The organism is Microbulbifer sp. MCCC 1A16149 (assembly GCF_050368945.1).
Classification (GTDB): Bacteria; Pseudomonadota; Gammaproteobacteria; order Pseudomonadales; family Cellvibrionaceae; genus Microbulbifer.
Map to the genome: position 1 here is coordinate 1,839,452 of NZ_CP185959.1, position 57,671 is coordinate 1,897,122.

Here is a 57,671-nt window from a genome sequence, read left to right on the forward strand (position 1 = left end):
CGTGAATCTCATTGGATTCATCGCGGAGGTAGAGGGAGATATCTCCGCGGTGATAATCGGACGCGTGGTGACGGTCAACCGGGCGGTCGAACAATACTTTGTTACGCCCGTCTACCAGCCACTGATCCCGGTTGTCACCGAGCACTACTTTGTGGACGAAGGCGACCCCCTCGGGGTTGTAGGGGCGCAGGGATACCACCAACCAGCCACCGCTCTGGTTTTGCGCGCGCAACTGCATGTGGCAGTTGTTGCTGTGTTCGCTCAGTTCCGCCCATACGCGGCATTTCAATTCAGCCGACTCTGTGGACGAGGTGGTATCTATAGAGACCCCGAGCTTTTCGTCCATCACCAGTTGCTGATCTACGTCGTCTCTTTGCGACGGATAAAGCACAGAGCCGTCGTCGCCGATCACCCAGCTGTCTATAGACCAGCCATCGTAGTGGGGAATCAGCAATCCGCGTGGATCGACAATCGGCATCTCTTCACTGTCTGGTACGCCGACTGCGGTCCAGTTACGGTGGCTGAGGTTGCAGTGGGTGATGGAAAAGGCTCGAGGGATGAACGAAACATCCGCCGGGTCGAACTGGCGCTCGATCCAATAGGGCCATACCCAGTCCAGGTTGTGCTGGATGACCTTGCTGTTCATCAGCGCGCGGGCGTGAAAAATTACCCCCGCTCGCAATAGCTCGATGGGTTCGCTGACTTCCGAAGGTTCCGCAAAACGTTGCAGTCGGGCCATAACCGCAAGCGGATCCAGAAACCCGTGTGCGGTGGCAAACTTGCGTACGAAAAACCGCCAGGGAAGCCATTTCATCCAGGGCATCAGAGCTCTCCTTCGTCGATTTTCTTGTTGAGGGCACGGCGTGCCATGCGGGTCAGTCCGATAATCGCGATGATGGCCAGACAAAACCCCAGGCCGTACAGCGTCCACTCGGTGGGCGTGCGGGTACTGCGTTCTGTGCCGATGCTCGCCAAATCTGCGGCGATAGAGCCCACGTAGACGTTGTTCACTGTGATGGGGATGACGCCGATGAAGTTCCCGATACAGAAGTCCCGAAATTTGAGCGGCGTCAGTCCGAAAAAGTAATTGGATAGCTTGAAAGGGAACAGTGGCACCATGCGCGTCAGCATGACCATACGCCAGCCTTCATCGCGCAGAATTTCGCCCAGGTTGGCCGGTTTGATTTTTGACAGGAGCCACTCGGAGGCGCGTTTTCCGAGAAGGTAGCGAGAAATCAGGAACGCGATCGCTGCGCCGAGCACGGTGCCGAGCACCACATAGACAGTGCCTTTCAACACGCCAAACACAAATCCTGCGCCCATGGTAAAAACCACGCCGGGGAACAGAAAGACAATTGCCAGGGCGATAACCAGAATGAACCAGACACCCGCTTGCCAGCCCAGAGTGTCCATCCACTGCATCAACTCGATGAGGCGGTCATCCAGATCAAAATAGTGCAGGATCGTCAGTACAACACCGACAGTGGCGGTACTGATAACAATCAACCAGATAGGTGAAAACTTCACGCCATATTGTTCCGCTGGGCCCGCTCATTTGATGGCCGGATTACATAATGCCAATTCGGGTCGATAAGTTTGTACTCCTTAAGCCTAGCCAACGGGGTGACGGGTGTGTCTACATAATCGCTTTTATATTCCCATCCGTAATAGGTGAACTGGCGCGATATTTTGAATTCCGCTATGTCCACAGCCAGAGTACTGCGAGGCCGGCGACAAACGGAATGGAAAACAGCGCCAACACCCCGCGCAACAATGGAAGCCCGCCGAGAAACCCTGCCGCACCCACCTTGAAAGCCAGATTGGCGAGGCTCGCAATCACCATCGCACGCCAGGCCGTATCTACCGGCATTGCGCCCGCGTTGGCGAGATTGGCAGAGGACAGGGTAATCGCATCCACATCGGTAAACCCCGAGATCAGTGCCACTACATAGATACCGCGGTTGCCGAAATACTCCTTGCTCGCGGCGATCGCCAGTAATATCAGTGCATACAGCGCGCCAAAAATCAGTGCCGGTTTCAGTTCCGCGGGGTTGCCCGGTTCCGGCATAGTGTTTTCGCGGTGCTGAATACGAATGAATGCAAAGCCGCACACACACAGGCTGATGGCAAACAGCAGCGCGAGCGGTGGCAGGAAGGCGGCAAACTGGCGTGGGGCAACCACGGCGATTTCCACGAACATACGGATAAACATGCTGGTGGACGCGATCAGGATCACCAGTGCGGCGAGCGGCGCGGCCTTCTGCTGGGTTCGCGCCAGTCGGGCGTAGGTGACGGTAGTGGCCGTCGAAGAGATCAGCCCGCCAATCAATCCACTCACGAGAGTGCCGGCCCTGGCGCCGACGATCTTGTACACCGCATACCCGCCCAGGCCGATGCCCACAATAAGCACCACAAGTAGCCAGATGGCGAAAGGGTTCAGAACGTCATAGGGGCCGAAGGTGCGGTTGGGCAATATGGGCAAGATGATCAGCGACAGCACGGCGAACTGCATGATCGAGCGGAGATCCTTGTCCGAGAGCTTTTTGACGAAGGCGTGCATACCCGGCTTGAAGTGCAGTAACACCGCGATAGTGCCGCCGATCATCACCGCAATAGTTTTGTCACCCAGTACGAGAAATGCGCCGAGCAGATAGACCAGCAAGGCGCTCACTTCCGTCGTGATACCGGTGTGGTCGTCGTTACCGCGCAAACGGTCCAAATTGCCGAGCAGGATGAGTACGGTCATCGCAATCAGACCTGTTAGCATCAGCCAGCCCATGCCCGGGTTGCGGCTCAGGTCCGCGGTTAACGCTCCAAATAGCGCGATCAGGGGAAAGGTCCGGATACCGCCCATGCGGTCACTGGTGCGCTCGCGCTGCAGCCCGATTAACAGACCGAGACCAAGCGCGACAGCAAACGACAGGATGCTATCAGTGTCGACCAGGGGCGGTGCATTGGGAATATCGGTTGTGCCATTCATTTCTCCCATGAGTATCGGCGGAAACTAGATAATGTTCCCCCCGGGGATGGTGGGAGTGACGTGAAAATTGGTGTGTTGGTATATATGGGGTGCATTTCCTCACCCGGTTGGCCGCGCTGTATACACTGAAATTTTATTCTGGGGGATATCCCATGCGCTTGATGATGCAAATCCTCATTCCTGTCGAAAAGGGCAACAACGCAGTTGCTGATGGAACCATGGCGGCAGCAATGAAGAAATTCTCCGACCTGGCGAAACCAGAAGCCGCCTATTTTTTTGTTTCCGAAGGAAAGCGCGCCGCAATTTTTATCTTCGACGAGAGCGACCAGGCAAAACTGGTTCAGTACAACGAGCCATTGTTTGCCGCACTGAATGCGGATATCCGCATAACCCCTGTGTTGGTTGCTGATGAGTTGGAGGGGAATTTGTAACTCGAGGTGTGCGGGCCGCGTTAGCAACCTTGATCTAGACGCTGGGGAAAAGAAGCCGTCGATTGCTCCGGTTTGGACGGGGAGGATCCACATAACCCAACCCGCCAGGCATAAAAAAGCCCGGCATAAAGCCGGGCTCTTTTGTATGGCGGTGGGGCAGGGATTTGAACCCTGGGACCTGTTACAGTCAACGGTTTTCAAGACCGCCGCTTTCGACCACTCAGCCACCCCACCAAATTGTGCTGCGCATTATACCGAGCTGTTTTGCGGGTACAAGTGCGCAGGCAATTTTTTTAAGAACTTCAATGGGTTAGCTGCATTTTTGAGCAGCTAGCCCATCGTGTTCCAGGTCCTGCGACTTAACCTACCTCGGCAGAATCAGAGCTGCTTTCGGCGCTCGCGCCTGCGCCGCGCTTGACCCGGGGATCATTGGCAGGGCGCTGGAGTGGGCGAGGGCTGTGCTCGATGTTTGCCGGTTGGGCGGTGTCGAGCGGGCGCATTTCACCAACTTCCGGACGGGCAGTGACAACTTTGAAATCAACCAGAGGCTTCGGGTTGATTCGCGGGTCGTTGCTGGCGCGACCAGGTGCGCGCGCTGCCGGGGCAGCCTCTATGCTGGGCGCTTTCGGCTCGGCGGTTTCCGCCTGAGCTTCCGGCGCTTCTTCGTTGGAGGCTTTTACGCTGGTGTCTGCCACCTCGGCGGTTTCTGCGGTCTGCTCCACTTCTGCTTCGTCGCTAATGTTAGCAGCCGAGTCTTCTGGCGTTTCTGCCAGCAGGTCGCCTGCTGCGTGAGTCTCGGGTACTTCCGCGGTCTCTTCGCTCTCAGCTTTCACTTCCGGTGCCTTGGCGACATTGGCTTCGGCACTTGCTTCGGATTCCGTTGGAGATTGTGCTTTGGCCGGGGCCGCATCTGGCGCTTTCGCCTCTGCCGGTGCTTCGGCTTTCGCTTCTACTTTGCTTTCAGAAGTGTCTGCGGTTTCGGCTGGCTTGCTGGCTTCGTCTGCGGCTGCCGGGGCTTCTGCCTTCTGCTCGGCCTTGGCGGGCGCTTCGGTGCGCGGCTGTGTGCCGGCCCAGGGCTGCTCTGCTTTTGGTTCGGCTTTTGCTGCAGCTTTGGGTTCGGCCTTCGGCTCGCTCGCAAGTTTCTCGCTGCGCTGCTCTGCTTGCTGCTCGGACTTCGCTACCGGCTTGTCTTCACGCTTGGCGCGCGGCTTGCGCTGAGGCTCAGCAGGGCGCTCGTCTTTCGCGGCTGCTTCGCTTTCATTGCTCGCCTCAGACTTGGCGGCTTCCTGCTGCTCGTTTGCTGCAGTGTTGTCACCGCTATTGTCTCCACCGCGGCGTCCACGACGACGGGGTTGCGGACGTCCGCGCACATTGCTTGGGCGGCGGGAAGGGCGCTGCTGATCTTCGTCGGCACCGGGCGCTTCCACAGCGTTGTCGAGATTAGTGCTTTCGACTTCTGCAGCAGTGGTTTGCGGCTCGTTGCGGCGATCACCTCCGCGACGTCTGCGACTGCGGCGCTGGCCTTCGCGCTGCCCATCGCGATTGCCGTCACGTGCGTTGTCGCGGCTCGCCTCGCGGGCGCTTTCGCGATTGTCGCTGCGACGATCTTTGCTTTCGCTGTCGTCGCGACGCTTGTCGCCGCGCTTGGAGCGGGTGTCATCCTTGCGTTCATCGCTGCGCTGGTCGTCGCGACGGTTACCGCGATTTCCGCGACCGCGACCACGGCCGCCGCGCTGGTTACGATTGCGCTGCTGGTAGTTCTTACCGCGACCGCTGGACTTCTTGTGCTTCTTGTCGGATTTCTCTTCTTCCTCACCGCTGAACAGGGAGGAGATAGCGCTGATCAGACGGCTGAACAGTCCGGGCTTCTCTTCCTGCTTCTCCTTGGCCTTTGCCTTGGGTTTGGCGGCCGGAGTTGGGGCGGGGGCGGAGTGGGCAATCTGCTGTACGGCCGGTTGTGCCGGTGCGCGCAGCGGTTCGTCTTCCTTGTCCTTCTCCGCGACCTCTTCAATGGTGCCGGAGATTTTGTAGGAGGTCTCCAGGGTGGTGGAGTCGTCGTCGCGCAGGCGCTGCACTTCGAAATGCGGGGTTTCCAGATCGGCGTTGGGTACAACTACCACACGGGTGTTGTTACGCGCTTCGATATTGGAAATCGCCTTGCGCTTTTCATTCAGCAGGTAGGTCGCCACGTTCACTGGTGTGATGGCGCGGATCTCCGCACTGCGTTCTTTCTTCGCTTCTTCTTCCACCAGGCGCAGGATCGACAGGGCGAGAGACTTGGTGCCGCGGATAGTGCCCTGGCCGCTACAGCGGGGGCACACGCGGAAAGTCGTTTCACCCAGGGATGGGCGCAGGCGCTGGCGGGACATTTCCAGCAGGCCGAAGCGGGAGATGCGTCCTACCTGTACGCGGGCGCGGTCCATACCCAGGGCTTTCTCCATGCGCTTTTCAACTTCGCGCTGGGAGGATTTGCTCTGCATGTCGATAAAGTCGATGACCACCAGGCCACCCATGTCGCGCAGGCGCAGCTGGCGGGCGATCTCATCGGCAGCTTCCAGGTTAATGGTGCGCGCAGTCTCCTCGATATCGCCGCCCTTGGTGGCGCGGGAGGAGTTGATGTCGATGGATACCAGGGCTTCGGTTACGTCGATAACAATGGAGCCGCCGGAGGGTAGCTTCACTTCACGTTCGAACGCGGTCTCGATCTGGCTTTCAATCTGGTAGCGATTGAACAGGGGGATGTTGTCGTCGTAGAACTTCACCTTGTTGGCGTAGTTCGGCATGACCTGGCGGGCAAATTCTGCAGCCAGTTGGTAAGCGCCATTCTCGTCGACAATAACTTCACCGATATCGTCGCGCATGTAGTCGCGAATCGCGCGGATGATGACGTTGCTTTCCTGGAACAGGAAGTGGGGCGCTTTGGAGTCGTCCGCTTCCTTTTTGATGGCGTCCCAGAGTTGCAGCAGGTAGTTGAGGTCCCACTGCAGTTCTTCACCGCTGCGGCCAACGCCGGCGGTGCGCACAATGATTCCCATGCCGGAGGGCACTTCGACACTGGACAGTGCGTCGCGCAGGTCGCTGCGCTCATCACCTTCGATGCGGCGGGAGATACCGCCTGCGCGCGGGTTGTTTGGCATCAGCACCAGATAGCGGCCGGCGAGGCTGATAAAGGTGGTCAGGGCGGCACCCTTGTTGCCGCGCTCTTCTTTATCTACCTGAACGATGACTTCCATGCCTTCTTTGACGACATCCTTGATTTTGATGCGGCCGTCGATGTCTTTGGGCTGTTTGAGGAAGTATTCGCGTGAGATTTCTTTCAGGGGCAGGAAGCCGTGGCGCTCAGCACCGTAATCGACAAAAGCGGCTTCTAGGGAGGGTTCTACGCGGGTGATTTTGCCCTTGTAGATATTGGCTTTTTTCTGTTCGCGGGTGCGATTTTCGATATCCAGGTCGTACAGCCATTGGCCGTCGACCAGTGCAACGCGCAGCTCTTCCGGCTGGGTTGCGTTGATCAGCATTCTCTTCATGCGTTCGTCTTTTCCTTGCGTTGTGCAAAGGTAAAAGCGCCGCTGAAGCTCGCAGGCTTTGGTGTACACGGGGTGAGAGGAGGGCGTCGCCCAGCAATTACCGCCGCGTTATACGCACTCTCCGCGGGGGCGCCAGTCAGGGGCACCTGCGGTGTGCATACTGTACTAACTCTGAATACCGGTCTCGTTCGGGTATTCGCTTCCTGTCAGGCCGGCTCCGCATATTTCCCGGGCGGGTCCTGACTGCAGTCCAGTTTCGGGCTGCATGGGTCACATCTTCTCTAGGCTCCGGGGCCGGCTCGTGGCTGGGCCCTTTGGGTCGTCTCTAGTAGTAACCGGCGGTGCGGGCGTGCCATTTTGCATCACCTGCAGAGGCCGGGGGCCAGTTCGGTCGCTGGCGTCAATCGCGGAGCGAGATGTGACAGATTAGAGTCTGTTCCAAGCGCTGCGGGCGTCAGCCCGTCTTACCTTCGCAAAAATCCCGTTGTAACGGGGTCGTGTCGGCGAGAGCTTCGGGAGGGCCTCTTTGGCCGGAACCCCCTGGGCACCATCTTGCGACGCACCCTTGAAGAGTCTCGCCGACGGAGTTTTGTTGATAACGCGGCATTGCGCGCACCGGCCCGATTGACGGTATTTTCTCAAGAGCGGCACCTGAGTTTTTATATAGCAGAAAAACCGTGCACCGCCGAAAACCAGCCCAATTCAGACCGGCCGAATATACCACGGTGTGGATGGGCCTTCAATTGCGGCGCTTCAAATGGCTGGGGGTTGCCGCTATGATGCGCCCCATGCGAAGTAACCCCCCAAAATCCAGCAAGTCACCCCGTTCGGCCGAATCTGTCGGCGACACTGATGACCGATCGTCCGGTACCACCGGAAAGGGCGTCCAGTTTCTCACTGTGCCAGAAGAGTTGGCCGGTCAACGGATCGATAATTTCCTGCAAGCGCGCCTCAAGGGTGTGCCCCGTTCGCGCGTCTATAGAATCCTGCGCAAGGGAGAGGTGCGAGTTAATAAGGGGCGTGTGAAGGCGGAATATCGCCTGAAGGCCGGGGATCAGGTCCGTGTGCCACCGATTCGCGTGTCCGAGGGCACCGCACCCGCAGTGGCCGGCGAGTCCCTGCGGCGTACGCTGGAGGCGGCCATACTTTATGACAACGGCGGATTGCTGGTGGTGAACAAGCCTGCTGGCCTGGCGGTGCACGGTGGTAGTGGCGTGCGGCTTGGGCTGATTGAGGCTTTGCGCCAGATGTACCCGAAGAGTCCGTTTATGGAGTTGGTGCACCGGCTGGACCGAGATACCAGTGGCGCCATTCTTGTGGCTCGCAAGCGCTCGGTACTGCTGCACGTGCAGTCAGAGCTGCGCGCGGGCAAGCTCGGCAAGTCCTATCTGGCGCTGGCGGCGGGCAAGTGGCCCCGTGGCCATAAGCTGGTAGAGGCGCCACTCAAGAAGAATACGCTGAAAAGCGGTGAGCGGATGGTGGTAGTGGATGGTGACGGCAAGCCGTCAACCACGCGGTTCCAGGTTGAGGAGCGCTTTCCTGGTGCGACCTTGATGGCGGCAGAGCCCGTTACCGGGCGCACCCACCAGATTCGGGTGCATGCACAGTTTGTCGGGTGCCCTTTGGCGGGCGACGTGAAGTATGCCTCGGACGAGATCAATAATGCTTTCCGTGAGCAAGGGTTGAAGCGTTTGTTCCTGCACTCTGCCGGCGTTCGCTGCACTTTGCCGGATGGCACCAGAGTAGATGTGCAGGCGCCTCTACCGCCGGAGCTTGTGTCGGTTTTGGAGAATCTTCGGCGCAGCTGATTGCCCGATCAGGGCTGCGTTCTGAATCGCTGTATATATAGAGGGGGTAGGGCTGATGCTGGTGATTCTCGATTGGGATGGCACCGTGTGCAACTCCGAAGCGCGTATCGTTTCCTGTATGCAGCGGGCGTCTGGCAGGGTGGGGCTGCCAGTGCTCGAGCCGGCCGCAATTGGCAATATTATTGGCCTGGGGCTTCCTGAGGCGATTTCCGCTCTTTTTCCTGAGGCTCACAGTGAGCAACGCGACCGCCTGCGTACCTACTATGCAGAAGAGTGGCTGGCGGCGAAAGTGGAGCCGGTGGCTCTGTTTGATGGTGTGCTGGCGACGCTCGATCACTTGTTGAGCGCGGGGCACACCCTGGCGGTGGCAACGGGCAAGAGTCGCCGTGGTCTCAATCGGGAGTTTGAGGAGCATGGCGTTGGCCATATGTTTACGGCCAGCCGCTGCGCGGACGAGACCGCATCCAAGCCGGATCCGCGCATGCTGAATGAGCTCCTTGAGGAGACTGGTTGTGACGTGCGCGATGCGGTCATGGTGGGTGATACGGAATATGATCTGCGTATGGCCTCGGCGATCAACATGGCGTCGATTGGTGTCAGCTATGGTGTGCACAGTCGGGAGCGGCTCGACGGATGCCGTCCGCATCAGATTATCGACCATTTTACCGAGCTGCTTGAGTGGCCTCCGCTCGTGGCGTAACTGAAAGAGGCCGCTTTTTGTGTTCAGGTGCCTTTCAGCGGATCTATGCCGTATTGCTTGAGGATCTTGATTAGCCGAATTAATGGGAGACCAATCAGGGTGTTGATGTCGTTTCCTTCCATTTTTTCGAACAGTGCGATTCCTAACCCTTCGACTTTGAATGACCCAGCGCAATCGATGGGTTGCTCCAGGTCGACATAGCGTTCTATTTCGCGGCATTCAAGATCGCGAAAGTAAACCGTGAATTTCTCGCACACCGTGGTGTGTTTTCCGCTGCTGCTGTCCAGAACGCACAGCCCGGTGTGGAAGGTGACCGGTTGTCCGGAGCACAGTTGAAGTTGCGCGACGGCATTTTGCGGTGTGCCGGGCTTGCCGAGCTGCCGGCCATTACATTCGGCCACCTGGTCTGACCCTATGATGACGGCATCCGGAAATTGTTCGCTCAGGGCGCCAGCTTTCTCCCGCGCAAGGCGACTGGCAAGCGCTGGAGCTGTCTCGCCTGGCAATGCTTCTTCATTTATATGGGGGCTCGCCCTGTCGAAAGGCATATGCAGCTTTTCCAGAAGGGCGCGGCGATAGGGTGAGCTGGACGCTAGAATCAGTCGGCGCATGGTGGCGGGCTTCCTGGTCTGAGAGTAATGCTACTGAGTATCGGGGCCGATGATCATGCGGTCGATGAATTGTTTTGACAAGGCTCTGGTGAGTCCATAGAATTGCGCGCTTATGTCGATACCCCCCCAGAAATCCGCGCTTCCGCGCCGCATTGATGCACGAAAATTGGTGCAGCGTGAGCAGCAATTGGACGGAATTGTGCCGTCAGGCGATCTTGCACGGCTGGTGTCGTCTACGGAGTCAGTAAATGGTGATGTGGCGGTGAACCTGGCGTTTGCCAGAGATCTGCAGCGGAACCAGGTGGCTACGGGGCATCTCCAGTTGGAGGTTGAGCTGTTGTGTCAGCGCTGCCTGCAACCGGTGAGGGAGCAGATTGAGGCCGACATTGCCTGGGGCTTTGTCTGGTCGGAAGAGCAGGGCAAGTCATTGCCAAAAACGCTCGACCCTGTGATACAGGACGGCGATGAGCTGGACCTGTATCAGGTATTGGAAGATGAGATTTTGCTCAACCTGCCAATGGTGGCTTTCCACGATGAAGAATGTGTCTCTCAAGACGCGTTTCGCAGTGGTGGAGAGAAGCCGGATGCGGGAGAGCAACATGAAAACCCCTTTAAAGTACTGGAACAGTTGAAGGGTTCGTCAAACAAGTCTTGAGAATTGTTTGAAGGGTTTGGGCTCGCCGGTAGGCGCCCCGGTTCCGGTGTTAACTGTTAGTTATGTTTAGGAGCACCAAATGGCTGTTCAGCAGAACAAAAAAACCCGTTCCCGTCGCGGCATGCGTCGCTCTCACGATGCGCTGGGTGGACCGACTCTGTCCGTTGACCCGACCACCGGTGAGAAGCACCACCGTCACCACGTGACCAAAGACGGTTTTTACCGTGGTCGCAAAGTGATCGATGTCGGCACCTCTTCCGAAGAAGAGTAAGCTTTGTCCAGCCAATTGCGATTGGCCGTGGATGCGATGGGCGGGGACTTAGGTCCCCGCTCTGTCGTTCCGGCTTGCTCAAGATTTCTTATCCGCTATCCCAAGGCAGAACTGAAACTGTTCGGCCCCCGTTCCCAGCTGCAATCTCTTCTTATAAAAGAACCTCCTTCAGTGCGTGAGCGCCTTGAAGTGGTTGACTGTGCGCAGGTTATTACACAGGGATGCAACCCTGTGCAGGCGTTGCGACGCAAGCGCGAGTCCTCCATGGCGCGGGCTCTGCAGGCTGTTGCCGACGGGCAGTGTTCGGCCATGGTCACCTCTGGCAATACCGGAGCGCTGCTTGCGCTTGGCCGCAGCATTCTTGGCACGGTTGAGGGGGTGCGTCGCCCGGCACTGGGGAAATCCCTGCCTACCGCAGACGGCTCCTGCTTCCTTTTGGATCTCGGGGCGAACATCGACTGCACTGCGGAAGATCTCGCCCAGTTCGCACGTATGGGGCTTGAGGCGCAGCGGGTATTTTCCGACAAGCCTGATCTCGCCGTGGCGCTGCTGAATATTGGTGCAGAGGAGCACAAGGGTACCGAAGAGATTCGGCGTGCCGGTGCAATCCTGCAGGCGGACCCTTCCATTAATTACGTGGGTTTCGTCGAGGGGCACGATATTTTTACCGGTGTGGTGGATGTCGTTGTGTGCAATGGCTTGATGGGAAATGTGGCCATGAAGGCCGCCGAGGGTGTGATTCGACTGATAGGTCAAAAGACCTTCACCATTGACAAAAAGGCGCCGATAAAGCGCTTTTTTGGCCAATTAGCCATAAATCTGTTGCGAAAATGGCGCGCACAGCTAGAGCCCGGTCGCTATAATGGCGCCAGCTTTTTGGGGCTCGAAGGCAATGTCATCAAGAGCCATGGCGGTGCCAGCAGCGAGGCATTTTACCGTGCCATGCTGACAGCCAAAGAATGTGCCGAGTCGGGTCTGGCGCAGCAGATCGGTAGCGCGATGGCGCTACAGGCGCAGCGACAGACGGGGTGCGATTAAGCGGCCCCGCATTCTGCCTGCGGTCTGAGACGTCCGGTCGAGCCCCATCATTTAAGGCTTCACTCATTTGGTTAAAGGATGTTCCATGACCAACCCAGTTTTGGCGTTTGTATTTCCCGGCCAGGGCTCCCAGCAGATTGGTATGCTGGCGGAAGCTGCTGAGGCATTCCCGGAGATCGGCGCGACCTTTTCCGAAGCTTCCTCTGTTCTAGGTTACGACCTGTGGGATCTGTGCCAGAACGGCGCCCAGGAAGATATCAATCTCACCGAAAGAACCCAGCCTCTGCTACTGTCCGCCAGTGTTGCGCTGTATCGCGCCTGGCTGAGTCAGGGTGGGGTAGCGCCTGCTCGAATGGCGGGCCACAGCCTGGGCGAATGGTCTGCGCTGGTATGCGCGGGCGTTCTGGCTTTTGAAGATGCTGTGCGCCTGGTGCGCGAGCGCGGTCGCCTCATGCAAGAAGCTGTACCGGCGGGCGAGGGTGCCATGGCTGCGGTGATCGGCCTGGATGACGATGCGGTTGAATCTGCTTGTAGCAGCGCTGCAGAAGGCGGCGTTGTCGCTGCGGTCAATTACAATTCACCGGGACAGGTTGTGATCGCCGGTGGTGCAGCCGCCGTCGAACGCGCGATCGAGGCCTGTAAAGCCGCTGGCGCGAAGCGCGCGCTGCCGCTGCCGGTGAGCGCACCTTTCCACACGGAGCTCATGCGCCCGGCAGCCGAAAAGCTGGCCCCGCAAATTGAGTCGACCGTTTTTCACGCGCCGGAAATCCCCGTAATCCACAATGTGCACGCCAAGCAGGAATCCGATCCTGCGGCGATCAAGGCATTGATGGTTGAGCAGATCTACAGCCCGGTTCGCTGGACGTCCTGTGTTCAGGCGATGGCAGCTGCGGGCACTGAGCAGCTGGTCGAATGTGGCCCGGGCAAGGTGCTGGCTGGGCTGGCCAAGCGTATAGATCGCAGCCTGACTGCGCACAATATCGAAACGCCGGCGCAGATGTCGGAAGCCGTTAAATCCACTGCACAATAACTAAGGCGATACTCATAGGCTGTAAAGGCAGTCAGGCCTTGTAGGCGGCTGCAAGGGTCCCCAAAATGGGTTCGCAAAAGGGTTTGTAACAAAATATGACTATTTCAACTTCTCTCGAAGGCAAGGTGGCGCTGGTCACTGGTGCCAGTCGCGGTATCGGCGCTGCTATCGCCGATCTGCTGGGTGCTCAGGGTGCTATCGTGATTGGTACTGCAACCAGCGCCGGCGGCGCAGAAAAGATTTCTGCACGTTTTGCTGAAAAGGGACTCAAAGGTGCGGGCAAGGAGCTGGACGTAACCAGCCCGGAAAGTATTGCTGCAGTGCTCGAGTCAGTTAAGGCGGAATTTGGAGCACCGACCATTCTCGTCAACAACGCGGGTATCACCCAGGACAACCTGCTGATGCGCATGAAAGATGAGGAATGGGATTCGGTTCTGAATACCAACCTCACTGCCGTATATCGTGTCAGCAAGAGCTGTCTGCGCGATATGACCAAGGCGCGCTGGGGTCGAATCATCAATATCAGTTCTGTGGTTGGCAGCATGGGTAATGCAGGCCAGAGCAACTACGCTGCAACCAAGGCCGGGGTGGGCGGTTTCGCCCGCGCGCTGGCAGCGGAAGTGGGCTCCCGGGGTATCACGGTGAATACCGTGGCTCCAGGCTTTATCGATACTGACATGACCAAAGTGTTGCCGGACGCACAGCGTGAAGCTCTGATGGGCAAGATCCCTCTGGGCCGTCTCGGTGCGCCGGAAGAGATTGCCTCCGTTGTCGCATTTTTAGCCAGTGATGCTGGCGGTTATGTGACCGGTGAGACCATTCACGTGAATGGCGGCATGTATATGGGCTGATTTTCTTTCGAGAAAATCAGCGTAAGTGATTGATTGGTAAAGAAAAATTTATCATTCAATGGTTGTGGGGAGGCGGTGCATTACATCCCGAAAAAATCAGGGTACAATGCCGCCTCGCATTAACCATAAGCTGTGTTAGCCGGTTACTGATACACCACATTAAGTGGCTAATTTTTAAGTAGTGACCAAAACAGATTTTTATCCACTAGGAGTTAAATTGAATCATGAGCAGCATTGAAGAGCGCGTAAAAAAGATCGTTGCTGAACAACTGGGCGTGAAGGAAGAAGATGTAAAACCTGAAGCATCCTTTGTTGAAGATCTGGGCGCTGACTCCCTCGACACAGTTGAGCTGGTAATGGCTTTGGAAGAGGAATTCGAAACCGAAATTCCGGACGAAGAAGCAGAGAAGATCACCACTGTTCAGCTGGCCATCGATTACATCAACCAGAACCTCGGTTGAGTCCTGCTGGATAGCTTAAGTAAGGGGTAAGTGATACCCGTTACTGTAGTATTGCGAGAGCCGTTCTATGTTGCATAGCGCGGCTCTCCGTCTATTTGAACCTTGTGAAAACGACCGGCAACATAAGTATGGTTCCCGGCGTGTATGATTGATTTCGGGGGAGGCGCAAGTGTCGCGTAGAAGAGTCGTTATTACCGGAATGGGCACAGTCAGCCCGCTGGGCAATACTCTGGAAGATACCTGGTCTGCTTTGCTGGCAGGAACCAGTGGCGTTGTGCCAATCGATTCGTTTGATGTTTCTGCTTTCAGCACGCGGTTTGCTGCAACGGTAAAGAATTTTGACCCCGAACCACATGTTGCGCAGAAAGAAGCGCGCAAGATGGATATGTTTCTCCAGTACGGTCTCAGTGCGGGAGTGCAGGCCGTAGAAGACAGTGGTCTCGAGGTAACCGATTCTAATGCGCCGCGCATTGGTGCCTGTATCGGCTCCGGTATGGGCGGGATCGCCGCGATTGAAAATAACGCGATGCTAATCGCGGAAAAGGGGCCGCGTCGGGTCTCTCCATTTTTCGTTCCGGGTGCCATCATCAACATGGTTTCCGGCAACCTGTCCATCAAGTACGGCATGAAAGGTCCAAACCTTTCGACCACCACTGCGTGTACCACTGGTACCCACGCGATTGGTTTGGGTATGCGCACCATTCAATACGGCGATGCCGACGTGATGGTATGTGGCGGCGCCGAGATGGTAACCACGCCGGTCGGTCTGGGTGGCTTCTGTGCCGCGCGAGCACTGTCGACTCGCAACGATGATCCGCAACACGCCAGCCGCCCGTGGGATAAAGACCGCGACGGTTTTGTGCTGGGCGAGGGCGCGGGTGTTCTGGTGCTCGAAGAGTATGAGCACGCCAAGGCGCGCGGAGCCAAAATCTATGGCGAGCTGAGCGGTTTCGGTATGAGTGGCGATGCCCACCATATGACTTCGCCGCCGGAAGATGGTGCCGGAGCCGCACTGTCCATGGCCAACGCACTGAAAGATGCGGGGCTTGAGCCATCGGCGATCCAGTACATCAATGCCCACGGCACTTCCACGCCGCTGGGTGATAAAGCCGAGATCGCTGCAGTGCGTTCTGTATTTGAGGGTAGCCTGGATAACATTGCGGTCAGCTCCACGAAGTCCATGACTGGACACCTGCTGGGTGCTGCCGGTGCGATCGAGGCCATTTTCTCGGTCATGTCTCTGTGTGACCAGGTAGCGCCGCCCACCGTTAATCTCGACAACGTAGACGAGAGCTGTGGTGGAATTAACCTGGTGCCGCACAAGGCGCAGGAAATGAAAATCGATGCGGTGCTGTCCAATTCGTTCGGCTTCGGCGGTACGAACGGCTCGCTGATTTTCCAGCGCATTTAATCCTTTAGAGGGGGCCGGCCCGCTGCGAATGCAGGCCGGCACCAGCATCTAACAGTGATTCCTCCCATCCCATTTTTCTATTCCGATGCCGGGACGCTGGATAGCGTACCCGCCGATGAAGAATTTTCCGTGGGCGTGCTCGAGACCATGCGTGCCCGGTGTGGTGCTATTCCTCTACTGTCTGGCCATATGGCCCGGCTTGCGCGTTCGGCGTTCCCGGAGTCCGCCGTACTGCAGCGTATCGAGTTTGCGGCGACCCAGATTGCCGAGCGCACCGCAAACTGGGCGCAGGGCGCTCGCGTGCGTCTTCGCTATGGCGTGCTGTACGGCGAGAGCGTATGGGATTTTTCGGTGGTACCGCTTGAACTGAATTCCCCCTGGCAACGCGGTGTGTCGCTTTCTCTATGTGAGACCCGCGTGACCCCGGAAGCGTCAATCTCTCCGTTTCCATCTGAGGCCTTGGATCAATCTGCGGAAACGAGACAGGGGTTGGCGCGAAAAGCCGCGGTTGGCTGTAAGTTACTGAAACGGGATATATACACCCGCGCTGAAGCAGAGCTCGAGCAACATGTCGCTGGCCTGGAGCCCGGGCTTTTCCATGAGGGGTTGCTTCTGGACGCTCAGGGGAGAGTCATAGAAGGACTGCGCAGTAATCTGTTGGTTTGCCGGGATGGCCGCTGGACGACCCCGAGTCTGCGCAACTGTGGCGTGCAAGGTGTGATGCTCGACTGGCTGGCGGCAAGGGTCGAAATCAGCGAAGATGATCTGCTTATCCCGGATCTTGAACAGGCCGAAGGGTTGGCTGTCTGTAATGCAGTACGGGGTGTGGTTCCCGTGATACAGGTCATGCTGGGCAGCTCCCGCGAAGACGGCGCGCGAACGCTGGTTCCCGGCTCAGCAGTTGCTGCCTTGCAGGCAGTGGTTGCAACAGAACTGCATTAGCGCGCACTCGATTGGAATTCAACATCCACCGCATTAGTTAACGGGTTGTGGTAAAAACGTGGCGAAAAAAAACGGCAAGTCCGCCAATAAAAAAGTAGCTAAACAGAAGTCTGCTGAGCGCAGTCGCGCAGGCAAATGGTTGCGCGGCTTCCTGTTTCTGTTTGTGCTCGGCATGGCGGCGGGTGGCTTTGCATTGTGGTCTGCGCAGAATGCACTGGTAAAGCCCCTCGATGTTCCGGTGGACGGTCTGCGCATGGATGTTGAAAGCGGCAGTAACCTTTCCCGTGTTCTGTTGCGCCTCGAATCCGATGGTGTGTTGCGGTCTGCTTTGTGGGCGCGAATTTATGCGCGGCTGAACGATCAGAGCAGTATTCATCCGGGGGAATATATGATTCCTGCGGGTAGCAATGCGATGGACCTGGTCGGCAGGCTGAACCGGGGCGATGTGACCCGTTATCGGGTGACCCTGGTGGAGGGCTGGACGTTTAAGCAGGCCCTTACCCAGATTAGAAATTCCAGCAAGGTGCGCCACACCGAGGCGGGAGAATCCGTTGAAGCCGCGGCGCAGGCCCTGGGTATCGAAGGGAATCCGGAGGGCTGGATTTTTCCCGATACCTACGTGTATCGCTCCGGCGCGTCCGACCTGGACCTGTTGCGCCAGTCTTTCGAGCGTATGAATACCGTGCTTGAAGAAGAGTGGCAGCAGCGCTCGGAAAACCTGCCGTACAGTGATGCCTATGAGGCGCTGATCATGGCCTCCATTGTCGAAAAAGAAACCGGTGTGCCGTGGGAGCGCGATGAAATCGCGGGCGTCTTTGTGCGGCGGCTGGGCCGCGGGATGCGCCTGCAAACGGACCCGACGGTGATCTACGGAATGGGGGATAAGTACGATGGCAATTTGCGCCGTGCGGATCTGCGCAACGCTACCCCATACAACACTTATGTGATCGGTGGTATGCCGCCGACGCCCATCGCGCTGCCGGGACGAGAAGCCATTCATGCGGCGCTGCATCCGAAGGATGGGAATACACTGTACTTTGTTGCCAAAGGGGATGGTTCCCATCACTTTTCCTCGACACTCAACGAGCATAATCGCGCGGTCCGCCAGTACCAGCTACAGCGTCGATCGGATTACCGCTCGAGTCCGGTAAAAAACAAAGAAGACAATTAACAAACCGGTTGGCGTTTCGTCGAACCAGCAGAGAATTCATGTCAGATCTATCCAAAGGCAAGTTCATCACTCTCGAAGGGGGAGAGGGGGTCGGTAAATCAACCAATCTCCGGTTTATTACCCAGTGGCTGGAGAGCAGGGGGATTGATTTCGTCCAGACCCGCGAGCCCGGCGGCACCCCGCTTGCAGAGCAGTTGCGCACGCTGTTGCTTGAAAAACGCGACGAGGCTGTAGACCCCACCGCTGAACTTCTGATGGTGTTTGCGGCGCGCGCGCAGCATCTCAGTGAGGTGATCAAGCCGGCACTGGCCAGCGGTAAATGGGTGGTTTGCGACCGTTTTACTGATGCCACCTACGCCTATCAGGGCGGCGGTCGGGGGCTCGACCGGGCATTAATCGGTCAGCTTGAACAAACCGTACAGGGCGCACTTCGGCCCGATCGGGTATTGCTGCTGGACCTGGACCCGGAAATCGGCCTGCAGCGTGCGGCGACCACCGGGGAAGCGGATCGCTTTGAAAGTGAGCAATCGGCCTTTTTCAGCAAGGTGCGGACCGCGTACCGGGAGCGGGCGAACGCTGCACCGGAGCGCTATGCGCTGATTGACGCTTCGCAGCCGCTGCCGGAAGTCCAGGCGCATCTGGCGCGAGAGCTGGAACTGATTGCGGGAGCACAATGAGCAAGGCATCTGACAAGCCCGAAGTAAATGTTTCTGCGCAACCGCCGATTCCCTCGCCGTTACCCTGGCAGGCATCACAGTGGCAGCGCCTGGGTGCGCAGTGGACCGCAGGGCGTTGTCCTCACGCACTGCTGGTGAGCGGCCAGCAGGGGCTGGGCAAGCGTCGCTTTGCCGACGCGTTTGCCGCACTTTTACTGTGCGACCACCCTCGTCACGGCCTCGCCTGTGGCGAATGCCGCGGATGCAATCTGCGCGTGGCGGGATCACACCCGGACTTTATTCGCGTTGTGCCCGAGAAAGAGGGCGGCCCATTGAAAGTGGAGCAGATCCGCGAGTTGGGCGAATTTGTCGGCCGCACCAGCGCCCGGGAGGGCGTGCGGGTAGTGTGGCTGGCACCGGCAGAGGCCATGAATATCAATGCGGCCAATGCACTGCTGAAGAATCTCGAAGAGCCCTCGGCGTCGGTCATCTTTCTGCTGATCACGGATAACCCGTCCGGCCTGCTGCCGACCATCCGCAGTCGCTGCCAGACCATTGCTTTCCCGGTCCCTCCGCAGCAATCGGCACTACGCTGGTTGAGCGATAGTGGCGTCGAAGGCGACATGGCATCGAGCGCGCTGGCGTTGGCTGGCGGTGCGCCACTGCTGGCAGTGAAACTGATGGAGCCTGAGGCGAAGGAGATTCGCGATCAGTTTCTGGCAGATCTCACTGCCCTGACGCGCGGAGAAGAGAACCCGGTGACCCTGGCGGGGCGCTGGGAATCGCCCGGTGAGGGTGCTGATCTGAATATGCTGCTTCAATTCTGGCAGAGCTGGCTCGGCCAGATGTTGAAGGCGCGCACCACGGACCAGACGGTGGATGCGCCAATCATGGCGTTGTTACAACGACTGCCCGGGTCGGGCCCGGAAAGTCAGCGTCCGCTTTTTGGCTTCTACGATCAGCTGCTAAAAGCCCGCGGGCTGGTCACGGGCAACAGCAACCCCAACAAGCGGTTGTTGATGGAGGAGCTGTTGATCCGCTGGTCCGCACTGTTTCGTTGACAGTAGACAGGGCGCGCAGTGGCGCGGTAAGTTACCGGGTTGATACTTGCGCAAATGTGGCAAGCTGTTTTGCACGCCATTTGTACAAATTATCGACGACACATCGTTAAATCAGAACAATAACCGGTTATTCGGGAACGGGGTTGAGTATGAAAGGTATGGGGGGCGGAGCCCGCAACGGTATCCTGTCACTGAAGATTCAGGACAAGTCCGTGCTGTATGCGGCCTATATGCCGTTCGTCAAGAATGGCGGCCTGTTCATCAACACTGATAAGAGTTACAGCCTCGGCGACGAGGTTTTTCTGCTCCTTAGCCTGATGGACGAACCAGAAAAGCTGCCCGTTGCCGGAAAGGTAGTCTGGATTACTCCCGGTGGCGCCCAGGGCAACCGTACGCCGGGCATCGGCATCCAGTTCAGCGACAAAGAGAATGCCGCGCAGAGCAAGATAGAAACGCTGCTGGCGGGCTCCCTCGAATCCAGCCGCCCGACCCATACCCTGTAATTCTGCATCGCGGATCCTTCGAGATCCCGCCGGGCCCGGCGCCAAACCGCGCGCATCGGGCCCTCAATCTGTATAATTCCCCGCTTCGTTCTTCTGGTCTCTGTGGTGCTTGATCCATAGGGGCCACCAACAGGTGTTCCATGCTGGTAGATTCCCACTGTCATCTCGACAGGCTCAAACTGGATAAATTTGATGGCGACCTGGACGCGGTCCTCGAGCTGGCGCGCAGCCGTGGAATCGGCAAGTTCCTGTGTGTCGGTATCAGCCTCGATAACGCGGAAGACGTAGTCAATATCGCCGCACGCTATGACGATGTCGTGTGCTCGGTAGGAGTGCATCCCCTGGATGTGGAATCCGGGCTCGCGGATGCCGAAAAGCTGAAGACCCTGTCCGCTCAACCCAACGTTGTCGCTCTGGGAGAAACGGGACTGGATTATTACTACAGCACTGAAACCAAAGCGGTACAGCAAAAGAGCTTCATTGCCCACTTGCAGGCCGCTGGAGAGGTCGGGTTGCCGGTGATTGTGCACACCCGGGATGCGCGTGAGGACACGATCGACCTGATCCGCGAACACGGTAGCCGCGAGCACGCCGGGGTTCTGCACTGTTTTACCGAGAGCTGGGAAATGGCGAAGGCCGCCCTGGATCTGAATTACTACATTTCCCTGTCCGGTATCGTGACCTTCAAAAACGCGGAAGAGCTGCGCGATGTCGCCAGGCAGGTGCCACTGGAGCGATTGCTGGTTGAAACGGATTCGCCTTATCTGGCGCCGGTACCGTATCGCGGCAAGCCCAATATCCCCGCATATGTGCGCGAGGTGGCAGAGTTTATTGCGGAGCTGCGGGGTATTTCCTACGAAGAACTCGCGGCGATTACCACCGAAAATTTCCACCGACTATTTCCCCGCGCTGTCTGAGCGCGGCTACTGAACAATCAGGAATCAATCAATTATGTTGCAACAGCAATTGCAGACCATGCTGGCGCTGCAGGACGGTATCAACACGCTGGTCAATGAAAACTGGCGTGAGCAGAACTTCCCCTGGTACCGGGCAATCTGGGTAGAAAGCGCAGAGCTGCTGGATCATTACGGCTGGAAGTGGTGGAAAAAACAGCAGCCGGAAATGGAGCAGGTCAAACTCGAGCTGGTTGATATCTGGCATTTCGGCCTGAGCCTGGAATTGCAGCAGGGTGGCCCGGATGCGGTCGCTGCCAAGATGGAACAGCAGCTCGCCGGGGAGCCGCCGGTTGCCGGAGATTTCCGCGAAAACCTGGAGGCGTTTACCCTTAACACCCTGTCTGGCAAACAATTCGACCTGGTCGGATTTGCTCAATTAATGGCCGACTGCGAGATGCCATTCGAGGACCTGTACCGCCGCTATGTAGGTAAAAACGTCCTCAATCGCTTTCGTCAGGATCACGGCTACAAAGAGGGCACCTATCAAAAATTGTGGCAGGGCCGTGAAGATAACGAGCACCTGGCTGAGATTGCCGAATCTTTGGACAGTGCAGCAGAAAATTTCAGCAATGAACTGTATTCGGCCTTAAAAGACCGTTATCCGGGCACTCAGAAGGATTTGGCCTGACAAATTCGGTCTGATACCGACTAAAGGATAATGAAATTAATTTGCAAGGCCCTATAATGCGGGCGCCTGAAAACAACGGAGATACATCGTGAAAGCACCTGTTCGTGTTGCAGTTACCGGCGCCGCCGGTCAGATCAGCTACTCGCTGCTGTTTCGCATCGCTTCCGGCGAAATGCTGGGTAAGGATCAACCAGTTATTCTTCAGCTGCTGGAAATCACTCCCGCACTGGAAGCGCTGAAGGGCGTTGCCATGGAGCTCGAAGACTGTGCCTTCCCGCTGCTGGCAGGAATCGTGCAGAGCGACGACGCGACCGTTGCATTCAAAGATGCAGAGTACGCCCTGCTGGTAGGCGCGCGTCCGCGCGGCCCGGGCATGGAGCGTAAAGACCTGCTGGAAGCCAATGCGGCTATCTTCTCAGCGCAGGGTAAGGCGCTGAACGACGTTGCTGCTCGCAACGTAAAAGTTCTGGTTGTTGGCAACCCGGCCAACACCAACGCCCTGATCGCCCAGCGCAATGCGCCGGACCTGGATCCGCGCAACTTCACCGCCATGACTCGCCTGGACCACAACCGCGCGCTGACTCAGCTGGCGAACAAGACCGATTCCACCGTCAACGACATCACCCATATGACCATCTGGGGCAACCACTCTGCTACCCAGTACCCGGACCTGCACCAGGCCAAGGTCAACGGCGAAGACGCCATGGGTAAAGTCGAGCAGGAGTGGTACGAGAACGACTTCATCCCGACCGTTCAGCAGCGCGGCGCAGCCATCATCAAGGCTCGTGGTGCTTCTTCTGCGGCATCTGCAGCAAACGCTGCCATCGATCACATGCACGATTGGGCGCTGGGTTCTGCCGAAGGCGACTGGACCAGCATGGGCGTGTACAGCGACGGTTCTTACGGCATCCAGGAAGGCCTGATCTACTCCTTCCCGGTTGTGTGCAAGAACGGCGACTGGGAAATCGTTCAGGGCGTAGACATCAATGAGTTCTCTCGCGAGAAGATGACTGCGACCGAGACCGAGCTGGCGGAAGAGCGCGACGCTGTTGCCCACCTGCTGCCGTAAGTCTTTTACTTGCTAGCCAGGTAGAAGCAATAAAAAACCCGCACCATGGTGCGGGTTTTTTTGTGCCTGAGGTTTTACCCTCAGCCGTATCTATCAAGGGCGAAGTCCCTGGATCAGAACTTCACATTGCGCGGTGTGCGCGGGAAGGGGATAACGTCGCGGATGTTGCCCATGCCGGTTACGTAAGACACGATGCGGTCGAACCCGAGGCCGAAACCACCGTGGGGCACGGTGCCGTAGCGGCGCAGGTCCCGGTACCAGTCCAGGTGTTCTTTCGGGATATCCATTTCATCCATTCGCGCATCCAGCTTGTCCAGACGTTCCTCGCGCTGGGAGCCGCCGATGATTTCGCCAATGCCCGGTGCGAGTACGTCCATTGCCGCCACGGTTTTGCCATCGTCGTTCATGCGCATGTAGAACGCCTTGATGTCTTTCGGGTAGTTGAGCACGATCACCGGTTTCTTGAAGTGCTTCTCGGCCAGGTAGCGCTCGTGCTCGGAGGCCAGATCGATGCCCCAGGATACCGGGAACTCGAACTTCTCTTTGCAGTTCTCGAGGATCTCAATGGCCTCGCAATAGTTGATGCGCGCGAAGTCGTTATCGATGATGTTTTCCAGGCGGCTGATCGCTTCCTTGTCGATACGCTGGGCGAAGAACGCCATATCGTCAGGGCGCTCTTCCAGAACCGCACGGAATACATATTTCAGCATCTCTTCCGCAAGGTTGGCGCAGTCTGCCAGGTCGGCAAACGCAATTTCCGGCTCCACCATCCAGAACTCTGCCAGATGGCGGGTGGTGTTCGAGTTTTCCGCGCGGAAGGTGGGGCCAAAGGTATACACCTTGGACAGCGCCAGGCAGTAACTTTCCACGTTCAGCTGGCCTGATACGGTGAGGAAGGTCTCTTCGCCGAAAAAGTCTTCGCTGTAGTCCACTTCACCCTTGTCGGTCAGGGGCAGGTTGGTCTGGTCCAGGGTGCTGACGCGGAACATTTCACCCGCGCCTTCACAGTCGGATGCGGTGATGATCGGGGTGTGTATGTAGTTGAAGCCGCGTTCGTGGAAGAAGCGGTGTACGGCCTGGGCGATACAGTTGCGTACCCGTGCCACGGCGCCACTTACGTTGGTGCGCGGACGCAGGTGCGCGTGCTCACGCAGGTGCTCCATACTGTGGCGCTTGGGGGACATGGGGTAGGTGTCGGGATCTTCGACCCAGCCAACCACAGTGACGCTGCTGGCGAGCAGCTCAATCGACTGCCCCTTACCCTCGGAAGGCTTGATGGTGCCTTCAATGTCCACCGCGCAGCCAGTGGTCAGGCGCAGGACTTCTGATTGGTAGTTATTGATGGAGGACTCCACCACTACCTGGATCGGGTCAAAACAGCTGCCGTCGTGGACGGCGAGGAACGACAAACCCGCCTTGGAGTCGCGGCGGGTACGGATCCAGCCCTGCACGCGGGCCGTTTCGCCCTCACGCTGAGTGGATTTGAGGAGGGTATCGATGGATTCAACTTGCATGATGGTGCTCTTGTTGTTCGCGTTTGCTGGTGTCGCCTTCCACTGTCCCCTAGCGGGGCAGTTGCTTTCACGCGGCTATTTATGCTCATCGTACACGCGGCTTGTGGACGCGCTCGGCTATAAACGCCGGCATCTTGCCCCCTGATTGCGCGAAAATCCAGCCCCGCGGCGCAAAGAGGTCGGGGAGGCGGAGAGTGACCAGCGGGTACGCCGTCCGGTTCTGATTGTAGCTGATAGACCACAGGCTACGGCCGTCAGGGCGTATCCAGGGAATGGCTACGCGGTGGTCGTGACCCTTGGTTCAAAAAATCGCTGTCCTACACTGAAAAAATCACAGTGATGGACGATGTACCCATGGTCAAAGAAGTCGGCGGCGTGCGCGGGCGCCGGGCCTGTATCCTCCTCGCGCCCAATCAGTCCCTGTCGTTGGCGGGGAATCTCTGGGTTTTTATTTCCCTGGTGGCAGTTTCGCTCGGTATCAGCGTTGCCTTTGCCCTGGCAGGGGCCTGGATGGTGATTCCCTTTGCGGGGCTCGAAGTACTGTTGCTCGCGGTATTGTTTGGGTACGTCTATATGGAGGGGACGCGCCGCGAGGTGATCCGTATCAGTGATGATCGCGTAATGCTGGATACCAGCCGGGGCAGTCTCAAGCGCCCGGTGTACCACACGGAGTTTGAGCGCGACAGTCTCGCCATACTGGTGCGTATGGGGTCGACACCGGCAGAACCCGCTTCGGTTACCTTTAGCGGTCCGGAAGGTTGCCTGGAAGTCGGTGAGTTTCTTACCGATGCGGAAAGGGCTGCACTGGTTGAAAAACTCGGTACATGCGGATTGCGTGCACGCAAAGAGCAGAGCTTCAGACTGCAGGACTTTTGAATCGCGCACTCACGTATGCGTGGTTCTAGTGGATATAATATGCGGGGCCCGCAGCGAGAGTTGCGGGCTCTTTTTTAATCTATTGCTTTCACACCAGGGGAGAGACCATGGCGCATCCTAAGATCGGCAACCTTGCACCGGTATTTACACTGAAAAACCAGAATGGTGAAAAGGTGGCGCTCAAGGATTTTCGGGATCAGAAGAATGTCGTGCTGTATTTTTATCCCAAGGCGCTGACGCCCGGCTGTACTACGCAAGCTTGCGGTATCCGCGACAGCGCTGCGGAGTTTGAAAGTCGCGATACAGTGGTGCTGGGGCTGAGCCCCGATCCAGAGGCGAAACTACACAAGTTTATGGAGAAGCATGAGCTCAACTTCGATCTGCTCGCGGACGAAGATCACCAGATCGCCGACAAGTACGGTTGCTGGGGGCTAAAGAAGTTCATGGGGCGCGAATATATGGGGCTGATTCGCACTACCTTTATTATCGATAAAGCCGGCCGTTTGCAGCACGTGATGGACAAGTTCAAAACCAAGACCCACCACGACGATGTGCTGGCGTGGATTGACGAAAACCTGGTCTGACTCCTTTCATTAGTTACGAAATACGGGAGAGGTCCATTATTAGACGGTCAGTGTGACAGGAAAGTCCCCTGGGGATTGACCGGAAGGGTGGCGGCAGTATCTTTTTGTGCGGCAATTAAAAAAAATTTACTGTCGTCCCTTGCATTCTCCCCAGATGGTCTATACTGGCTTGTGTAAAGGAGCGCCGCTCAACCGTCTGGCCCAGAGCGATTGGGTGTGGTGCGAGGAAGTTGTACAAAAAAGAAACACTCTGGGTAGGCTTCGATGCCTGTTTTCAGGTGCGCCCCGCACCCAGGTAGTAGTCAGCGGTCGCATAAAGCGGCAAAATAGCTGGCAGTGGTAAATAGGGACTCGCAGGAAGCGGGCGTAGAACAATAACCGCGGCTCAAGGAACCCATCAAGGAGCAGCTCAATGAACCATATTCAGCCAGACCAAGCTTCGCTCTCAGAAGACAAACCCCTGCAGCAGGCAAGACTGTCCGGAGATCCGAACATTCTTGATCAGCTGCTGGCGCCGCCGGAGGCAACCAGCTTCGGTATCGCCGCTCGAGTCATCGACGTGCTGGAACAACGGATTGGAAAGGCATCTCTGGCCATTCGACCGGTGGCATCTGACCTCAGTATGTCCACCCGCACCTTGCAGCGTCGTCTGCAGGAGCACAATCTCAGTTTCGCCTCTCTGCGCGATCACGTTCGTTTCCGCCACGCAGTGCATTTCCTTAAGGATACTGCGCTTAGCGTTGATGGCATTTCCCGCATTCTGGATTTTTCCGACCGGACCAGTTTCACCAGCGCCTTCAAGCGTTGGACTGGAATGTCTCCCACTGGATATCGCAGACAGGTACGCCAGCGTTTTTAAGCGCGCCAGATATCAACCTCGCATCACGTAGTCCAGGGCCCCGGTAAACTCCGGTGCTCTGGATTGCCTCATTTTGTCAAAGCCGTTAGAGTTGGCCCCAGATTTTTCGACTGACTCTATCGAGGTTTAGACCATGGATTTCTTTATTCCTGCTGCAATGGCACAAGAGGCAGCTCCGGCTCCTCAGGGCAACCCGCTGATTACCCTGTTGATGTTCGGTGGCCTGTTTGTGTTTATGTGGCTGTTTATTATTCGTCCGCAGCGCAAGCGTCAGAAAGAGCACCAGGATCTGGTTGGCGCTCTGAAAAAGGGCGATGAAGTGGTAATGACCAGCGGTATGCTGGGACGTGTAGAAAAAGTAGATGATGACTACCTGATTCTGGAAGTGGCTGACAACATGAAGCTGAAGTTCCAGAAGGTTGCAGTGCATGCGGTACTGCCCAAAGGCACCATCAAGAATATCTGAGCCTGGTCGGTTGCCGGTGAGCTTTTCATTGGCGGCCCCTATGCAGATAGAAAACCCGGTACCCACATACCGGGTTTTTTTATGTCTCGTATTTTTTATCCTGCTAATGTAGTTACCCGATCGCGTTTCAGGAAAACAGGGGGATGGAGTGAACATTGAATATCCAGCGCGAGAGCGCCTGGCCAACTTGCCGACGCCACTGCAGCCGCTCGAAAGGATCAGCGAACATTTTTCTATGCCTTACGGCGGTCCAAAAATCTGGATCAAGCGGGACGACCTGACAGAGAGCGCAATGTCCGGCAACAAGCTGCGCAAGCTTGAATTCATCATTGCCGAGGCCCGCGCCAGGGGTTGCAATACGCTGATTACCTGCGGTGGCGAGCAGTCCAATCACTGCCGCGCAACGGCGCTGGCAGCTGCCAAGTGCGGACTTAAGGCGCACCTGATCTTACGTCAGGGTGCAGGCGCACGGGATGACACCGCCGTACCGGATGGCAACCTGCTGGTGGATTATCTCGCTGGTGCTGAGGTCTCGCTCTATCCATTGAGGGAGTATGTTGACCAGTTGCCCAATCTGTTTGAACACTGGACTGGAATCTATGAAAAGCAGGGGGACCGCGCACTGTGCATTCCCACCGGAGGTAGTGATGGTCTCGGTATCTGGGGTTACATCCAGGGGGCTCAGGAATTACTTGAGGATTGCCAGCGCGAAGGCTTTACCCCGGATCAGCTGATATGCGCCAGCGGTAGTGGAGGTACCCAGGCCGGACTGATTCTGGGTAGTCAGATCTTCGCTGAAGGCGTGCAGGTAACCGGTTATGCGGTGTGTGACAGCACTGAGTATTTTGTAAACAAGATACGCGAAGATGTAGAAGATTGGGCGCGGCGATATCAGCAACCACATCGCCTGGAAACGCAGCAGATTCAGGTTATTGATGATTACATCGGGCCTGGATATGCCATTGCCACAGAAGAAATTTACCAAACCATTGCTCTGGCCGCGCAGCTGGAAGGAATATTGCTGGATCCGGTCTACACCGGGAAGGCATTCCACGGCATGTTGCAGGACATAAAGGCCGGGCGCTATGCAGATTGTGAAAACCTGGTGTTTGTACACACCGGTGGACAGTTTGGGGTGTTTCCCCAGCGCACAGGATTTCGTAGTAGTTGGGCGGGCGCAGAGTAGGGTGGGGAGATCTGCACGGCAAAACCCGACGCGCGGGAGAGGAATATTTTTCCGTGACGGCGGTGTGTGCAGGAAATGATCGAAAAGATTTGCGACAGAATTGCCTGTTTTAGCAAAAAAATTAGAGAATTGTTTAAATCTTGGCAGAAATAAGGACTATGCTGCTGATGATTGGCGGATTACTGTTCTCTCCAGAATGAAGCTGCTAATCTGCCGTGCGCTGAATTACCCGGAACTTTCCTCTGTACTACCAGCGCGGAAGGGGTGATTCAGATTTTTCGGCGTTGCCCGGTTGTTGTTGTGCCCGAGCGCGGTGATATTGCAGGCAGGCTGGTGGAAAATTAATCAAAAATATAATGTTGTGGGGGTTGGTTTGGAATCATTCAATCAATTGTTGTTAACGCTGGACGGTTTTTTGGGGTCCGCGTTTTGGTTCCCTTATGTACTGTTGGCGGTTGGCTTTTTCTTCACCCTGTACCTGGGGTTTCCGCAAATCCGCTACTTTGGCCACGCGATCAAGATTGTCCGTGGTAAGTACGACAAGCCCGGTGATCCCGGTGATACTTCGCACTTCCAGGCGCTGTCTACGGCCCTGTCGGGCACGGTAGGTACCGGTAATATCGGCGGTGTGGGGCTCGCCATCTTCCTCGGTGGCCCGGCTGCACTGTTCTGGATGTGGGTGACCGCATTCCTCGGTATGACAACCAAGTTTGTCGAAGTAACCCTGTCCCACAAATACCGTATCAAGGCTGCGGATGGTTACTACGCGGGTGGCCCCATGTTCTACATGGAGCGCCGTCTGAACATGAAGTGGCTTGCGGTGCTCTTTGCAATCGCGACTGTGATCAGCTCCTTCGGCACCGGCAGCCTTCCGCAGGTCAACAATATTGCCCAGGCCATGTACGATACCTTCGGCCTCAGCAAAATGGTCACTGGCGGTGTACTGGCAATCTTGCTCGGCATGGTCATCATCGGCGGTATCACCCGTATCGCTAAGGTTACCTCTACCATCGTTCCCGTGATGGCGGCGCTGTACATTATCGGTGCACTGGCAGTCATCATTTATAACTACCAGAACATCATCCCGTCTTTTGCTGCGGTATTCTCCGGTGCATTCAACGGCAGTGCGGCCATGGGTGGATTCCTCGGTGCCAGCTTTGCCTATGCCTTTAACCGCGGTGTGAACCGCGGGCTCTTCTCAAACGAAGCAGGTCAGGGCTCTGCGCCGATTGCGCACGCCGCGGCACGTGCGGATGAGCCGGTGTCCGAGGGGATGGTTTCCCTGCTCGAGCCGTTTATCGACACCCTGATCATTTGTACCCTGACTGGCCTGGTGATCCTGTCTTCCGGTGTGTGGACGGAAAAACATATGAACCGGTTTGAGCGCGCGGACATGCGTGTGGTTGCCGGGGACTATACCGATAAAGATGAAGCCGACGTACGCCAGCTTTTCGGTTTCCTGAGTGGTCACGATAGCGATGTGCGCCCGTATACCGGCACTATTGTGGTTGCGGATGGTCAGGCTCTGAATACCAATGAATTCACCGTGATCAACTCCCGCTCTGTTGCCGAAGGTGTCGAGTTCCGGGTAGGGGACGACAACTTCTCGGGCGTGCTCAATGTGAATGACGGTCGTCTGGTAAATATGAATGTGGATGTGTGGGGTAACTCTCTGCTGCACTCGGTAGCGTTGACCAACCGCGCATTCCAGAAGGGGTTCTTTGGCGAGTACGGTAGTTACATCGTTACTCTGGGGATCTTGCTATTTGCCTTCTCTACGGCGATTGCGTGGTCCTATTATGGTGACCGCTCGATGATCTACCTGTTCGGGCCCAAGGCGGTGATGCCATATCGGCTCGTGTATGTTGTGGCCTTTTTCTGGGCCGCGATCGAAGACACTACGGTTATTTGGAACCTGTCTGCAGTCGCCATTGTATTGATGACGCTGCCAAACCTGTTCGGTATCTCGGTGCTCGCACGGGAGATGAAGGATACGGTCAAGGATTACTGGAAAGACCCGAGTCACAAGTAATCTTGTTTAACTGGCGAGTAGCCCGGGCCAAAAAGCCCGGGTATACGCCCATAAAAAAACCCGGCGATTGCCGGGTTTTTTTATAGCGGGCTAGATGTCAGACGTTGAGCAGCAGGTACTCTCGCTCCCAGGAGCTGATCACGCGGTTGAACTCTTCGTATTCATCGCGCTTGATGGCTGCCCATGCGCGCACGAAGGTATCGCCGAACATTTCCACCGCTTCGGGGCATTCCGCCAGCAGGCTCAGCGCATGTTCCTGGGTCCGCGGCAGGGTAATGGGCTCTGATGAGCAGTCGCCAGTGTAGGGTTCACTGGGTGTGACCTTGTTCATCATGCCCAGGTAGCCGCAAGCCAGGGAGGTGGCGATAGCCAGGTACGGGTTGCAGTCCGCGCCCGGGAAGCGGTTTTCAAGACGCTTCGCCTGGGGAGAGCTGTCTGGGACCCGCAGTCCGGTAGTGCGGTTGTCATAGCCCCAGTGCAGACTGGTTGGCGCTGCCATTTCCGGGGTGAAGCGACGGTAAGAGTTCACGTTCGGGGCAAAGAAGGTGATGAAGCCGGGAGTGTACTTCTGCATTCCGCCGATAAAGTGGCGGAAGCGTTCATTCTCTACACCGTCGTCATCGACAAAAATATTTTTGCCGGTCTTCGCATCCACGATGCTCTGGTGCAGGTGCAACGCGCTACCCGGCTCATCTTCCATCGGCTTGGCCATAAAGGTGGCGTAAATGCCGTGGCGCAGTGCGGTCTCGCGCACCGTGCGCTTGAAGGTGAAAACCTGGTCGGCGAGTTTCAGCGGGTCACCATGCAGGAAATTGATTTCCATCTGCGCGGTGCCGGACTCGTGAATCAGGGTATCTACATCCAGGCCCTGCGCTTCACAGAAGTCGTACATGTCCTCGATGATGGCCTCGTATTCGTTGGCCGCGTCGATGCTGTACGACTGGCGGGTCTTTTCCGTGCGCCCGGAGCGTCCCACCGGAGCAGAGAGCTTTTCGTCGGGATCGAGATTGCGTTTTACCAGATAGAATTCGACCTCTGGTGCAACAACCGGCTGCCAGCCCTGTTCGGCGTACTTGTCCAGCACAAACTTCAGGATGTTACGGGTGCTGATGGGGTGGGGCTGGCCGTCCCGGGTATAGCAGTCGTGGATAATCTGTGCCGTGGGCTCATTGGCCCAGGGGTTCAGGCGGATGGAGTCCGGGTCCGGCACAAGGAGCATGTCGGTGTCCGCCGGGTCTACCAGCTCGTTGTGCTCATCGACGTAGTCGCCGGTGACGGTCTGCACCAGAATACTTTCCGGCAGGCGGCTGTCTTCGGTGAGGAATTTATCGGTGGGGGTAAATTTGCCCCGCGCATTTCCGGACATGTCCGGTACCAGGCACTCGACCTCGGAAATGGAGTGTTCTGCGAGCCACTGGGTAATCTTATCCATGGTACACCTTGTTGATTAAAGGCCTTTATCCCCAAAATCGGGGTTCATGTGGGCCCGCTTACAGGCCCAAGTATATAACCCGCCTTCGCCACTTAAACCGGCAGTGAAGGGCGGGGCCGTGTCGTGGACCAGAGGGTCTTTCGGCACGTGGGCTTTGATTATGGCAAAAAACCGAATTATCATTCAAGAAATATTGAATAATGCTTCGGTTTTTCATGTTTTCGCTTTTTCAGGTCTCTCAGGGACCATCGAGAACGCCGTTGCCCATTTGTTTGTATCGGAGATTTTTCATGGCTGTTAACGGAACAGTAACCAAGTTACTTGGCCATACCGACTCATATTACGCTGCTAGTGCCAACCATGCGCCCGCTTATGGTGCGCTCGGCGGCGAGATTGAGGCGGACGTGTGCGTTATTGGTGCGGGCTACACCGGTCTGTCCTCTGCATTGCACCTCGCTGAGCAGGGCTACAAAGTGGTGGTGCTCGAAGCGGAGCGGGTCGGATGGGGTGCATCCGGGCGCAATGGTGGCCATGTGGGCGTGGGGCAGCGCAAGGGCCAGGAAGACCTGGAAAAAATGCTCGGCCTGGAAACCGCAAAATCCCTGTGGGATATGGGGATCGAAGCGGTGCAACTGGTAGAGAGCCTGATCCACAAGCACGATATCCAGTGCGACCTCAAGCGGGGCATCATGCACCTGGCGGCCAAGCCCAGTCACGATGCCGGCCTTAAAGAAGAGGTCGAGCTACTGAACGAGCGTTACGGCTACGACCAGATCCGCTACGCGGAGAAAGAGGAGGTTCGCTCTCTGGTGGGTTCTGAACGCTACTCTGGCGGGCAAATTGATTCAGGTTCACTGCATCTGCACCCGCTTAATTTTGCACTGGGGCTTGCGGCGGCAGCCGAGAAGGCCGGTGTACAGTTTTTTGAGCACAGCCGTGTCACTAGTTACACGGGTGGTAACCCCTGTGTGGTGAATACCGCCAAGGGCCGTGTGCGTGCGCGCAATGTATTGCTGGCCTGCAACGGTTACCTGGGTAATCTGGAGCCGCGAATGGCCGGTCGGATCATGCCGATCAATAATTTTGTGCTGGCAACGGAGCCGTTGCCCGAGGATCTGGCACGGGAATTGATAGCGAACGATTACGCGCTTCAAGACACGCTGTTTGTGATCAACTATTGGAAACTCTCCGGTGACAACCGGCTGGTTTTCGGCGGGGGAGAGAATTACACCTCCCGTTTCCCTCAAGATATTCGCGCTTTCGTGCGCAAATACATGCTGGAAGTCTACCCGCAGCTCGCCGATACCCGCATCGATTACGGATGGGGGGGAACGCTGGCGATCACCCTCAACCGGATGCCGAGTATCGGACGCCTGGAACCCAATGTTTATTACAGCCAAGGCTACTCCGGGCACGGGGTTCCGACCGCCACCTTCGCCGGGAAAATCATCTCGGAAGTGATTGCCGGTACCGAGGAAAGGTTTGATATATTGTCGCGTATTCCGACACGCAGTTTCCCCGGTGGAACACTGCTGCGTTGGCCAGGGCTGGTAGCGGGAATGCTCTATTACAGCTTGAAGGATAAGCTGGGCCGTTGAATAGAAAGTTGAATGATTGTTCGGTTTGTGGGATAACAGACCGGTCGCTTCAGTTACTGGGTCCGTCCTAAGTGGTATTGAATGGGCAGAAACCCGATAAAAATAACCTAAGGGGAGTAAAGATGACGCTATCAACACAGCCGCTTGTGGCCAAAAAGAACCTGCTCGCTACAACTATCGGTGCTGCCGTAATGGCTGTCAGTAGCGTAGCTGTGGCGGCAGATCAGATTGAAGAGGTGACTGTTACCGCGCAGATGCGTGCGGAGTCCCTGAAAGACGTACCCGCGGCGGTCACCGCATTTACCGGTGATACCGTTAAGAACAGCAACCTGAGCGATTTCAAGGACCTGTTTGCGCTCACCCCGGGCGTTTCCGGCGAGACCAACGATTCCTACTTCGACTCTGTTTCCGTGCGCGGTGTAAACAACAACAGCTTCGGTAGCGGCAGTGACCCGGCTCTGGGTATTTTCCTTGATGGCGTCTACCAGAGTCGCACCGGTGCCACCCCAAGCATGTACGACCTCGAGCGCGTAGAAGTGATCAAGGGCCCGCAGGGCACTCTGTTCGGCCGCAACACCGCTTCCGGTGCCATCTCCATGGTTTCCAGAAAGCCGGGTGAAGTATTTGCCGGCGACATCTCTGTGGGCGCCGGTCAGTACGGCCGCACCGAGCTGGAAGGTGGTGTCGACGTTCCGGTAAGCGAAGATTTCTCTGTGCGCATCTCCGGTAAGCATTTCTCTCAAGACGGTCACGTCGAGAACCTCACTACCGGTCGCGACCTGGGTGCCAGCGAACTGAACGCCGCGCGTATCACCGCGGTATACGACGCCACCGATGCCACGACTGTGACCCTGATGGCGCAGTACGAAGATCGCGAGAGCGACGGCACCATTTATCGCGCCTTCGACAACGATGCGGGTTACAACTACGACATCCCGGAAGGTGACTACGACCAGGTTTACAACGACGCCGATGGCCTCGACCAGTCCGAGATCGCCGACGTTGTACTGACCGTTGAGCACGAGTTCGCCGGTGGCAACACCCTGACTTCCATTACCGGTTACAAGTCGCACAAGTACTCCTACCGTGAAGACTTCGATGGCACTCCACAGCCGATCGATACCTACACTCGTGAGCAGACTGGCGATTTCTTCAGTCAGGAATTCCGTATTGCCTCCAACAGCAGCGGTCCGTTCAACTACGTGCTGGGCGCGTCTTACTACCAGGAAGAACTGGACGCGGACTTTGCTGGTATCGACAACGAAGACTTTATCTGTGACGGCATCTATGCGGACGAGTGGGAAGAGGGGCTCGACAGCTTCGTAACCTGTGACGCACTGCCGCAGGACGTCCTCGATGAAGCGTTTGGCTTTGAAGGAGATTCTTGGGAATACGCCACTGACAATCTGTCCATCGAAGCCGCTGACACTCTCGGCGACTACAAGGGCTGGGGCGTGTTTGCCAACACTACTTTTGACCTTTCTGAAGCCACCACACTGGGCTTCGGTGTACGTTACACCGAAGACCAGAAGACCTACGACGTGGTGTCTCCGTGGCCGGAAACCTGGACTGGTGGTTGGAACTACCAGGCCATGTACACCGACGAAGACGGTATCACCGGTGACAACACCTGGAGCAACGTATCTGGCCGCGCGACCCTGACTCATGTGATCAGCGATGAGCTGACCACCTACGCCAGCGTTGCAACCGGCTACAAATCCGGTGGTTTTGACTATCTGTCCTACCACATTACCGATCCGGCTTACGGCGACACCTATGAGAGCCAGGCCGACTGGCTGTGGGAGCAGGGCTACGAGGTCAATGCCAGCAATGCCGAGCCGAGCAAGTTCGACGAAGAAACGGTACTGTCATACGAGCTGGGTGTGAAGGCCCGCCTACTGGACAACCGTCTGGCGCTGAACGCAGCCGCGTTCCAGTATACCTACGACGACATGCAGCAGGCATTCTGGGTGGGTGCGGCAGCAATCACCCGAAACGTGGGTGAATCCGAAGGGCGCGGTCTGGAGGTCGACGCGCGCTGGTTGATTACCGACAACCTGGACCTGTACTGGGGTGCGGCGCTGCTGGATACGGAGTTCAGCGGCGCTCCGGAAGAGCTGTGTGATAGCTGTAACGGCAACGAAATGGCCTTTTCTCCGAAGTTCTCCTCCGCGACTGTGCTGACCTACACCCAGAGCACCAGCTTTGGTGAGCTTTCTTACTCTGGTGAATACACCTACACCGGAGAGCAGTGGTCCGAGCTGGAAAATACCGAGGCGGTAAAACTCGATGCCCGCAACGTGGTGAACCTGCGTGTGGCCCTGACCTCTCCGGAAGACAGCTGGACCGCAGGTATCTACGCCGAGAACCTGACTGGCGAAGAGTACTACCACTGGGGCTACGCAGATGCGCTGTACAACCTGCCGGCCACCAAAACCGATCCGTCTCGCGGTCGCGTTGTCGGCGTCAACCTGGATTACCGTTTCTGATCCATTTTCCTTTCATCTCACAGGTTGAGCAAAAAAGCCGGCTCCCAGAGCCGGCTTTTTTTGTTAATGAGTAGGCGGCCCATTTGTGATAAAAATGGCACTTCAGTGAAAAGGATTACGAAGTGTCGACTGCAGAACAGAATCGCCGCAAAAACCAGTTGTCGCCGCGTCGGGAGCCTGTCCAGGCCCGCGCCCGGGAAAGGGCTCGCCAGATACTGGATACCACCGGACGTCTGCTGGAGCAGGTGGGGCTAAATGACCTCACTACCATTCTGATTGCCAAGGAACTTGGTGTCTCGGTAGGTTCGGTCTACCACTACTTTCCCAACAAGCACGCCATCCTGTACGCCATGGGCGAGCAGTGGCTGGCGAGCCTGACCGAGCGTCTCGACGAGCTAGCCGCGAGTGAGCTGGAGCAGTTGAGCCTCAAGGAATTCCTCGATGACCTGTTGGAAAGGTGGGTGTCGGTCTATCGCGAGCAGCGCGGTCTGCTGCCGCTGGTGCAGGCCATGTGGGGGATCCCCGAGCTGCACGAGCTGGACGAGCGGCACGATGAACTGGTGATCAGCCATTTGATGGATATGTTCCGTCGCCTTGGTTTTACCTGTCCGGTCAATGAAACCAATCGCCTGGCCCGCGCCACCCTGGAAACCTGTCACGCGATGATGCTGGTGATTGTCAATCAGCAGGGCGTGCGCTCTGAGCGGACCCGCGCGGACCTGTTAAATATGTTGATGGTGTTGCTCGAGCCACATCGCAACGATGAAAAACCCTCCGGCCTCGACGATATCGAGGGCCCCTGATTTCTTGAATATCCATGAGTAGCAATCCGCACGTCACTGCTTCAGGCAGTAACAAGCTTATTATCGCGATCTCTTCGCGGGCACTGTTTGACCTCCGCGAGAGCCACCAGATCTACGAAGAGCAGGGGGTGGAGGCGTTTTCTGCCTACCAGGTCGAACGTGAAAACGATGTGTTACCCAAGGGTGAAGCTTTTTCACTGGTAGAGAAGTTTCTGCAGATCAACGAGCGGCTTCCCGGCGATCCCAGAGTCGAGGTCATCCTATTGTCCCGCAATAGCGCCGATACCGGACTGCGGGTGTTCAACTCTATTGAGCATTACGGGCTTAAAATAAGCCGCGCCGCCTTCTGCAATGGCGGCAGCCCTTATCGCTATATTGCCCCATTTGGTTGTCATCTGTTCCTGTCTACCGATGGCGGTGATGTGCGTCGCGCGCTGGAGCAGGGGATCGCCGCCGCGACCTTGATACCCGGTGGCGCCCGCGAGCGGGGCGACGAGGTGCTCCGTTTTGCATTTGACGGGGATGCCGTACTTTTTTCCGATGAGGCCGAGCAGATTTTCAAACGCGACGGCCTGGCAGCATTCACGACGGCCGAGCGCGCCTCCGCCCGGCAACCGCTGCAGGGTGGGCCTTTCAAGGGCTTTCTCGAAGCCCTGCAGCAGTTACAGGCTGAATTCCGCGCGGAAACCTGTCCTATCCGTACCGCACTGGTTACCGCGCGCTCCGCCCCTGCCCACGAACGGGTAATCCGTACCCTGCGGGCGTGGAATATCCGCATCGACGAATCCATTTTTCTCGGAGGCCTGCCCAAGGGCGAGTTTCTGCGTGCGTTTGGCGCCGATGTGTTTTTTGATGATCAGCCCAATCACTGTGCCTCTGCCGCGGCCCATGTGGCCACGGGTCACGTTCCCCATGGCATTGCCAACGTCGAAGAATAATCCCGCATATCACTGGCGAGAAATCCTCCGCCAGCTTTCGAATATTGACGCGTTGCTCCCCCCTAGAAGTCACTTTTAGTAACTTTTTATTTAATTTTTAGAGGTTGTTATAGCCTGTAGTTGGCCCGGCGGGCTTTTGCCTGCTATTCTTTTCCAGCATAAAGTCACTAAGTTTTTATAACCGTTGGCTGGCGTAAATTTGAGCGTTGCCGGATCATGGCACAGGCAGCCAGCAGTAGACAGGGAGAGGCTATGAAGCTGCAGCAGTTGCGTTATATCTGGGAAGTGGCGCATCACGACCTCAATGTTTCAGCCACGGCCCAGAGTCTGTTCACCTCACAGCCGGGGATCAGTAAGCAGATTCGCCTGCTTGAGGACGAGCTCGGTGTCGAAATTTTTGCCCGCAGTGGCAAGCACCTTACGCGGGTAACCCCGGCCGGGGAGGCCATCCTGAAGACCGCCGGCGAGATCATGCGCAAGGTGGAAAACATCAAGCAGGTGGCACAGGAATTCAGTAACGACAAGCGCGGCAGTCTTGCTATCGCTACTACCCACACCCAGGCGCGTTACGCGCTGCCACCCGTGATCAAGGGATTTATCGCCCGCTATCCTGAAGTGTCCCTGCATATGCATCAGGGTACGCCGATGCAGATTTCCGAAATGGCTGCCGATGGCACCGCCGATTTTGCGATCGCTACCGAGGCGCTGGAGCTGTTCAGTGATCTGGTAATGATGCCGGTATATCGCTGGAATCGCTGTATCCTGGTGCCGAAGGGGCATGAGCTAGCGCAATTACCCAAGCTCACCCTCGAAGATGTCGCCAAGTACCCGATTGTTACCTATGTTTTCGGCTTTACCGGGCGCTCCAAACTGGACGAAGCATTCCTCGAGAAGGGGCTTTCGCCGAAAGTGGTATTTACCGCGGCAGATGCGGATGTCATCAAGACGTATGTGCGCCTTGGCCTCGGCATTGGTATCGTGGCGGATATGGCAGCGGTGGAAGACGAGGATAGTGACCTGGTCGCACTGGATGCCAGCGAATTATTTGAAAGCAGTGTGACGAAAATCGGTTTCCGCAAGGGAATTTTCCTGCGCGGATTCATGTACGAGTTTATTCAGCAGTTTGCGCCACACCTGACCCGCGAACTGGTAGAGCAGGCAGCTCAAGCCTCATCCCGTGCAGAGGTTGACGAGCTCTTCTCGCATATCGACCTGCCTGTTTATTGATTTCTGGTCCGATTGACTGGCCTTGAAATACAGGCAAAGAAAACGCAAAAGCCCGGCTGAATAGCCGGGCTTTTGCGTTTGGGATATTGTGCGCTGATGGGTGTTACTGTTTGCTCAGCACTTCTTTCACGAACTTGAAATACACCGTATATACCTCGGGTTCCTTTCCTTCCTCTTCGACTACAAAGAAGGGGGCGCGCTGTACGTTCAAGCGCTGTGCAAGCTGCATACCGGGACTTTCCGGATCGCGCTCATCGGCGATCAGAATTTCGTCGAGAAACTTTTCCTGGTCATTTTCCTTGAGTTTCTGCTCGACGTCGTTGCACTTGGCGCACAGGGAGCCATCGGCAAGGACTTTTTTCACCAGAGTAATTCGCATGGGACGCTGCCTTATGATTCACGGCCCGACAATCTTTGCCGGGCAAAATCTGGAATGGGGATTGGCGCGGAATCTAGCAGAGTCCGGTTGGCGGTGGAAATATCGAAGGGCGATAGCTTTATAACCCGATTTGGGTTCACCCGAGATGATCAGGAAAAGCGCGCTTCCAGGGTCTCCAGCAGCAGTCGCACCTTGTCCAGGCATTCCCTGTGTTCCGCCTCGGGGTTGGAGTCCGCCACGATGCCACCGCCGGCGGCGCAGCTGATACGGCCATTGCTTGCGGTCAGCGTGCGGATGGCGATATTCGAATCGGCGCGTCCGCAGCTGCTGATATAGCCGATGCTGCCGCAGTACACGCCGCGCGGACTGCGCTCCAGTTCGCGGATGATTTGCATTGCCCGTCGCTTCGGCGCCCCGGTAATGGAGCCGCCGGGAAAGGTGGCTGCAAGCACGTCGGTGAACTCCATTTCTTCGGGGACCTGGCCGGTAATGGTGCTGACCAGGTGATGTACGTTGGTAAAACTCTGGAGTTCAAACAGAGAGGGAACCCGTACGCTGCCGCGCTGGCATACCTTGCCAAAGTCATTGCGCAGCAGGTCCACGATCATCAGGTTTTCCGCGCGGTCCTTGCGGCTTGCGCAAAGGGTGCGGGCGAGCTCCGCATCCCGGGCTTCGTCGGCGCTGCGGGGCGCTGTGCCCTTGATGGGTTCGGTTTGCAAGAAGTTGCCATCAGCGAGCACAAAGCGCTCGGGAGACAGGCTGAGAATCGAACCCTGTGGCATCGACAAATACGCCGAAAACGGGCCCGCGGCGACGTCCCGAAGGGCCAGATAGGCAGTGAGCGGACAGCCCTCGAAGTCGGCATCAAAGCGCTGGGTAAAGTTCGCCTGGTAGATGTCACCCGCGCGTATGTAGGCGAGGATTTTCTCGATATGCGCCTGGTACTCCGCCGCACTGAATTCGTGGCGAAAACTGGAGGTCAGCGAGAAAGACTCGCCGCGCGGTGGGCGGGACCAGTCGAGACTGCTGAAGCGCGCTTTCAGGTCGCGCATCTGCACGCTGGTGCATGCAGGATGGAATATCAGGTGGGTTGCCTGCAGCTGGTGATCGACGATCAGTGCCCAGGTATAGAGGCCGAAGTGGCCTGCCGGCAGTGCGGTAGTGCGTGTATCGGCGGGCAGAAAATTACCGCTGTTGCCCAGTTCATAGCCCGCGTAGCCGATGGCGCCGCCGCAGAATGGCAGTTGCTGATCCACGTCCTGAGGGGCCAGCTCACATAGCAGGTCGTCCAGCGCTTCGAAGGGCGCCGGGTCAGATGGCGATAGCGTGAGATTGTTGACCGGGTCGGCGCTCAGGATGTCAAAGCGTCCACCGCGGGGGCCCGATAAACCTGAGTCGAGCCACACCGGGTAGGGCATGTCTGCCAGGGCCGCAAAGGCAGCGCCGGTATTGGGGGAATAGGGCAGGGAAAGTATTTGCAAAACGTCAACCAAACTTCCGGGCGGGTTCACCGCACAGGTTCCATATCAGGCTGCCAGGGGCCGTCGCGCGGGCGGCAGGCAGTGCCGGCCTTGTGGGCGGCGCTACTTTACTCCAAAACCCGCTTCTAAAGAAAATTTAGTCGATTCTGCGCTCGATCCCGGCCTGGGACATTAATCGGGTGGCGAGTTCTTCAACCGACAGCTCCGTGGCATCCAGGTAGGGAATCTGGGCCCGGCGCAGAATCTGTTCAACCTGGCGGACCTCGAATTCGCACTGTTCGGGCGAGGCATAGCGGCTATTGGCCCGGCGCTCCTGACGGATACTCATCAGTCGCCGCGGATCGATGGTGAGGCCGAACAGTTTGTGCCGGTAGGGACGCAGTATCTTGGGCAGTGCGGTGGAATCCATGTCCTCTTCAGTGATCGGGTAATTGGCAGCGCGCAAGCCGAACTGCAGTGCCAGATACAGGCAGGTCGGTGTCTTGCCGGAGCGGGATACGCCCACGAGAATGATGTCTGCACTTTCAAATTCCCGTGTGCGACGTCCATCATCGTTGTCCATGGCGAAATGGACCGCGTCGATACGTGCCGAGTAGCGTCGATCATCGGCAATACCGTGGGATACACCCACAGTGCGCACGGGGTCCGTGCCAAACAGGTTGGCCAGTGGCGCGAGATAGCTTTCGAACACGTCCAGCATCAGGGCCGAGCTCTGGTGTAGCTGCTTGCGAATCTTTTCGGACACGATACTGGTGATGATGATGGGTTGCAGGCCCGACTCCTCGGCCGCACGCTCAATGCGTTGCAGCACCTGGTTAACGCGCGCATCGGAGTCCACATAGGGCACGGTGACCTGTTCTACCGGTTGATCGCGGAATTGCGCGAGCAGGCTGTGGCCGATGCCCTCTACCGTAAGGCCGGTGCCATCGGAAATAAAAAACGCGGTGCGTTTTCGGGTTCCCGGATTCGCTGACGGGTTGTTTTGCAGGGAGTTGTTCATAGGCTCGGTATCTGTTTTGACAGGCACATGGATGTCGCGAATGGTATCCCATTCGTCTACAGAATTGGCAGTACGATTGACTTGTAGGCGATTGGCGCAGCCATTTTTCGTGGTAATTCGACCCGGCGTTTCCCCGGGGATTCGATTCAGCGTAATTCAATACCGGTAGGCGTGTAATTCTGTAGAAAAATTACAACAGAAATAGGGGCTTTTTATGGGTTTTTGCGGGGTATTATTTACAAAACCCTTCCTTATAATCTGGCGCCTGAACAGCAGTTGCAGAGGGCAGCCCATTGACCACTTACACTCTCGAATTCGCGAAGCTGGGTATGGCAGACGTCGACAAGGTCGGCGGTAAGAATGCATCGCTGGGAGAGATGATCTCCTCCCTCGCTGGCGCGGGCGTCAGCGTGCCGGGTGGCTTTGCCACCACTGCGGATGCATTCCGTGAATTCCTGTCCAGTGCCCAGCTGGACACCCGTATCGCAGAGCGGCTGAAGAGTCTGGATGTCGACGACGTGACCGCTCTGGCCGCTGCTGGGGAAGAAATTCGCCAATGGTTGCTCGATGCGCCTTTCCCCAGCCAGCTTGAGAGCGAGATCCGTGCGGGCTATGAGGCACTGGGCGGCGGTGAAACCTCTGTGGCAGTGCGTTCCTCGGCGACGGCAGAAGATCTCCCCGATGCCTCTTTCGCGGGCCAGCAGGAAACTTTCCTGAATATCCGCGGCATCGACGCAGTTCTCGAAGCGGTCAAGGAAGTATTTGCATCCCTCTACAACGACCGCGCTATCGCTTACCGGGTACATACCGGCTACGCGGATGTAGGTGTTGCCCTGTCTGCGGGTATCCAGCATATGGTGCGCAGTGAAACCGGCGCTTCCGGCGTAATGTTTACCCTCGACACCGAGAGCGGTTTCCGCGATGTCATTTTCGTAACGGCTGCCTACGGCCTCGGTGAAACCGTGGTGCAGGGGGCAGTAAACCCGGACGAATTCTATCTGTACAAGCCGGCGCTGGAGGCGGGCCGACCGGCCATTTTGCGCCGCAACCGCGGTAGCAAGGCCATCAAGATGGTCTACGACGAGAGTGGCGAGTGCGGCCGCTCGGTGAAGACCGTGCAGGTGGCAGAAGAGGATCGCCTGCGCTTTGCGCTGACCGATGAGGAGCTCACCGAGCTGGCTAATCAGGCGCGCAAAATCGAGGATCACTACCAGCGTCCCATGGATATCGAATGGGCCAAAGACGGTGATACCGGCAAGCTGTTTATTGTCCAGGCGCGGCCGGAAACCGTGCGTTCCCGGGACACCGGTACCAGCATCGAACGCTACAAGCTGCACGAACGCAGCGACATCCTGTGTGAAGGCCGTGCGATCGGCCAGCGTATTGGCGCGGGCAAGGTCCGTGTACTCGATTCCGTCGAGGATATGGCCAAGATGCAGGATGGCGAGGTACTGGTCACCGATATGACCGACCCGGACTGGGAGCCGGTGCTGAAAAAGGCCAGCGCTATTGTCACCAATCGCGGCGGCCGTACCTGTCACGCAGCGATCATTGCCCGTGAGCTGGGAATCCCGGCGGTGGTGGGCTGCGGTGACGCCACCGAAAAGCTGTCTACCGGTACCCCGGTGACCGTGAGCTGTGCGGAAGGGGATACCGGGTTTGTGATGTCCGGTGAACTGGATTTTGAGCGCTCTCTGACCGAAGTTCAGGACATGCCGGAACTGCCGTTCAAGATCATGCTCAACGTGGGCAACCCGGATCGCGCGTTTGCGTTCAGCAATCTGCCCAACCAGGGTGTTGGCCTGGCGCGTCTGGAGTTCATCCTGAATCGCATGATCGGTATTCACCCGAAGGCGCTGCTCGAGCTGGATCGCCTGCCGATCGACCTGCAGAAGAACATCCGCAACCGCATCGGTGGTTACGCTTCGCCGGAAGACTTCATCGTGGAAAAGCTGGTGGAGGGGATTTCGACCCTTGCCGCAGCGTTTGCCCCGAACCGTGCCATCGTGCGTCTGTCGGACTTCAAGTCCAACGAATACGCGCACCTGGTCGGCGGTCAGATGTACGAGCCAAGCGAAGAAAACCCCATGCTCGGTTTCCGCGGTGCGGCCCGCTATCGCTCCAAGGACTTCCGCCAGTGCTTTGCCCTCGAGTGCAAGGCGCTGAAAAAAGTTCGCGACGAAATGGGACTCACCAATGTAGAGATCATGGTGCCCTTCGTACGCACTCCGGACGAGGCCCGTCAGGTAGTGGAGCTACTGGAGCAGAATGGCCTCAAGCGCGGTGAAAACGGGCTCAAGGTCATCATGATGTGTGAGCTTCCGTCCAACGCATTGCTGGCCGATGAGTTCCTGCAGTACTTTGATGGATTCTCCATCGGTTCAAACGACCTGACCCAGCTGACTCTTGGGCTGGACCGGGATTCTGGTTTGGTAGCGGATCTGTTTGATGAACGGGATCCCGCGGTAAAAATGCTCCTGTCCCGTGCCATTCAGGCGTGTAAAAAGGCAGGAAAATACGTGGGCATTTGTGGCCAGGGGCCATCCGATCACAAAGATTTTGCCCAGTGGCTGATGGAAGAGGGGATCGACAGCGTCTCCCTGAACCCGGATACCGCCGTAGATACCTGGCTGTACCTCGCCAATCAGAAGGTGTAACACAAAGAGAAAAGACAAGGCGCTATCCAAAGCGCAGACCAGCCCGAGTCAATAAGTACAGATTTTTTGTCCCGGGCTGCCTTGACTCCGAAAAAAGCGACCATTTTGGTCGCTTTTTTTGTGCATGTAGCAGAAATATTTTTCTATTCATCACGCCATATCGACGAACACATCATCGCCGGCCATTCAGCCACGATCTTGTGACCCCTTGCTCGGCACCTTAAGACGATTGCCATTTTCCATAAAAGTGTCACCTCCCCATATAAATCAATCTAAGCGCCCATCCCCCGGTCAATAGAATCGAACATGCACCCCGGGTTCCGAGTCGGTTTCGGGGTTGCCGCTGGACATGGATTCCAGAGAAGTCGGGTTCTCAAAAACTTCCCTATGGGTTTCTGAAAATCCGGTTTTAAAAGGATCTGATTGATGTACTGATTGAGGTGTTGCTATGCAAACAAGTCTGTCATCCACGCGAACCAGAAGCCTGTCTGATCGGCCGGCGCAGCTGATACAGTGTGGCGAAACATCAAGCCAGGGGGAGAATGCAGGCGCAGTAGCAGCTGTATCATCGCCCCTCAGTCGAAACCTTATCGGCGTCTTGATGCTCTTTACCGCGTTACTCTTTGGCGGTCTCTGGCCATCACTTGCCGACGCGCACACCGGTGCCAACTGGTTTGATGATCAGGCAGCGATGAATTCTTCCGGATCTCCCTCGATACGTATCAATCTCTCTGAGCAGAAAGCTTACTTTTACAAAGGTGGTCGATTAGTGGGCGTATCGCTGGTGTCATCCGGCAAGCAGGGCTTCCGCACCAGCCCAGGGAAATTCCGCGTATTGGCCAAGCGGCCGAATCACCGCTCCAGTATCTACGGCAGTTTCGTCGACCGTAATACAGGGCGCGTAGTGAAGGCGGATGTCGATACCCGCAAGCATCGCCGTCCTCCGGGCACTTACTATCGCGGTGCAAAAATGAACCACTACATCCGTTTCAATGGGGGTATTGGGTTGCATGCATCGGGTCATGTGCCCCGTTATCCTGCTTCCCACGGCTGTGTGAGAATGCCGCCGCATATGGCTCGTAAATTCTTCCAGTATTCACGTGTCGGTATGCCCGTTACCGTGAGTTACTGAGACCAGTTGGCAAGCCCGCTTGTCCGCAGTTTGCATAGGGGCAAGCCATTTACCGGGTACTATCCATTGGGATAATACCCGGTATTTTTGTGTTTGGGCTGTGACTGAGGTGGTGGGCGGCTATTATCGCGGGCGCTGCAGTGTTTTATTTCCCCATAGCCTCAGGAGCCCGCAATGACTTCCAATACTATTTCCACCCCGGATCTCTGCGATGAGTTTGAAGCCCTTGTACAGGTCGTTGAACCCATGTTCGTCAACTACGGCGGTCGCGAGCAATTTGGCGGGCAGATCGTCACCATAAAGTGCTTCGAGGACAACTCGCTGGTGCGTGAGCTGGTCGCCGAACCCGGGGAGGGCAAGGTCCTGGTGGTGGATGCCGGCGGCTCCATGCGGCGAGCCTGTCTGGGGGATATGTTGGCGGAAAAAGCCGTCGCCAACGGCTGGGCTGGCATCTTGATGTACGGGTGCATTCGCGATGTGGATGCGATTTCTGAGCTAGAGTTAGGAGTACAGGCGCTCGGAAGTCATCCCATGAAGACCGAAAAAAAAGGGATCGGGGAACGCGATATCGCAGTGACTTTCGGCGGCGTTACCTTTAATCCTGGAGAGTATTTGTACGCCGATAATAACGGTGTGATAGTTTCTCCCCAATCGCTTATGTAAATTGGTCATATCCGAAACGTTCCTTTTTGCGCTGGTCTTGCTGTCTGCGCTTGCGCACGCCGTATGGAATGCGGTGGTCAAACACAGTGAAGAAGGCTTCCTGCAGCTGGCAATGATACGTAGTGTCGGCCTGCTCGTAGGAGCCGCCCTTGCGACCCAGTTGCCGTTGCCCGGTAAGGCGGCGCTCGGGTTTTTACTGGGTGGCGCTTTTTTCCAGTACCTCTACTTCTTCTTGCTGTCCCGGTCCTATAAAGCGCTGGATTACGGTACCGCTTACCCTATAGCCCGCGGCGTTACGCCACTGATGGTCGCCACGGCAGCACTGTTATTCCTTGACGAATCCCTCGAGCCATTGCAATTGACCGGTATTTTGCTGGTTACCTGCGGCATATTCGGCCTGGTGATGAAAGAGTTGAAAGTGGGGCGGATGGGTATTCTTTATTCTGTAGGTACCGGAATCGCGATCACGGGCTACACGACCATTGGTGCGGCCGGTGTGCGCAGTGTTGCCAATCCGTTGAGCTATGTGGCGTGGCTCGAGATTTTGTCTGGCGGTGGGATAATCCTTGCCGTGTTTCTGACGCGTCCGCTAAAAGGGTTTGCCTTCGCACGCGCCAATTTTCTGCGCAGCTCCCTGTCAGGAATGCTGGCCACCGGCGGATTTGGCATTGCGCTGTGGGCTACATCCATGATGCCCGTAGCCGCAGTGGCCGCCACCCGGGAGGTAAGCATCCTGTTTGCTTCCATCATTTCCGTCGTCTTGCTCAACGAGCGTTTTTCCCGGCAGCGGATTGTCGCCGCATTGATAATTTTCTGCGGCATTGGCACTCTGGCATTCGCCTGAACACCAATAATCGCTTCCTATTGCCTATAGTTTCAGGCAAACCACTCTCATCAGTCCGCCTGTACAGGCTAGACATCTGTAGCATCGCGAACAGCCAAAATATTTTGAGCCAACAAGGATAAATAATGAGTAGCCTGCGCCAGAAATGGATTACCGCGCCGTTGTTGAACTGGATTAAAAAGGTCCTGCCCCCAATCTCCGATACCGAGCGAGAAGCCATGGAGGCCGGTGAGGTCTGGTGGGATGCCCAATTGTTGTCTGGCAAGCCGGACTGGGATCAGTTACTGGATATGGGCCCGCCGGAGCTCACCGAGGCAGAGCAGGCATTTGTCGATGGCCCAGTGGAAGAGCTCTGCCAGATGGTGGACGACTGGAAGATCTCCTACGAAGATCATGATATTTCCCCGGAGATATGGGAATTTCTCAAGAAAAATCGCTTCTTTGGCATCATCATTCCCGAAGAGTTTGGCGGGCTCGGATTCTCGCCAACCGCACACGCGCAAATCGTCACCAAAATTTCGACCCGCAGCACCAGCGTGGGGGTTACCGTCATGGTGCCCAACTCGCTCGGTCCCGGCGAGCTGCTGATGGCCCACGGCACTGACGAGCAGAAGAAACACTATCTACCGCGGCTTGCGGACGGGCGCGATATTCCCTGTTTCGGATTGACCAGCCCCGAGGCGGGTTCCGACGCTGCGGCCATGGTGGACGCCGGGGTGGTCTGTTATCAGGAGTACAACGGCGAAAAAACCCTGGGGATGCGTGTCAATTGGCACAAGCGCTATATCACCCTCGGACCCGTGGCTACCGTGCTGGGCCTGGCGTTCAAACTCTACGATCCCGACCATATCCTCGGTGATACCGAGGAGCTGGGTATTACGGTGGCCCTAGTACCGACGGACACACCGGGAGTGACCATCGGCCAGCGGCACATACCCGCCATGCAGGCATTTATGAACGGTCCCAACTGGGGCAAAGATGTGTTCATTCCCATGGACTGGATTATCGGGGGCCAGGAAAACATCGGCCATGGCTGGCATATGCTGATGAGCGCACTGGCTGCGGGGCGCGGTATCTCGCTGCCGTCCCTGTCCACCGGCGGTGCCAAACTTGCCGCGCGCACCACCGGTGCTTACTCACATATCCGTGAACAGTTCGGGATCCCAATCGGAAAATTCGAAGGCGTGCAGCGACGTCTCGCGGAAATTGCGTCTATTGCCTACGTGCTCGATTCCGCCCACAAAACCACCACTCGGGCCCTGGACAAGGGACTCAAGCCCGCGGTGGTGTCGGCGATCATGAAGGCACACGCGACCTTCGGCCTGCGCCAGGCGGTTAACGACGCTATGGATATTCACGCGGGCAAGGCGATCATCGATGGGCCGCTGAACTATCTGGGCAATGTGTATCGCGCGGTCCCCGTGGCGATTACGGTGGAGGGCGCCAATATTCTCACGCGCAGCCTGATGATCTTCGGCCAGGGGGCAATCCGCTGCCATCCCTACCTGCTGCAGGAAATGGAGGCTGCCACCAATCCGGACAAAGATCAGGGGGTGAAAGAGCTGGACGCGCTGCTTCCCAAGCATGCATTTTTCCAGCTGAAAACCTTCTGTCGCGCGGTGTTCCACGGCTGGACCGGCGGGCTTTTCGCGAGCAGCCCCAGAGGCGTTGGCGAGGCAGCAAAATACTACCGCCAGATGAACCGTTATTCAGCGGTTTTGACTCTGGTAACGGAAATTTCCCTGTTATCCCTGGGGGGCGAACTAAAGCGAAAAGAAATGATCTCTGCACGTCTCGGTGATGTGCTCAGTGAACTCTACCTGATGAGTTCCACACTGAAACGCTTCAAGGATGATGGCAGTCCTCAACAGGATCGTCCGCTGCTCGAATTTGCCATGCGTGCTGGATTCCACAATATCGAGGTGAGCCTGATTGAGGTGTTCCACAACTTCCCGATCCGTTTTGTCGGCCAGCTGATGCATTTCCTCACTATGCCCTGGGGCCATAGTATCCGTGCCGCCTCGGATCGCCAGGCGCGCGCCTGTGCCAACCTGATTATGGTGCCGTCGGAAACGCGGGATCGTCTGACCAAGGGGGTATTCCCTGGCAATTCCGGCGATGGTATTGATATCGTTGAGCAGGCATTTCTAAGCAGCCATGAAACTGAAGCAATTCGCGAGAAGATGAAGAAGGGCGGTTTGCGTGCACTGAATGACAACGCCATCGATCAGGCGCTTTCTGACAAGCTGATTTCCGAAGAGGAAGCGGAGAAAATTCGGAAGACTTCCGAGTTGGTCAACAAGGCGATTCAGGTGGATCACTTCGAGTCTCTGCCCAGCATGTCACCGGAGCGCGGATCTGAAGATACCCTGCAATAGGCCGGTGGCGATTGATTACCGCCACGTATTCGCGATGACAGACTTCTGGAGCGGGAGCGAGAGGCAATGACAAAACCGGGTACATTCGATACGGCTGAAGCCTGCGTAGACGCCGTATTGGAAAAGGTCGGCAAGCGGATTGTGCTCGGGTTGCCGCTGGGCATCGGTAAAGCGAACCATTTCGCCAATGCCATGTACGCCCGTGCCGAACAGGACCCGGAGATTTCCCTCACCATATTCACCGCGCTGACGCTGGAGCGTCCCTCCGGCGGCAGTGAGCTGCAGCGTCGGTTTGTTCAGCCCCTGCTGGATCGCCTCTACTCGGACTATCAGGATCTGGCGTACAACCAGGCACGACGCAAGGGTTTGTTGCCGTCAAATGTGGAGGTGTGTGAGTTTTTTATGCAGCCGGGTAGTTTTCTCGGTGTGGCATCCGCCCAGCAGAGTTATGTCAGTGCCAATTACACCCATGTGCCGCGGGACTTGCTGGATCGCGGGGTAAATGTGGTGGCACAGATGGTTGCGCCCGCCACGGATGACAGTATGGATCTCAGCCTGAGCAGTAACCCGGACCTCACACTGCCATTACTGGCGCTGGCCGAAGAGCGCAAATACCGGCATATCACGATGGTGGGTGAAGTGAACCCCAGGCTGCCGTTTGTTGGTGGTGACGCTCGTGTGGATCACGGAATGTTCGACTTCCTGCTCGAGGGTGAGCTATTCGAACACGAGATTTTCCCGGCCCCCAATCCTCCTGTAAGACTGACCGACTACGCACTGGCATTTCATATTGCTGGCTTGATTGAGGATGGCGGCACGCTGCAGATCGGTATCGGCGCGCTGGGTGACGCTATCTGCCATGTGCTACGGCTGCGCCACAGCGAAAATCCGGATTACCGGGATATCCTGCAGTCCCTCAATGAGGACAAGGCGCGCGAGCTGTACCGTGAGCCGCTACAGCTCGGCGTATTCGACCGGGGACTGTACGGGGCCAGCGAGATGGTTCCGGAGGGGTTTCTGCATCTGCGGCAGGCCGGCGTGCTCAAGCGGCAGGTGTATGCGGACAAGACGATTCAGGAGCTGCTCAACACAGGACGCATTGGCGATACCGTCGATGAGGACCTGTTGATGGCATTGCACGATGCTGGCCGAATCCAGTGTCCGCTCACCGAGGCGGATACCGAATTTCTGCAGGGCGCCGGTATCGTGGATCCCAGCTACAGCTGGCGAGGCCATCGCTTTCTGGACCAGCACGGCGAATTGGAGGATTGCGACCTGCACAGCAGTACCGGCCGCAAGAAGCTGCTCGGTAGTTGCGCCGGGAAAAAGCTTGCGGGAGGCACCTGGCTGCACGGAGGGTTCTACCTGGGATCGAGTGCCATGTACAACGCATTGCGTGAAATGCCCGAGTCCCAGATGGCTGGAATCAACATGACCGCCATCGATTACATCAACGAGCTGCAGAAGGGACGTGCGCTGAAAATTGCGCAGCGCCAGCACGCGCGGTTCGTCAATTCGGCAATGATGGTGACCCTAAACGGCGCCGTGATTTCCGATGGGCTGGATGACGCCCGGGTGATCAGCGGCGTGGGCGGCCAGTACAATTTTGTAGCGCAGGCCCACGAGTTACCCGGTGGCCGTTCGGTAATTGCTCTCGCCAGCACCCGTCACCAGGGCGGGCGCATTCGCAGCAATATTCTGTGGGAGTACCCCCATTGCACCATTCCCCGCCATCTGCGGGATATGGTGGCAACGGAATACGGGGTGGCAGACTTGCGCGGGAAATCCGACCGGGATGTGATCACCGCAATGCTGTGTATTACCGATTCCCGGTTCCAACAGGAATTACTGGGTAAAGCCAAGGACGCTGGCAAGGTTGAGGCCTCTTACGAAATTCCCGAGGCGTTCGCCAACAATACACCTGAGCGGATTCAGGCAGTATTTTCCCAGGGGCACCGACTGAAGCTTCTGCCTTACTATCCGCTTGGTACGGACCTGACCTACGAAGAGGCGCAGCTGGCGATTGCGCTCAAAGCGGTGAAGGAAGAGGGGCGTAAGATCTGGGAACTGTGGCCGATTCTGCGCAAGGGGCTGGTCGCGGTCAAAAGTGATGCGCCGGAGTATCGTGAAGTGCATGCCTGCCTGAAACGCATGGCGTTCGGATATACCGACACCTTCGAGCACCGGCTGGAGGCGTATGTTGTCGCTGGATCCCTGATCCGATTCCTGGATAAGAAGCGGCCGCTTGGCAATGTGGCCGATGCCGACGGGAACCGCCCGGATATCCCCCTCTGAATTCGGTCATTTACTGCAGCTGGCTCGCCTGAATTGCCGTCAATGCAATGGTATAGATGATGTCATCCACCAGAGCACCCCGGGAGAGGTCATTCACCGGTTTGCGCATCCCCTGAAGCATCGGCCCGATGCTGATCAAATCCGCGCTGCGCTGTACCGCTTTGTAAGTGGTATTGCCGGTATTCAGGTCCGGAAAAATAAACACCGTCGCACGTCCCGCCACCGGGCTATCCGGCGCTTTTTTCTTTGCCACGTTTTCCATGATTGCCGCGTCGTATTGCAGGGGACCATCAATCACCAGGTCCGGTCGCTTTTCCTGGGCGATCAGCGTGGCTTCGCGCACCTTGTCCACATCCAGGCCCGTGCCTGAGCTGCCCGTGGAGTAGCTGATCATGGCTACCCGGGGTTCGATGCCAAAGGCCGCGGCAGAGTCCGCAGACTGGATGGCGATATCCGCCAGTTCCGCGGCATTCGGGTCCGGGTTGATGGCGCAGTCACCGTAGACCAGTACCTGATCTGGCAGCAGCATGAAAAACACGGAAGACACGAGGCTCGCGCCGGGCGCCGTCTTGATGAGCTGCAGTGCCGGGCGGATGGTGTTGGCCGTGGTGTGAACGGCACCGGATACCAGCCCGTCTACTTCATCTTCCGCAAGCATCATGGTGCCGAGCACCACATTGTCCTGTAGTTGCTCTTTGGCGACGATTTCCGTGAGCCCCTTGTTTTTACGCAGCTTCACCATGGGCTCGACATACTTTTTGCGCGCACTTTTGGGGTCGACAATCTCTACCTTGTCGCTCAGCGAAAGACCCTGTTGTTCCGCCACGCGGTGTATTTCCTTGGGATCTCCCAGCAGTACCGGCCGCGCAATGCCCCGTTCGGCGCACGCCAGTGCCGCCTTGACCGTGCGCGGCTCATCCCCCTCCGGCAATACGATTCGCTTGTTGGCGCGGCGGGCGAGTTCGGTGAGATGAAAACGGAATGCCGGTGGTGATAGACGCTTGGGCCGATTGGACTCGCTGCTGAGGGATTCCACCCAGTGGTTGTCCAGGTGGCCGGCGATAAAATCCTGCACCTTCTCAATCCGGTCCACATCGTCGGTGGGGGTTTCCATATTGAACGTCTGCAGTTGCAACGCGGTCTGCCAGGTATTGGTGTTTACCAGGATGACGGGCAACCCGGTTTCCATCGCCGGCGCGCACAACTTGCGCACCATGGGTTCGATGTAGAAACCACCGGTAAGTAGCAGGCAGCCGATTTTTACGCCGTTCATTGCCGCCAGACACGCGGCGACGATCACATCCGGGCGATCACCCGAGGTCACCAGCATGGATCCGGGTTCAAACCGGTAAATCATATTGCCCAGGGAGCGTGAGCAAAACGTCACACTGTGCAGACGCCGGGTGTCGAGTTCGCCGTAGTTGATCACTTCCGCCTGAAAATGATCGGCCAGGTCTTTCGCTCGCGGTGCAACCAGGTTCGGGTTCCAGGGAATACAGCCGATGATCGGCAGCGGACTCTTGCCGAACAGGGACAGGATTTCCAGGTTACCGCGACGCATGCCGGACCCTTCGAATACCCCGGTGATATCCGCTCCCGGGGCCTCCGGCACATAGGAAGGCGCACCGACCTTGTTGACGATACAGCCCACCACGCGGCCGGATTGCGCGCCGCCGAAAGTCGCCATGGCGACTTCCAGGCGGTCTTTCAACTGCTGGGTTGAGTCCAGGTTCGGGCACACCACCAGTACGATTTCCGCATCCAGGGTTTTGGCGATCTGCAGGTTGAGCTGGCTGGCAAACTGGTTTTCCGTGTTGGGTACCAGGCCCTCGACAATGGCTACGTCCGCCTTGTTCGCGCCCTCGCGGAAGCGGGCCAGAATATCTTCCAGCAACCCGGACAGGTCATCCCGCCCGATCATCAGCTCCGCATGGTGCATGGTGAAGGATTCCGGCACCTTGAGATTGGAGGCGCGCCGCAGGATCTCGTTGCTGCGATCGCGATTTTTTTCGTGATGCACGGTTTCTGCGATGGGTTTGTAAAAGCTGACGCTCACCCCGTTGCGTTCCAGCGCGCGCAGGGTACCCAGGCTAACCGATGTAATGCCGACCCCATCACTGATGGGCACCAGCATGATTGTGCGAGACATGGGTCATTCCCTCGAGCTGGGGTCGTGATTCGGGGTGTCCGGCGGAACCAGTTCCGCTGCGTCGCGGGCAATGACCCACTCTTCGTTGGTCGGGATTACCAGCGTAACCGCAGATCGCTCGGTATTGATCGGGCCTTCTTCGCCGAATCGCGCACGGGTATTTTTCTCGTCGTCCGTAGCGTAGCCGAGCCCGCGGAGTTGCTGCATGACTTGCCCGCGTATCAGGCTGGAGTTTTCGCCGATACCGCCGGTAAACACCAGCGCATCCACTTGTGGCAAAACCGCATGATAGGCACCGATATATTTGGCCAGGCGGTAGCAGAAAATATCCAGCGCCAGTTGCGCGCCGTCGTGGCCATCGGTTGCCGCCTGTTCCAGCGTGCGGCAGTCGTTACTGAGCTCGGAGACGCCGAGCAGGCCGCTCTTCTTGTTGAGCAGGTCGTTGATTTCTTTCAGGCAGTAATCCATGCGACTGCCCAGGTGCATCAACAGACCTGGGTCCACATCGCCACTGCGCGTACCCATAACCAGGCCTTCCAGTGGTGTCAGTCCCATGCTGGTGTCGACGCTGCGACCGTTTCGGATGGCAGTAATGGACGCGCCGTTGCCCAGATGGGCGGAGATGATATTTACCTCGTTGACCGGCAGGTTGAGTAACTCCGCCGCGCGCTCGGTGACAAACCGGTGGCTGGTGCCGTGCATACCGTAGCGGCGGATACCGTGATCGCGGTACAGCTCAAAGGGCAGGGCGTAGATGTACGCATGTCGTGGCATCGACTGGTGAAACGCTGTGTCGAAAACCGCTACCTGCGGCAAATCCGGAAAGGCGGCGGAGGCCGCTTCGATCCCCTGTAAATGGGCGGGGTTGTGCAGTGGCGCCAGTGCCACACATTCCTGGATGGCGCTCAGTACGGCATCGTCCACCAGTACCGAATGGGAAAATTTCTCGCCGCCATGTACTACCCGATGTCCGATGGCCACCAGCTGGTCGCGCAATTTATCGTGCTGGCTCAAAACTTCATCCACCAGAAAGCGGATCACCTCGGTGTGGCGGGCATTGGCAGGCAGGGTGGCAGATTGCCGCTCACCGCCGCACTTCCAACTGACCGATGCTTCACCCTGGCCGAGAGACTCGCCGATGCCACTGAGGGAGAGGCAACCACTGTGCGGGTCGATGACGGCAAATTTCAGTGAAGAGCTTCCGCAGTTGAGGACAAGTACTTGGCTGGAGGACGACATAGAGGCGACAGCTTCATTGCAGGCTTGCCATAAGCCTAGTCCAAAACTGCGCCATTTCTCGGTGCTGTGGTACTTGTGTGACGGGAAGGTGGCGGTCCTGAGAATTCAGCGTGCGTCGCCTGAGTCGCGGACGGGGACGCGGGCTGCGTTTATTTGGGGGGAAAGAGGGGCCAGAACTGGCCCCTCGCGAAGATCCTTGAAATGGGCGTGTATCAGTTGCCGGCCGGTACAAACTTGGACAGCAGGCGGATATACGCCACCTGATACATGTTGTGGTTCTCGGTGACCGCCCAGGAATTCAATGGCCAGCTGGTATTGAAGTCCAGGAAGGCCTTCTGTGCGGGCTGGCCGTAGGGCGGGGCGGGCGGTGCCAGTCCACAGCGGGCATTGTTTTCCGGGCTGCCGCAGCTATTGGGACAGCAGGCGTCCCAGTCGTAACTGGGGTTGGGGCCACCCACCAGGAATCCGGGGGCAGGGCCATAGGAGGACTCGGTCACCGAATCCCACTGCGCGCTGCCGTCTGCAAACCAGGTGTGATAGAAGCTGTCCACGGAGTTTTCCGCACCGTATTCCCCCATATTGGACAGGTAGACCTTGCCCTGGGGGTTTACGCCGTGCAGGTAATTGACGTGGCGCAGCGCGGCATTGCGAACGGCATCGGTGGCCGGGGCGCCCGCGCCGTACTGCAACTGATCCAGGAACAGGTTGCCCTGGTGCGCCTGGCTGCGGTTACTGCCCCAGGTGTATTGCGGGATTGATGCGCGATAGGCATCCGCATCGCCATCTACCGCAGGCCAGTTGTCATCGCCATTCATGCCCGCTGCGTAAGTGTCGCGAATATTGCTCGCCACTTGTGCGGAGACACCATCCAGAGATGCGAAATACAGCAGGGCGTGCTGGATCTCCACTTCCCAGATCGATACCCAGCTCCATTCCATAAGGTGCGCGGCCTGGTAATTGCTTTCGACGAAGCTGCGGTATTCCGCCTTGCCGGTGGCCCGATACAGATGGATTGCAGCCATCAGGCTTTTGGCGAAACGCCCGTAGTCGTCCACTTCCTGCTCACCGGCGGCAACGCCGTTGTCGGAGTTGCGGAAGGTCACCGACGGGTTCGCCTGGGCCCACTGCCATGCCGCCTCTGCGCGATCACTGAGATCGGCAGCGTAGGATTCCAGGCCGGCAATCTGCCCCAGGACCTGGCTACCCAGCGCGAACGCTGCGGCACTGCTGTAGCTGGCGGCCGTGGTTGCCGGGCCGTAGGTGCTGGCACCGGTAGCGGAGGAGGGCGGGCTCGCGTGGGCAAGGCCCATCACCGATAGTACTGAGCCATTGCTCTCTTGCATTCTCACCAGCCAGTCCATACCCCACTTTACTTCGTCCAGTAGGTCCGGAATACCGTTACCGGATTCGGGGATGTTGAAATCGTCGGTCCACACCGCGGGATTTTCACGGTAGCTGTTGAGGAGTGCTACCAGGTAGTCCGCGTGCCAGTTGGTGTACTTGTTGTAGTCACCGGCGTCGTACCAGCCTCCGCGCAGGTCGCGTTCGGTAGCGGCGTCACCGGTGGCGTTGTAGCGGCGGGCCTGGGGGTCCTGGCCTGCACCGAGGTGGCTGGCACCATCCGTCCAGCGCGCATCCGCATAAGGCGACTGTTTGGCAAAGCCCGCGCGCTGGTAATAGAAGCTGCGCACGGCGTGCACCAGTACCGGGCGGTACACATCCGTGGCAATACGGAACACCGGTGAACGTAACTGGTTGGTTTCATCGGCAAGAATGTAGTCGCCTTCCTGACTCACCGCAGAAAAGTCGATATGCCACACCCGGTCGCCGGAATTTTCCGCGGTGGCGCCGCCGTTCCAGGCTTGTGGCTGGATGGTGTGGGCCACTTCACCGGTGTCATTGTTGACCACGCGTATTTCCGGTGCCGGCGCGTAGCTATCAGCGCTGTCGTATCCCTGCTGCGGATCGCGCAACACGGCGACCTTCTCGCTTTCAGGCAGGTAGCCGAACTGGTCCACGGTGATAAAACCACTCATTTCGTAACTCAAATAGTCGCTGCCGGACCCACCGGAGGAAGAAGAGGTGGAGGAGCCCGATGATGAAGAGGAAGATGAGCTGCCCCCTGACGAGCTGGATGAACTGGACGAAGAGCTTGAAGAAGAACTGGAAGAGCTCGAAGACGATGAAGAGGACGAGCTTGACGAGGATGACGAGCCACCGGAAGAACTGCCACCACCGTCTCCATTGACACTCACAGGCACCGGGGAAATGCCCCCGGGACTTACCAGGAACCCTACGCTGGCCTGGCCATCGACACCGATGGTGCTGTTATAGGATGCCGGTCCCACCACATAGTGATTGCCGCTCTGGGAAACCACCACCCCGTTCCAGATCTGGGTGATCTGGGCATCCAGGTCAAATTCCACGGTCCAGTCCGAAAGGGGGGCGGACTCGTCATTGAGCACTACGATTTCTGCCTGTGCCCCCTGTCCCCAGTCGTTGGGTATATTCATGCTTGCCTGTGCGGCGAATACCGCCGGTGCCGCGAAGCACACCGTGGCGGATATCAGTAAATGCGAAAGACGCATTGCCGGAACCTCCGTTTTCTCTCGGTTTATATAAAAAAATCCCATCAGGCCGCGCGGCCAAATTATGGGATTCATGTGAAATGTATGATTTATTGACGTGTG

The 57,671-nt window shown here is 57.3% G+C and carries 48 protein-coding genes and 1 tRNA gene (1 of these 49 cut by a window edge); 35 read left to right on the top strand and 14 right to left on the bottom strand.

Going from position 1 to position 57,671, the window contains the following annotated elements:
• From ACONT6_RS07865 to ACONT6_RS07875, 3 genes are all read right to left on the bottom strand, one after another.
• Window positions 1–823, bottom strand: the beginning of a protein-coding gene (locus ACONT6_RS07865; RefSeq protein ID WP_428821174.1) for a hypothetical protein. The gene continues 1,427 nt to the left of window position 1, outside the view; only the first 823 of its 2,250 coding nucleotides appear in the window; its start codon is at window positions 821–823; the stop codon falls past the left edge of the window.
• The gene (locus tag ACONT6_RS07870; protein ID WP_428821175.1) at window positions 823–1,527 is read right to left on the bottom strand and encodes a TVP38/TMEM64 family protein; all 705 of its coding nucleotides are present in this window, start codon (window positions 1,525–1,527) and stop codon (window positions 823–825) included. The genes ACONT6_RS07865 and ACONT6_RS07870 overlap by 1 nt, the downstream gene beginning before the upstream one ends.
• Window positions 1,528–1,699: 172 nt before the next feature.
• Complete coding sequence (locus tag ACONT6_RS07875; RefSeq protein ID WP_428821176.1) at window positions 1,700–2,980, bottom strand: MgtC/SapB family protein; 1,281 nt, start codon at window positions 2,978–2,980, stop codon at window positions 1,700–1,702.
• A gap of 152 nt (window positions 2,981–3,132) precedes the next feature.
• Between ACONT6_RS07875 and ACONT6_RS07880 the strand changes: the two genes are divergently transcribed.
• On the top strand, window positions 3,133–3,411 hold the full coding sequence (locus tag ACONT6_RS07880) for a hypothetical protein (RefSeq protein ID WP_428821177.1): 279 nt from the start codon (window positions 3,133–3,135) through the stop codon (window positions 3,409–3,411).
• Window positions 3,412–3,557: 146 nt separating this feature from the next.
• Here the strand turns inward: ACONT6_RS07880 and ACONT6_RS07885 are convergent.
• Window positions 3,558–3,645: transfer RNA gene (locus ACONT6_RS07885), tRNA-Ser, on the bottom strand.
• Window positions 3,646–3,770: 125 nt separating this feature from the next.
• Window positions 3,771–6,938 (bottom strand): ribonuclease E, encoded by a 3,168-nt coding sequence (gene rne, locus ACONT6_RS07890; RefSeq protein WP_428821178.1) that lies wholly within the window; start codon window positions 6,936–6,938, stop codon window positions 3,771–3,773.
• A gap of 776 nt (window positions 6,939–7,714) precedes the next feature.
• Here rne and rluC point away from each other — a divergent pair.
• Together rluC and ACONT6_RS07900 are read left to right on the top strand one after the other, a co-directional pair.
• On the top strand, window positions 7,715–8,746 hold the full coding sequence (rluC, locus tag ACONT6_RS07895; RefSeq protein ID WP_428821179.1) for a 23S rRNA pseudouridine(955/2504/2580) synthase RluC: 1,032 nt from the start codon (window positions 7,715–7,717) through the stop codon (window positions 8,744–8,746).
• Between the two features lie 55 nt (window positions 8,747–8,801).
• Window positions 8,802–9,446 (top strand): HAD-IA family hydrolase, encoded by a 645-nt coding sequence (locus ACONT6_RS07900; RefSeq protein ID WP_428821180.1) that lies wholly within the window; start codon window positions 8,802–8,804, stop codon window positions 9,444–9,446.
• A 23-nt stretch (window positions 9,447–9,469) separates the two neighbouring features.
• Here ACONT6_RS07900 and ACONT6_RS07905 read toward each other — a convergent pair whose 3' ends face one another.
• Window positions 9,470–10,057: a Maf family protein gene (locus ACONT6_RS07905; protein ID WP_428821181.1), complete on the bottom strand. Its 588-nt coding sequence runs from the start codon at window positions 10,055–10,057 to the stop codon at window positions 9,470–9,472.
• Window positions 10,058–10,169: 112 nt separating this feature from the next.
• On the opposite strand from ACONT6_RS07905, the gene ACONT6_RS07910 reads away from it, so the two are divergent.
• The 15 genes from ACONT6_RS07910 to ACONT6_RS07980 all read left to right on the top strand — a co-directional run bounded on the left by ACONT6_RS07910 (window position 10,170) and on the right by ACONT6_RS07980 (window position 22,760).
• On the top strand, window positions 10,170–10,712 hold the full coding sequence (locus ACONT6_RS07910; RefSeq protein WP_428821182.1) for a YceD family protein: 543 nt from the start codon (window positions 10,170–10,172) through the stop codon (window positions 10,710–10,712).
• Between the two features lie 79 nt (window positions 10,713–10,791).
• Window positions 10,792–10,983: a 50S ribosomal protein L32 gene (rpmF, locus tag ACONT6_RS07915; RefSeq protein ID WP_078085860.1), complete on the top strand. Its 192-nt coding sequence runs from the start codon at window positions 10,792–10,794 to the stop codon at window positions 10,981–10,983.
• A 27-nt stretch (window positions 10,984–11,010) separates the two neighbouring features.
• Window positions 11,011–12,021: a phosphate acyltransferase PlsX gene (plsX, locus tag ACONT6_RS07920; protein ID WP_428821493.1), complete on the top strand. Its 1,011-nt coding sequence runs from the start codon at window positions 11,011–11,013 to the stop codon at window positions 12,019–12,021.
• Window positions 12,022–12,106: 85 nt separating this feature from the next.
• Window positions 12,107–13,051 (top strand): ACP S-malonyltransferase, encoded by a 945-nt coding sequence (gene fabD, locus ACONT6_RS07925; protein ID WP_428821183.1) that lies wholly within the window; start codon window positions 12,107–12,109, stop codon window positions 13,049–13,051.
• Window positions 13,052–13,146: 95 nt separating this feature from the next.
• Window positions 13,147–13,902 carry a 3-oxoacyl-ACP reductase FabG gene (gene fabG, locus ACONT6_RS07930; RefSeq protein WP_078085857.1) on the top strand — a complete coding sequence of 252 codons (756 nt, stop codon included), beginning with the start codon at window positions 13,147–13,149 and terminating at the stop codon, window positions 13,900–13,902.
• A 224-nt stretch (window positions 13,903–14,126) separates the two neighbouring features.
• The gene (acpP, locus tag ACONT6_RS07935) at window positions 14,127–14,363 is read left to right on the top strand and encodes an acyl carrier protein (RefSeq protein WP_010130751.1); all 237 of its coding nucleotides are present in this window, start codon (window positions 14,127–14,129) and stop codon (window positions 14,361–14,363) included.
• 169 nt (window positions 14,364–14,532) lie between these two features.
• The gene (fabF, locus tag ACONT6_RS07940) at window positions 14,533–15,774 is read left to right on the top strand and encodes a beta-ketoacyl-ACP synthase II (RefSeq protein ID WP_428821184.1); all 1,242 of its coding nucleotides are present in this window, start codon (window positions 14,533–14,535) and stop codon (window positions 15,772–15,774) included.
• 54 nt (window positions 15,775–15,828) lie between these two features.
• Window positions 15,829–16,716 (top strand): aminotransferase class IV, encoded by an 888-nt coding sequence (locus tag ACONT6_RS07945; RefSeq protein ID WP_428821185.1) that lies wholly within the window; start codon window positions 15,829–15,831, stop codon window positions 16,714–16,716.
• Between the two features lie 58 nt (window positions 16,717–16,774).
• On the top strand, window positions 16,775–17,887 hold the full coding sequence (gene mltG, locus ACONT6_RS07950) for an endolytic transglycosylase MltG (protein ID WP_428821186.1): 1,113 nt from the start codon (window positions 16,775–16,777) through the stop codon (window positions 17,885–17,887).
• Between the two features lie 38 nt (window positions 17,888–17,925).
• Complete coding sequence (gene tmk / locus ACONT6_RS07955; RefSeq protein WP_428821187.1) at window positions 17,926–18,564, top strand: dTMP kinase; 639 nt, start codon at window positions 17,926–17,928, stop codon at window positions 18,562–18,564.
• Window positions 18,561–19,604 carry a DNA polymerase III subunit delta' gene (locus ACONT6_RS07960; protein ID WP_428821188.1) on the top strand — a complete coding sequence of 348 codons (1,044 nt, stop codon included), beginning with the start codon at window positions 18,561–18,563 and terminating at the stop codon, window positions 19,602–19,604. The genes tmk and ACONT6_RS07960 overlap by 4 nt, the downstream gene beginning before the upstream one ends.
• Before the next feature lie 149 nt (window positions 19,605–19,753).
• Entirely contained in the window at window positions 19,754–20,107 is a 354-nt protein-coding gene (locus ACONT6_RS07965; RefSeq protein ID WP_428821189.1) for a PilZ domain-containing protein, read from the top strand.
• 140 nt (window positions 20,108–20,247) lie between these two features.
• Window positions 20,248–21,024 (top strand): TatD family hydrolase, encoded by a 777-nt coding sequence (locus ACONT6_RS07970; RefSeq protein ID WP_428821190.1) that lies wholly within the window; start codon window positions 20,248–20,250, stop codon window positions 21,022–21,024.
• 34 nt (window positions 21,025–21,058) lie between these two features.
• Window positions 21,059–21,691, top strand: a complete 633-nt coding sequence (locus ACONT6_RS07975) for a dUTP diphosphatase (protein WP_428821191.1) — start codon at window positions 21,059–21,061, stop codon at window positions 21,689–21,691.
• An 88-nt stretch (window positions 21,692–21,779) separates the two neighbouring features.
• Entirely contained in the window at window positions 21,780–22,760 is a 981-nt protein-coding gene (locus ACONT6_RS07980; RefSeq protein ID WP_428821192.1) for a malate dehydrogenase, read from the top strand.
• 113 nt (window positions 22,761–22,873) lie between these two features.
• Here the strand turns inward: ACONT6_RS07980 and asnS are convergent, their stop codons facing one another.
• The gene (gene asnS, locus ACONT6_RS07985) at window positions 22,874–24,274 is read right to left on the bottom strand and encodes an asparagine--tRNA ligase (RefSeq protein WP_428821193.1); all 1,401 of its coding nucleotides are present in this window, start codon (window positions 24,272–24,274) and stop codon (window positions 22,874–22,876) included.
• Window positions 24,275–24,613: 339 nt separating this feature from the next.
• On the opposite strand from asnS, the gene ACONT6_RS07990 reads away from it, so the two are divergent.
• The 6 genes from ACONT6_RS07990 to ACONT6_RS08015 all read left to right on the top strand — a co-directional run bounded on the left by ACONT6_RS07990 (window position 24,614) and on the right by ACONT6_RS08015 (window position 30,277).
• The gene (locus tag ACONT6_RS07990; RefSeq protein WP_428821194.1) at window positions 24,614–25,150 is read left to right on the top strand and encodes a DUF2244 domain-containing protein; all 537 of its coding nucleotides are present in this window, start codon (window positions 24,614–24,616) and stop codon (window positions 25,148–25,150) included.
• 107 nt (window positions 25,151–25,257) lie between these two features.
• Window positions 25,258–25,734 (top strand): thioredoxin-dependent thiol peroxidase, encoded by a 477-nt coding sequence (gene bcp, locus ACONT6_RS07995; RefSeq protein ID WP_428821195.1) that lies wholly within the window; start codon window positions 25,258–25,260, stop codon window positions 25,732–25,734.
• Between the two features lie 412 nt (window positions 25,735–26,146).
• A complete protein-coding gene (locus tag ACONT6_RS08000; protein WP_043316188.1) occupies window positions 26,147–26,593 on the top strand; it encodes a helix-turn-helix domain-containing protein in 447 nt (148 codons plus the stop codon).
• A 133-nt stretch (window positions 26,594–26,726) separates the two neighbouring features.
• Complete coding sequence (yajC, locus tag ACONT6_RS08005; RefSeq protein ID WP_078083647.1) at window positions 26,727–27,059, top strand: preprotein translocase subunit YajC; 333 nt, start codon at window positions 26,727–26,729, stop codon at window positions 27,057–27,059.
• 148 nt (window positions 27,060–27,207) lie between these two features.
• Complete coding sequence (locus ACONT6_RS08010) at window positions 27,208–28,245, top strand: D-cysteine desulfhydrase family protein (RefSeq protein ID WP_428821196.1); 1,038 nt, start codon at window positions 27,208–27,210, stop codon at window positions 28,243–28,245.
• 415 nt (window positions 28,246–28,660) lie between these two features.
• Window positions 28,661–30,277, top strand: a complete 1,617-nt coding sequence (locus ACONT6_RS08015) for an alanine/glycine:cation symporter family protein (protein WP_428821197.1) — start codon at window positions 28,661–28,663, stop codon at window positions 30,275–30,277.
• A gap of 97 nt (window positions 30,278–30,374) precedes the next feature.
• On the opposite strand, the gene ACONT6_RS08020 is transcribed toward ACONT6_RS08015, so the two are convergent.
• Entirely contained in the window at window positions 30,375–31,709 is a 1,335-nt protein-coding gene (locus ACONT6_RS08020; RefSeq protein ID WP_078083649.1) for a glutamine synthetase family protein, read from the bottom strand.
• A 290-nt stretch (window positions 31,710–31,999) separates the two neighbouring features.
• Here ACONT6_RS08020 and ACONT6_RS08025 point away from each other — a divergent pair, with 290 nt between their 5' ends.
• The 5 genes from ACONT6_RS08025 (at window position 32,000) to cysB (ending at window position 38,764) form a co-directional block, all read left to right on the top strand.
• A complete protein-coding gene (locus ACONT6_RS08025; protein ID WP_428821198.1) occupies window positions 32,000–33,307 on the top strand; it encodes an NAD(P)/FAD-dependent oxidoreductase in 1,308 nt (435 codons plus the stop codon).
• A 122-nt stretch (window positions 33,308–33,429) separates the two neighbouring features.
• Complete coding sequence (locus ACONT6_RS08030) at window positions 33,430–35,796, top strand: TonB-dependent receptor (protein WP_428821199.1); 2,367 nt, start codon at window positions 33,430–33,432, stop codon at window positions 35,794–35,796.
• A gap of 122 nt (window positions 35,797–35,918) precedes the next feature.
• Window positions 35,919–36,599 carry a TetR/AcrR family transcriptional regulator gene (locus tag ACONT6_RS08035; RefSeq protein WP_428821200.1) on the top strand — a complete coding sequence of 227 codons (681 nt, stop codon included), beginning with the start codon at window positions 35,919–35,921 and terminating at the stop codon, window positions 36,597–36,599.
• Between the two features lie 14 nt (window positions 36,600–36,613).
• Complete coding sequence (locus ACONT6_RS08040; RefSeq protein ID WP_428821201.1) at window positions 36,614–37,537, top strand: 5'-nucleotidase; 924 nt, start codon at window positions 36,614–36,616, stop codon at window positions 37,535–37,537.
• Window positions 37,538–37,789: 252 nt separating this feature from the next.
• Window positions 37,790–38,764, top strand: a complete 975-nt coding sequence (gene cysB, locus ACONT6_RS08045) for an HTH-type transcriptional regulator CysB (RefSeq protein WP_078083654.1) — start codon at window positions 37,790–37,792, stop codon at window positions 38,762–38,764.
• Window positions 38,765–38,867: 103 nt separating this feature from the next.
• On the opposite strand, the gene ACONT6_RS08050 is transcribed toward cysB, so the two are convergent.
• From ACONT6_RS08050 to ppsR, 3 genes are all read right to left on the bottom strand, one after another.
• The gene (locus tag ACONT6_RS08050; RefSeq protein WP_428821202.1) at window positions 38,868–39,143 is read right to left on the bottom strand and encodes a hypothetical protein; all 276 of its coding nucleotides are present in this window, start codon (window positions 39,141–39,143) and stop codon (window positions 38,868–38,870) included.
• Window positions 39,144–39,292: 149 nt separating this feature from the next.
• Window positions 39,293–40,624, bottom strand: a complete 1,332-nt coding sequence (pabB, locus tag ACONT6_RS08055; protein WP_428821203.1) for an aminodeoxychorismate synthase component I — start codon at window positions 40,622–40,624, stop codon at window positions 39,293–39,295.
• 136 nt (window positions 40,625–40,760) lie between these two features.
• Window positions 40,761–41,624, bottom strand: a complete 864-nt coding sequence (gene ppsR, locus ACONT6_RS08060; protein WP_428821204.1) for a posphoenolpyruvate synthetase regulatory kinase/phosphorylase PpsR — start codon at window positions 41,622–41,624, stop codon at window positions 40,761–40,763.
• A gap of 293 nt (window positions 41,625–41,917) precedes the next feature.
• Here ppsR and ppsA point away from each other — a divergent pair, with 293 nt between their 5' ends.
• From ppsA to ACONT6_RS08090, 6 genes are all read left to right on the top strand, one after another.
• Window positions 41,918–44,281, top strand: a complete 2,364-nt coding sequence (gene ppsA / locus ACONT6_RS08065; RefSeq protein ID WP_428821205.1) for a phosphoenolpyruvate synthase — start codon at window positions 41,918–41,920, stop codon at window positions 44,279–44,281.
• Window positions 44,282–44,882: 601 nt separating this feature from the next.
• The gene (locus tag ACONT6_RS08070; protein WP_428821206.1) at window positions 44,883–45,413 is read left to right on the top strand and encodes a L,D-transpeptidase; all 531 of its coding nucleotides are present in this window, start codon (window positions 44,883–44,885) and stop codon (window positions 45,411–45,413) included.
• A gap of 174 nt (window positions 45,414–45,587) precedes the next feature.
• Window positions 45,588–46,076: a ribonuclease E activity regulator RraA gene (gene rraA / locus ACONT6_RS08075; RefSeq protein WP_428821207.1), complete on the top strand. Its 489-nt coding sequence runs from the start codon at window positions 45,588–45,590 to the stop codon at window positions 46,074–46,076.
• Window positions 46,077–46,113: 37 nt separating this feature from the next.
• Complete coding sequence (locus ACONT6_RS08080; RefSeq protein ID WP_428821494.1) at window positions 46,114–46,920, top strand: EamA family transporter; 807 nt, start codon at window positions 46,114–46,116, stop codon at window positions 46,918–46,920.
• A 125-nt stretch (window positions 46,921–47,045) separates the two neighbouring features.
• The gene (locus ACONT6_RS08085) at window positions 47,046–49,298 is read left to right on the top strand and encodes an acyl-CoA dehydrogenase (protein ID WP_428821208.1); all 2,253 of its coding nucleotides are present in this window, start codon (window positions 47,046–47,048) and stop codon (window positions 49,296–49,298) included.
• A gap of 66 nt (window positions 49,299–49,364) precedes the next feature.
• Window positions 49,365–51,593: an acetyl-CoA hydrolase/transferase C-terminal domain-containing protein gene (locus ACONT6_RS08090; RefSeq protein ID WP_428821209.1), complete on the top strand. Its 2,229-nt coding sequence runs from the start codon at window positions 49,365–49,367 to the stop codon at window positions 51,591–51,593.
• Window positions 51,594–51,603: 10 nt separating this feature from the next.
• Here ACONT6_RS08090 and pta read toward each other — a convergent pair whose 3' ends face one another.
• From pta to ACONT6_RS08105, 3 genes are all read right to left on the bottom strand, one after another.
• Window positions 51,604–53,742, bottom strand: a complete 2,139-nt coding sequence (gene pta, locus ACONT6_RS08095; RefSeq protein ID WP_428821210.1) for a phosphate acetyltransferase — start codon at window positions 53,740–53,742, stop codon at window positions 51,604–51,606.
• Window positions 53,743–53,745: 3 nt separating this feature from the next.
• On the bottom strand, window positions 53,746–54,981 hold the full coding sequence (locus tag ACONT6_RS08100) for an acetate kinase (RefSeq protein ID WP_428821211.1): 1,236 nt from the start codon (window positions 54,979–54,981) through the stop codon (window positions 53,746–53,748).
• Window positions 54,982–55,193: 212 nt separating this feature from the next.
• Window positions 55,194–57,569: a glycoside hydrolase family 9 protein gene (locus ACONT6_RS08105; RefSeq protein ID WP_428821212.1), complete on the bottom strand. Its 2,376-nt coding sequence runs from the start codon at window positions 57,567–57,569 to the stop codon at window positions 55,194–55,196.
• Window positions 57,570–57,671 lie beyond the last annotated feature (102 nt).

Excerpts from the sequence above, each read along its gene's own strand:
- ACONT6_RS07910 (WP_428821182.1), top strand. The coding sequence starts at position 10,170 with ATGTCGATACCCCCCCAGAAATCCGCGCTTCCGCGCCGCATTGATGCA.
- ACONT6_RS08105 (WP_428821212.1), bottom strand. The coding sequence starts at position 57,569 with ATGCGTCTTTCGCATTTACTGATATCCGCCACGGTGTGCTTCGCGGCA.
- asnS (WP_428821193.1), bottom strand. The coding sequence starts at position 24,274 with ATGCAAGTTGAATCCATCGATACCCTCCTCAAATCCACTCAGCGTGAG.
- ACONT6_RS08030 (WP_428821199.1), top strand. The coding sequence starts at position 33,430 with ATGACGCTATCAACACAGCCGCTTGTGGCCAAAAAGAACCTGCTCGCT.
- ACONT6_RS07880 (WP_428821177.1), top strand. The coding sequence starts at position 3,133 with ATGCGCTTGATGATGCAAATCCTCATTCCTGTCGAAAAGGGCAACAAC.
- ACONT6_RS08025 (WP_428821198.1), top strand. The coding sequence starts at position 32,000 with ATGGCTGTTAACGGAACAGTAACCAAGTTACTTGGCCATACCGACTCA.
- ACONT6_RS08090 (WP_428821209.1), top strand. The coding sequence starts at position 49,365 with ATGACAAAACCGGGTACATTCGATACGGCTGAAGCCTGCGTAGACGCC.
- ACONT6_RS07905 (WP_428821181.1), bottom strand. The coding sequence starts at position 10,057 with ATGCGCCGACTGATTCTAGCGTCCAGCTCACCCTATCGCCGCGCCCTT.
- ACONT6_RS08100 (WP_428821211.1), bottom strand. The coding sequence starts at position 54,981 with ATGTCGTCCTCCAGCCAAGTACTTGTCCTCAACTGCGGAAGCTCTTCA.
- tmk (WP_428821187.1), top strand. The coding sequence starts at position 17,926 with ATGTCAGATCTATCCAAAGGCAAGTTCATCACTCTCGAAGGGGGAGAG.
- ACONT6_RS08040 (WP_428821201.1), top strand. The coding sequence starts at position 36,614 with ATGAGTAGCAATCCGCACGTCACTGCTTCAGGCAGTAACAAGCTTATT.
- fabD (WP_428821183.1), top strand. The coding sequence starts at position 12,107 with ATGACCAACCCAGTTTTGGCGTTTGTATTTCCCGGCCAGGGCTCCCAG.
- ACONT6_RS08070 (WP_428821206.1), top strand. The coding sequence starts at position 44,883 with ATGCTCTTTACCGCGTTACTCTTTGGCGGTCTCTGGCCATCACTTGCC.
- rne (WP_428821178.1), bottom strand. The coding sequence starts at position 6,938 with ATGAAGAGAATGCTGATCAACGCAACCCAGCCGGAAGAGCTGCGCGTT.
- rpmF (WP_078085860.1), top strand. The coding sequence starts at position 10,792 with ATGGCTGTTCAGCAGAACAAAAAAACCCGTTCCCGTCGCGGCATGCGT.
- bcp (WP_428821195.1), top strand. The coding sequence starts at position 25,258 with ATGGCGCATCCTAAGATCGGCAACCTTGCACCGGTATTTACACTGAAA.
- ACONT6_RS07900 (WP_428821180.1), top strand. The coding sequence starts at position 8,802 with ATGCTGGTGATTCTCGATTGGGATGGCACCGTGTGCAACTCCGAAGCG.
- rluC (WP_428821179.1), top strand. The coding sequence starts at position 7,715 with ATGATGCGCCCCATGCGAAGTAACCCCCCAAAATCCAGCAAGTCACCC.
- ACONT6_RS07960 (WP_428821188.1), top strand. The coding sequence starts at position 18,561 with ATGAGCAAGGCATCTGACAAGCCCGAAGTAAATGTTTCTGCGCAACCG.
- ACONT6_RS07970 (WP_428821190.1), top strand. The coding sequence starts at position 20,248 with ATGCTGGTAGATTCCCACTGTCATCTCGACAGGCTCAAACTGGATAAA.
- fabG (WP_078085857.1), top strand. The coding sequence starts at position 13,147 with ATGACTATTTCAACTTCTCTCGAAGGCAAGGTGGCGCTGGTCACTGGT.
- ACONT6_RS07965 (WP_428821189.1), top strand. The coding sequence starts at position 19,754 with ATGAAAGGTATGGGGGGCGGAGCCCGCAACGGTATCCTGTCACTGAAG.
- yajC (WP_078083647.1), top strand. The coding sequence starts at position 26,727 with ATGGATTTCTTTATTCCTGCTGCAATGGCACAAGAGGCAGCTCCGGCT.
- ACONT6_RS08085 (WP_428821208.1), top strand. The coding sequence starts at position 47,046 with ATGAGTAGCCTGCGCCAGAAATGGATTACCGCGCCGTTGTTGAACTGG.
- ppsR (WP_428821204.1), bottom strand. The coding sequence starts at position 41,624 with ATGAACAACTCCCTGCAAAACAACCCGTCAGCGAATCCGGGAACCCGA.
- acpP (WP_010130751.1), top strand. The coding sequence starts at position 14,127 with ATGAGCAGCATTGAAGAGCGCGTAAAAAAGATCGTTGCTGAACAACTG.
- pta (WP_428821210.1), bottom strand. The coding sequence starts at position 53,742 with ATGTCTCGCACAATCATGCTGGTGCCCATCAGTGATGGGGTCGGCATT.
- ACONT6_RS08020 (WP_078083649.1), bottom strand. The coding sequence starts at position 31,709 with ATGGATAAGATTACCCAGTGGCTCGCAGAACACTCCATTTCCGAGGTC.
- ACONT6_RS08000 (WP_043316188.1), top strand. The coding sequence starts at position 26,147 with ATGAACCATATTCAGCCAGACCAAGCTTCGCTCTCAGAAGACAAACCC.
- ACONT6_RS07990 (WP_428821194.1), top strand. The coding sequence starts at position 24,614 with ATGGACGATGTACCCATGGTCAAAGAAGTCGGCGGCGTGCGCGGGCGC.
- ACONT6_RS07875 (WP_428821176.1), bottom strand. The coding sequence starts at position 2,980 with ATGAATGGCACAACCGATATTCCCAATGCACCGCCCCTGGTCGACACT.
- ACONT6_RS07975 (WP_428821191.1), top strand. The coding sequence starts at position 21,059 with ATGTTGCAACAGCAATTGCAGACCATGCTGGCGCTGCAGGACGGTATC.
- rraA (WP_428821207.1), top strand. The coding sequence starts at position 45,588 with ATGACTTCCAATACTATTTCCACCCCGGATCTCTGCGATGAGTTTGAA.
- cysB (WP_078083654.1), top strand. The coding sequence starts at position 37,790 with ATGAAGCTGCAGCAGTTGCGTTATATCTGGGAAGTGGCGCATCACGAC.
- ACONT6_RS08050 (WP_428821202.1), bottom strand. The coding sequence starts at position 39,143 with ATGCGAATTACTCTGGTGAAAAAAGTCCTTGCCGATGGCTCCCTGTGC.